Source organism: Halorubrum rarum (assembly GCF_048380895.1).
In the GTDB taxonomy this organism is placed as follows: domain Archaea; phylum Halobacteriota; class Halobacteria; order Halobacteriales; family Haloferacaceae; genus Halorubrum.
This window is the reverse complement of the sequence record NZ_JBLWMN010000019.1, coordinates 1-54,476: the sequence shown is the minus strand read 5'-3', so window position 1 is coordinate 54,476 and position 54,476 is coordinate 1. Positions and strand designations below refer to the sequence as shown.

Annotated in this window: 58 protein-coding genes, 1 tRNA gene and 1 pseudogene (1 of these 60 running past the window's edge); 31 read left to right on the top strand and 29 right to left on the bottom strand. The window is 67.4% G+C overall.

What is annotated here, in order from left to right:
* The 4 genes in view from trpD to trpG are tightly spaced (each overlapping or abutting the next) and all read left to right on the top strand, a layout consistent with a single transcriptional unit that may run on beyond the window.
* A protein-coding gene (gene trpD / locus ACNSN7_RS13335) for an anthranilate phosphoribosyltransferase (RefSeq protein ID WP_418282792.1) crosses the window boundary here: on the top strand, positions 1-43 show its end. The gene continues 998 nt to the left of window position 1, outside the view; only the last 43 of its 1,041 coding nucleotides appear in the window; its start codon lies off the left edge, out of view; its stop codon occupies positions 41-43.
* Positions 43-687 carry a phosphoribosylanthranilate isomerase gene (locus ACNSN7_RS13330; RefSeq protein WP_418282791.1) on the top strand — a complete coding sequence of 215 codons (645 nt, stop codon included), beginning with the start codon at positions 43-45 and terminating at the stop codon, positions 685-687. Before trpD ends, ACNSN7_RS13330 begins: the two co-directional genes overlap by 1 nt.
* A complete protein-coding gene (gene trpE / locus ACNSN7_RS13325) occupies positions 684-2,381 on the top strand; it encodes an anthranilate synthase component I (RefSeq protein WP_418282790.1) in 1,698 nt (565 codons plus the stop codon). The genes ACNSN7_RS13330 and trpE overlap by 4 nt, the downstream gene beginning before the upstream one ends.
* Positions 2,378-2,995, top strand: a complete 618-nt coding sequence (trpG, locus tag ACNSN7_RS13320; RefSeq protein WP_418282789.1) for an anthranilate synthase component II — start codon at positions 2,378-2,380, stop codon at positions 2,993-2,995. The genes trpE and trpG overlap by 4 nt, the downstream gene beginning before the upstream one ends.
* A 6-nt stretch (positions 2,996-3,001) precedes the next feature.
* Here trpG and ACNSN7_RS13315 read toward each other — a convergent pair whose 3' ends face one another.
* The 3 genes from ACNSN7_RS13315 to ACNSN7_RS13305 all read right to left on the bottom strand — a co-directional run bounded on the left by ACNSN7_RS13315 (position 3,002) and on the right by ACNSN7_RS13305 (position 4,993).
* A complete protein-coding gene (locus ACNSN7_RS13315; RefSeq protein ID WP_418282788.1) occupies positions 3,002-3,556 on the bottom strand; it encodes an HIT family protein in 555 nt (184 codons plus the stop codon).
* Positions 3,556-4,461: a type II methionyl aminopeptidase gene (gene map / locus ACNSN7_RS13310; RefSeq protein WP_418282787.1), complete on the bottom strand. Its 906-nt coding sequence runs from the start codon at positions 4,459-4,461 to the stop codon at positions 3,556-3,558. The genes ACNSN7_RS13315 and map overlap by 1 nt, the downstream gene beginning before the upstream one ends.
* Positions 4,462-4,600: 139 nt before the next feature.
* Complete coding sequence (locus ACNSN7_RS13305; RefSeq protein WP_418282786.1) at positions 4,601-4,993, bottom strand: ArsR/SmtB family transcription factor; 393 nt, start codon at positions 4,991-4,993, stop codon at positions 4,601-4,603.
* Positions 4,994-5,315: 322 nt separating this feature from the next.
* Between ACNSN7_RS13305 and arsD the strand changes: the two genes are divergently transcribed.
* From arsD to ACNSN7_RS13280, 5 genes and pseudogenes are all read left to right on the top strand, one after another.
* A complete protein-coding gene (arsD, locus tag ACNSN7_RS13300; RefSeq protein WP_418282785.1) occupies positions 5,316-5,645 on the top strand; it encodes an arsenite efflux transporter metallochaperone ArsD in 330 nt (109 codons plus the stop codon).
* Between the two features lie 3 nt (positions 5,646-5,648).
* A pseudogene (gene arsA, locus ACNSN7_RS13295) lies at positions 5,649-7,593 on the top strand (arsenical pump-driving ATPase).
* Positions 7,590-8,006 carry a halo-CC-star protein HcsL gene (gene hcsL, locus ACNSN7_RS13290; protein WP_418282784.1) on the top strand — a complete coding sequence of 139 codons (417 nt, stop codon included), beginning with the start codon at positions 7,590-7,592 and terminating at the stop codon, positions 8,004-8,006. Before arsA ends, hcsL begins: the two are co-directional and overlap by 4 nt.
* The gene (hcsS, locus tag ACNSN7_RS13285; protein WP_418282783.1) at positions 7,997-8,215 is read left to right on the top strand and encodes a halo-CC-star protein HcsS; all 219 of its coding nucleotides are present in this window, start codon (positions 7,997-7,999) and stop codon (positions 8,213-8,215) included. Before hcsL ends, hcsS begins: the two co-directional genes overlap by 10 nt.
* Before the next feature lie 186 nt (positions 8,216-8,401).
* Entirely contained in the window at positions 8,402-8,872 is a 471-nt protein-coding gene (locus tag ACNSN7_RS13280; protein WP_418282782.1) for a Rieske (2Fe-2S) protein, read from the top strand.
* A gap of 24 nt (positions 8,873-8,896) precedes the next feature.
* Here the strand turns inward: ACNSN7_RS13280 and ACNSN7_RS13275 are convergent, their stop codons facing one another.
* Positions 8,897-9,340 carry a DUF5788 family protein gene (locus ACNSN7_RS13275; RefSeq protein WP_418282781.1) on the bottom strand — a complete coding sequence of 148 codons (444 nt, stop codon included), beginning with the start codon at positions 9,338-9,340 and terminating at the stop codon, positions 8,897-8,899.
* A 117-nt stretch (positions 9,341-9,457) separates the two neighbouring features.
* Here ACNSN7_RS13275 and ACNSN7_RS13270 point away from each other — a divergent pair, with 117 nt between their 5' ends.
* Positions 9,458-10,258: a YkgJ family cysteine cluster protein gene (locus ACNSN7_RS13270; RefSeq protein ID WP_418282780.1), complete on the top strand. Its 801-nt coding sequence runs from the start codon at positions 9,458-9,460 to the stop codon at positions 10,256-10,258.
* Between the two features lie 85 nt (positions 10,259-10,343).
* Positions 10,344-10,754, top strand: a complete 411-nt coding sequence (locus tag ACNSN7_RS13265; RefSeq protein WP_418282779.1) for a TRAM domain-containing protein — start codon at positions 10,344-10,346, stop codon at positions 10,752-10,754.
* 89 nt (positions 10,755-10,843) lie between these two features.
* On the opposite strand, the gene ACNSN7_RS13260 is transcribed toward ACNSN7_RS13265, so the two are convergent.
* Positions 10,844-11,557: a class I SAM-dependent methyltransferase gene (locus ACNSN7_RS13260; RefSeq protein ID WP_418282778.1), complete on the bottom strand. Its 714-nt coding sequence runs from the start codon at positions 11,555-11,557 to the stop codon at positions 10,844-10,846.
* A gap of 212 nt (positions 11,558-11,769) precedes the next feature.
* Between ACNSN7_RS13260 and ACNSN7_RS13255 the strand changes: the two genes are divergently transcribed.
* Both ACNSN7_RS13255 and ACNSN7_RS13250 read left to right on the top strand, forming a co-directional pair.
* Positions 11,770-12,042 carry a MarR family transcriptional regulator gene (locus tag ACNSN7_RS13255; RefSeq protein WP_418282777.1) on the top strand — a complete coding sequence of 91 codons (273 nt, stop codon included), beginning with the start codon at positions 11,770-11,772 and terminating at the stop codon, positions 12,040-12,042.
* A gap of 106 nt (positions 12,043-12,148) precedes the next feature.
* A complete protein-coding gene (locus ACNSN7_RS13250; RefSeq protein WP_418282776.1) occupies positions 12,149-13,099 on the top strand; it encodes a glycosyltransferase family 2 protein in 951 nt (316 codons plus the stop codon).
* Positions 13,100-13,253: 154 nt separating this feature from the next.
* Here the strand turns inward: ACNSN7_RS13250 and ACNSN7_RS13245 are convergent, their stop codons facing one another.
* Positions 13,254-15,464 carry an alpha-amylase family glycosyl hydrolase gene (locus ACNSN7_RS13245; protein ID WP_418282775.1) on the bottom strand — a complete coding sequence of 737 codons (2,211 nt, stop codon included), beginning with the start codon at positions 15,462-15,464 and terminating at the stop codon, positions 13,254-13,256.
* A gap of 104 nt (positions 15,465-15,568) precedes the next feature.
* On the opposite strand from ACNSN7_RS13245, the gene ACNSN7_RS13240 reads away from it, so the two are divergent.
* The 7 genes from ACNSN7_RS13240 (at position 15,569) to ACNSN7_RS13210 (ending at position 22,473) form a co-directional block, all read left to right on the top strand.
* Positions 15,569-17,662, top strand: coding sequence for a DUF7997 domain-containing protein (locus tag ACNSN7_RS13240; RefSeq protein ID WP_418282774.1), 2,094 nt, complete (start codon positions 15,569-15,571; stop codon positions 17,660-17,662).
* Positions 17,663-17,743: 81 nt separating this feature from the next.
* Positions 17,744-17,920 carry a protein translocase SEC61 complex subunit gamma gene (locus ACNSN7_RS13235; protein WP_418282773.1) on the top strand — a complete coding sequence of 59 codons (177 nt, stop codon included), beginning with the start codon at positions 17,744-17,746 and terminating at the stop codon, positions 17,918-17,920.
* The gene (locus tag ACNSN7_RS13230; protein ID WP_418282772.1) at positions 17,920-18,372 is read left to right on the top strand and encodes a transcription elongation factor Spt5; all 453 of its coding nucleotides are present in this window, start codon (positions 17,920-17,922) and stop codon (positions 18,370-18,372) included. The genes ACNSN7_RS13235 and ACNSN7_RS13230 overlap by 1 nt, the downstream gene beginning before the upstream one ends.
* Positions 18,373-18,505: 133 nt before the next feature.
* Positions 18,506-19,609, top strand: coding sequence for a branched-chain amino acid ABC transporter permease (locus ACNSN7_RS13225; RefSeq protein ID WP_418282771.1), 1,104 nt, complete (start codon positions 18,506-18,508; stop codon positions 19,607-19,609).
* Positions 19,606-20,937 carry a branched-chain amino acid ABC transporter permease gene (locus ACNSN7_RS13220; protein WP_418282770.1) on the top strand — a complete coding sequence of 444 codons (1,332 nt, stop codon included), beginning with the start codon at positions 19,606-19,608 and terminating at the stop codon, positions 20,935-20,937. Before ACNSN7_RS13225 ends, ACNSN7_RS13220 begins: the two co-directional genes overlap by 4 nt.
* Positions 20,930-21,769, top strand: a complete 840-nt coding sequence (locus ACNSN7_RS13215; protein ID WP_418282769.1) for an ABC transporter ATP-binding protein — start codon at positions 20,930-20,932, stop codon at positions 21,767-21,769. The genes ACNSN7_RS13220 and ACNSN7_RS13215 overlap by 8 nt, the downstream gene beginning before the upstream one ends.
* Complete coding sequence (locus ACNSN7_RS13210; RefSeq protein ID WP_418282768.1) at positions 21,769-22,473, top strand: ABC transporter ATP-binding protein; 705 nt, start codon at positions 21,769-21,771, stop codon at positions 22,471-22,473. Before ACNSN7_RS13215 ends, ACNSN7_RS13210 begins: the two co-directional genes overlap by 1 nt.
* Positions 22,474-22,580: 107 nt before the next feature.
* Here the strand turns inward: ACNSN7_RS13210 and ACNSN7_RS13205 are convergent, their stop codons facing one another.
* Positions 22,581-23,810, bottom strand: coding sequence for an ABC transporter substrate-binding protein (locus tag ACNSN7_RS13205; RefSeq protein ID WP_418282767.1), 1,230 nt, complete (start codon positions 23,808-23,810; stop codon positions 22,581-22,583).
* A gap of 110 nt (positions 23,811-23,920) precedes the next feature.
* Here ACNSN7_RS13205 and ACNSN7_RS13200 point away from each other — a divergent pair, with 110 nt between their 5' ends.
* Positions 23,921-25,057 (top strand): aldo/keto reductase, encoded by a 1,137-nt coding sequence (locus ACNSN7_RS13200; RefSeq protein ID WP_418282766.1) that lies wholly within the window; start codon positions 23,921-23,923, stop codon positions 25,055-25,057.
* 89 nt (positions 25,058-25,146) lie between these two features.
* Here ACNSN7_RS13200 and ACNSN7_RS13195 read toward each other — a convergent pair whose 3' ends face one another.
* Positions 25,147-25,317, bottom strand: coding sequence for an HVO_0758 family zinc finger protein (locus tag ACNSN7_RS13195; RefSeq protein WP_418282765.1), 171 nt, complete (start codon positions 25,315-25,317; stop codon positions 25,147-25,149).
* A gap of 103 nt (positions 25,318-25,420) precedes the next feature.
* Between ACNSN7_RS13195 and ACNSN7_RS13190 the strand changes: the two genes are divergently transcribed.
* Complete coding sequence (locus ACNSN7_RS13190) at positions 25,421-28,345, top strand: DEAD/DEAH box helicase (protein WP_418282764.1); 2,925 nt, start codon at positions 25,421-25,423, stop codon at positions 28,343-28,345.
* Between the two features lie 283 nt (positions 28,346-28,628).
* On the opposite strand, the gene ACNSN7_RS13185 is transcribed toward ACNSN7_RS13190, so the two are convergent.
* The 7 genes from ACNSN7_RS13185 to ACNSN7_RS13155 form a co-directional block, all read right to left on the bottom strand.
* Entirely contained in the window at positions 28,629-28,823 is a 195-nt protein-coding gene (locus tag ACNSN7_RS13185; protein ID WP_418282763.1) for a DUF7563 family protein, read from the bottom strand.
* Positions 28,824-28,900: 77 nt separating this feature from the next.
* Positions 28,901-28,971: transfer RNA gene (locus ACNSN7_RS13180), tRNA-Pro, on the bottom strand.
* 55 nt (positions 28,972-29,026) lie between these two features.
* Positions 29,027-30,025, bottom strand: coding sequence for an RNA-guided pseudouridylation complex pseudouridine synthase subunit Cbf5 (locus ACNSN7_RS13175; protein ID WP_418282762.1), 999 nt, complete (start codon positions 30,023-30,025; stop codon positions 29,027-29,029).
* Positions 30,026-30,054: 29 nt separating this feature from the next.
* Positions 30,055-30,633, bottom strand: coding sequence for a (d)CMP kinase (cmk, locus tag ACNSN7_RS13170; protein WP_418282761.1), 579 nt, complete (start codon positions 30,631-30,633; stop codon positions 30,055-30,057).
* An 84-nt stretch (positions 30,634-30,717) separates the two neighbouring features.
* Positions 30,718-31,023 (bottom strand): DUF7977 family protein, encoded by a 306-nt coding sequence (locus ACNSN7_RS13165; RefSeq protein ID WP_418282760.1) that lies wholly within the window; start codon positions 31,021-31,023, stop codon positions 30,718-30,720.
* Positions 31,013-32,053, bottom strand: coding sequence for a zinc-binding dehydrogenase (locus ACNSN7_RS13160; protein WP_418282759.1), 1,041 nt, complete (start codon positions 32,051-32,053; stop codon positions 31,013-31,015). The genes ACNSN7_RS13165 and ACNSN7_RS13160 overlap by 11 nt, the downstream gene beginning before the upstream one ends.
* Before the next feature lie 209 nt (positions 32,054-32,262).
* Positions 32,263-33,393: a pyridoxal-phosphate-dependent aminotransferase family protein gene (locus ACNSN7_RS13155; RefSeq protein WP_418282758.1), complete on the bottom strand. Its 1,131-nt coding sequence runs from the start codon at positions 33,391-33,393 to the stop codon at positions 32,263-32,265.
* A 131-nt stretch (positions 33,394-33,524) separates the two neighbouring features.
* Here ACNSN7_RS13155 and ACNSN7_RS13150 point away from each other — a divergent pair, with 131 nt between their 5' ends.
* Positions 33,525-34,037, top strand: coding sequence for a universal stress protein (locus ACNSN7_RS13150; RefSeq protein ID WP_418282757.1), 513 nt, complete (start codon positions 33,525-33,527; stop codon positions 34,035-34,037).
* 29 nt (positions 34,038-34,066) lie between these two features.
* On the opposite strand, the gene ACNSN7_RS13145 is transcribed toward ACNSN7_RS13150, so the two are convergent.
* The 3 genes from ACNSN7_RS13145 to ACNSN7_RS13135 all read right to left on the bottom strand — a co-directional run bounded on the left by ACNSN7_RS13145 (position 34,067) and on the right by ACNSN7_RS13135 (position 36,864).
* The gene (locus ACNSN7_RS13145) at positions 34,067-35,071 is read right to left on the bottom strand and encodes a biotin--[acetyl-CoA-carboxylase] ligase (RefSeq protein WP_418282756.1); all 1,005 of its coding nucleotides are present in this window, start codon (positions 35,069-35,071) and stop codon (positions 34,067-34,069) included.
* Between the two features lie 65 nt (positions 35,072-35,136).
* A complete protein-coding gene (locus ACNSN7_RS13140; protein ID WP_418282755.1) occupies positions 35,137-36,387 on the bottom strand; it encodes an HD domain-containing protein in 1,251 nt (416 codons plus the stop codon).
* 120 nt (positions 36,388-36,507) lie between these two features.
* Entirely contained in the window at positions 36,508-36,864 is a 357-nt protein-coding gene (locus ACNSN7_RS13135) for a hypothetical protein (RefSeq protein ID WP_418282754.1), read from the bottom strand.
* Positions 36,865-37,162: 298 nt separating this feature from the next.
* On the opposite strand from ACNSN7_RS13135, the gene ACNSN7_RS13130 reads away from it, so the two are divergent.
* Together ACNSN7_RS13130 and ACNSN7_RS13125 are read left to right on the top strand one after the other, a co-directional pair.
* Complete coding sequence (locus tag ACNSN7_RS13130; RefSeq protein ID WP_418282753.1) at positions 37,163-37,984, top strand: hypothetical protein; 822 nt, start codon at positions 37,163-37,165, stop codon at positions 37,982-37,984.
* Entirely contained in the window at positions 37,981-38,445 is a 465-nt protein-coding gene (locus ACNSN7_RS13125) for a hypothetical protein (protein ID WP_418282752.1), read from the top strand. The genes ACNSN7_RS13130 and ACNSN7_RS13125 overlap by 4 nt, the downstream gene beginning before the upstream one ends.
* Before the next feature lie 101 nt (positions 38,446-38,546).
* On the opposite strand, the gene ACNSN7_RS13120 is transcribed toward ACNSN7_RS13125, so the two are convergent.
* A complete protein-coding gene (locus ACNSN7_RS13120) occupies positions 38,547-39,110 on the bottom strand; it encodes an OsmC family protein (protein WP_418282751.1) in 564 nt (187 codons plus the stop codon).
* Between the two features lie 313 nt (positions 39,111-39,423).
* Here ACNSN7_RS13120 and ACNSN7_RS13115 point away from each other — a divergent pair, with 313 nt between their 5' ends.
* A complete protein-coding gene (locus ACNSN7_RS13115; RefSeq protein WP_418282750.1) occupies positions 39,424-39,816 on the top strand; it encodes a hypothetical protein in 393 nt (130 codons plus the stop codon).
* 424 nt (positions 39,817-40,240) lie between these two features.
* Here the strand turns inward: ACNSN7_RS13115 and ACNSN7_RS13110 are convergent, their stop codons facing one another.
* A complete protein-coding gene (locus tag ACNSN7_RS13110) occupies positions 40,241-41,533 on the bottom strand; it encodes a Glu/Leu/Phe/Val family dehydrogenase (RefSeq protein ID WP_418282749.1) in 1,293 nt (430 codons plus the stop codon).
* A gap of 152 nt (positions 41,534-41,685) precedes the next feature.
* On the opposite strand from ACNSN7_RS13110, the gene ACNSN7_RS13105 reads away from it, so the two are divergent.
* The gene (locus ACNSN7_RS13105; protein ID WP_418282748.1) at positions 41,686-42,432 is read left to right on the top strand and encodes a 5-formyltetrahydrofolate cyclo-ligase; all 747 of its coding nucleotides are present in this window, start codon (positions 41,686-41,688) and stop codon (positions 42,430-42,432) included.
* Between the two features lie 40 nt (positions 42,433-42,472).
* Here ACNSN7_RS13105 and ACNSN7_RS13100 read toward each other — a convergent pair whose 3' ends face one another.
* The 3 genes from ACNSN7_RS13100 to ACNSN7_RS13090 all read right to left on the bottom strand — a co-directional run bounded on the left by ACNSN7_RS13100 (position 42,473) and on the right by ACNSN7_RS13090 (position 44,167).
* Positions 42,473-42,703 carry an H/ACA ribonucleoprotein complex subunit GAR1 gene (locus ACNSN7_RS13100; protein ID WP_418282747.1) on the bottom strand — a complete coding sequence of 77 codons (231 nt, stop codon included), beginning with the start codon at positions 42,701-42,703 and terminating at the stop codon, positions 42,473-42,475.
* 2 nt (positions 42,704-42,705) lie between these two features.
* Positions 42,706-42,984, bottom strand: coding sequence for a signal recognition particle subunit SRP19 (srp19, locus tag ACNSN7_RS13095; protein ID WP_418282746.1), 279 nt, complete (start codon positions 42,982-42,984; stop codon positions 42,706-42,708).
* A gap of 73 nt (positions 42,985-43,057) precedes the next feature.
* Positions 43,058-44,167, bottom strand: coding sequence for a PGF-CTERM-anchored ABC transporter substrate-binding protein (locus tag ACNSN7_RS13090; protein ID WP_418282745.1), 1,110 nt, complete (start codon positions 44,165-44,167; stop codon positions 43,058-43,060).
* Between the two features lie 62 nt (positions 44,168-44,229).
* On the opposite strand from ACNSN7_RS13090, the gene btuC reads away from it, so the two are divergent.
* From btuC to ACNSN7_RS13070, 4 genes are read left to right on the top strand one after another with little or no spacing between them, the layout of a single operon-like run.
* Positions 44,230-45,372 (top strand): vitamin B12 ABC transporter permease BtuC, encoded by a 1,143-nt coding sequence (btuC, locus tag ACNSN7_RS13085; protein ID WP_418282744.1) that lies wholly within the window; start codon positions 44,230-44,232, stop codon positions 45,370-45,372.
* The gene (locus tag ACNSN7_RS13080) at positions 45,369-46,667 is read left to right on the top strand and encodes an ATP-binding cassette domain-containing protein (protein WP_418282743.1); all 1,299 of its coding nucleotides are present in this window, start codon (positions 45,369-45,371) and stop codon (positions 46,665-46,667) included. Before btuC ends, ACNSN7_RS13080 begins: the two co-directional genes overlap by 4 nt.
* 58 nt (positions 46,668-46,725) lie before the next feature.
* Positions 46,726-47,763 (top strand): presenilin family intramembrane aspartyl protease PSH, encoded by a 1,038-nt coding sequence (locus ACNSN7_RS13075; RefSeq protein WP_418282742.1) that lies wholly within the window; start codon positions 46,726-46,728, stop codon positions 47,761-47,763.
* A 44-nt stretch (positions 47,764-47,807) separates the two neighbouring features.
* Positions 47,808-48,878, top strand: a complete 1,071-nt coding sequence (locus ACNSN7_RS13070) for a zinc-dependent alcohol dehydrogenase family protein (RefSeq protein WP_418282741.1) — start codon at positions 47,808-47,810, stop codon at positions 48,876-48,878.
* A gap of 90 nt (positions 48,879-48,968) precedes the next feature.
* Here the strand turns inward: ACNSN7_RS13070 and ACNSN7_RS13065 are convergent, their stop codons facing one another.
* The 6 genes from ACNSN7_RS13065 to ACNSN7_RS13040 form a co-directional block, all read right to left on the bottom strand.
* Entirely contained in the window at positions 48,969-49,895 is a 927-nt protein-coding gene (locus ACNSN7_RS13065) for an amino acid ABC transporter permease (RefSeq protein ID WP_418282740.1), read from the bottom strand.
* A gap of 34 nt (positions 49,896-49,929) precedes the next feature.
* The gene (locus tag ACNSN7_RS13060) at positions 49,930-50,676 is read right to left on the bottom strand and encodes an amino acid ABC transporter ATP-binding protein (protein ID WP_418282739.1); all 747 of its coding nucleotides are present in this window, start codon (positions 50,674-50,676) and stop codon (positions 49,930-49,932) included.
* Complete coding sequence (locus tag ACNSN7_RS13055; RefSeq protein ID WP_418282738.1) at positions 50,673-51,458, bottom strand: amino acid ABC transporter permease; 786 nt, start codon at positions 51,456-51,458, stop codon at positions 50,673-50,675. The genes ACNSN7_RS13060 and ACNSN7_RS13055 overlap by 4 nt, the downstream gene beginning before the upstream one ends.
* Position 51,459: 1 nt before the next feature.
* Entirely contained in the window at positions 51,460-52,254 is a 795-nt protein-coding gene (locus ACNSN7_RS13050; RefSeq protein WP_418282737.1) for a transporter substrate-binding domain-containing protein, read from the bottom strand.
* A 158-nt stretch (positions 52,255-52,412) separates the two neighbouring features.
* A complete protein-coding gene (locus ACNSN7_RS13045) occupies positions 52,413-53,318 on the bottom strand; it encodes a COX15/CtaA family protein (protein WP_496923310.1) in 906 nt (301 codons plus the stop codon).
* An 88-nt stretch (positions 53,319-53,406) separates the two neighbouring features.
* Positions 53,407-53,862: a DUF5814 domain-containing protein gene (locus ACNSN7_RS13040; RefSeq protein WP_418282736.1), complete on the bottom strand. Its 456-nt coding sequence runs from the start codon at positions 53,860-53,862 to the stop codon at positions 53,407-53,409.
* Between the last annotated feature and the right edge of the window lie 614 nt (positions 53,863-54,476).

The window sequence follows — 54,476 nt, the reverse complement described above, 5'->3', positions numbered from 1 at the left end:
CGATGCCCGTGCCGAACCGACTCTCGACGCGGAGGACGACTGATGGCACGGGTGAAGATTTGCGGGCTGACCCGCGGGGCCGACCTCCGGGCCGCGATCGACGCGGGTGCCGACGCCGTGGGCGTCATCACGGAGGTCCCGGTCGACACGCCGCGCGAGGTCGATCCGGCGGCCGCGGCGGAGCTGCTCGCCGACGTGCCACCGTTCGTCACGGCGACGCTCGTCACGATGCCGTCCTCGCCCGAGCGGGCGGTCGAACTGCTCCGGACGGTCGAGCCGGACGCGATCCAGCTACACGGGGAGTGGACGGCCGACGAGATCGGCTACGTTCGCGCTGAAACCGGCGTGAAGGTCCTGTGTACGGTCGACGCCGCGGACCACGGCCGTGCCGAGATGCTCGATCCGATCGTCGACGCGCTCGTCGTCGACTCGACGCGGGAGTCGGGTGCCGGCGGAACCGGGGAGACGCACGACTGGGCCGCGACCGGGGACCTGGCCGCGCGGCTCACCTCTCCGGTCGTCCTCGCCGGAGGCTTGACCCCGGAGAACGTCGCCGAGGCGGTGCGGGTCGCCGACCCGTTCGCGGTCGACGTCGCCTCCGGTGTCGAGCTGTCCGGCGGTCGGAAGGACCACAACGCGATCGCCCGGTTCGTCACCAACGCGGGTCGTGAGATGGAGATCGCATGACGGCTCTCGATCGCTCGCGGGCGGCGTTCGTCGAACTGGCCGCGGACGCCGAGAAGCCGGTCGTCGTCCGCGCCGCGGCATCCCTCGACGCCGACGTCACACCGCTGGCCGCGTACGCGACGCTCGTCGGCGACAGCCCGTACGGGTTCCTCCTGGAGTCCGGACAGAAGGTCGCCTCCAGCGATCCCGACGGCGCGTTCACGGCCGGCGGAAAGGCGGACAAACACGCTCGCTACTCGTTCGTCGGTTACGATCCGGAGGCGATCGTCTCGGTCCATCCCGATCGGACGGAGGTCCAGCGGCTCGGCCCCGCGGCCGACCTGATCGACGACGGGATCGGCGCGTCCGACGGCGATGGGCTCGTCGCGTCCGACGACGATGGGATCGGCGCGTCCGACGGCGACGTCATCGACCGCGTCCGCGACGCGTTCCCGGACGTGAGCCTCCGCGGATTCCCCGACACCGACCGACAGATCCTCTCGGGTGGATTCGTGGGGTTTCTGGCGTACGAGGCGGTGTACGACCTCTGGCTGGAGGAGGTCGGCGTCGACCGTCCCGAGACGGCGTTCCCGGACGCGGAGTTCGCCCTCACGACGCGGACGGTCGTGTTCGACGAGGTGGAGGAGACGGTCGAACTCGTGTTCACTCCCGTCACCGACGTCGACGACGACCCCGGCTCGATCTACGACGACATCGCCGCGGAGGCGGAGCGGGTCGCCGAGGAACTCCGGAACGCGACGGAGCCGGACACCGGCGGGTTCCGTCAGCGGGGCGAAACCGCGGGTCCGCGCGAGGAGTACGAGGAGGCGGTCCGAACCGCGAAACGGCACGTCCTCGACGGCGACATCTATCAGGGAGTCGTCTCGCGCACGCGAGAGCTTCGAGGTGAGGTGGACCCGCTCGGACTGTACGCGGCGCTGCGTGACGTGAATCCCTCGCCGTACATGTACGTCCTCCGTCACGACGACCGGACGATCGTCGGCGCGAGCCCGGAGACGCTCGTGTCGGTGAAGGGCGACCGGATCGTCTCGAACCCCATCGCGGGCACCTGCCCGCGCGGAACGAGCCCGGTCGAGGACAGACGGCTCGCCGGCGAGATGCTCGCGGACGGCAAGGAGCGCGCCGAACACACGATGCTCGTCGACCTCGCACGAAACGACGTTCGCCGCGTCTCCGAGCCCGGGTCCGTCCGTGTCGAGGAGTTCATGAACGTGTTGAAGTACAGCCACGTCCAGCACATCGAGTCGACGGTGACGGGAACGCTCGCGGCCGACGCGGACGCATTCGACGCCACGCGAGCGACGTTTCCCGCCGGCACGCTCACGGGTGCGCCGAAGGTCCGCGCGATGGAGATCATCAACGAGCTGGAGCGCACGCCGCGGGAGGCGTACGGCGGCGGCGTCGGCTACTACTCGTGGACCGGCGACGCCGACTTCGCGATCGTGATCCGAACGGCGACGATCCGCGAGGACAACGGGGAGAACGGGGCCGACGGGGCGGACGGGACCGACGACGTCGTCACCGTTCGAGCCGGTGCGGGGCTCGTCGCGGACTCCGATCCCACCGCGGAGTACGAGGAGACGGAGCGAAAGATGGACGGCGTGTTGGCCGCCATCGACCGGATCCGTGAGGCTGGTGACGGCGACAACGCGGGCGAGTCGGTCGCCACGGCCGCCACGGAGGTGGACGAATGAAGATCGTGATCGTCGACAACTTCGACTCGTTCACGTACAACCTCGTCGAGTACGTCTCCGAGATCGGACTCGACGAGGACTCGGGACTCGACGCCGACGTCGACATCGAGGTCCTCAAAAACACCGCATCGCTCGCTGACGTCGTCGACGCCGACCCCGACGCGATCCTCATCAGTCCCGGTCCCGGCCACCCGAAGAACGACCGCGACGTCGGAGTCACCGCCGAGGTCCTCCGAGAGCTCTCTCCCGAGGCCCCGACGCTCGGCGTCTGTCTGGGTCTCGAGGCAGCCGTCCACGAGTACGGCGGAACGGTCGGCCACGCGCCAGAGCCGATCCACGGGAAGGCGTTCCCGGTCGACCACGACGGTGAGGGGGTTTTTCAGGGGCTCGACCAGGGGTTCCGGGCGGGTCGTTACCACTCGCTCGCCGCGGTCGAGGTGCCGGACGCCTTCGAGGTGTCGGCGACGACCGACCACGACGGCGAGCCGATCGTGATGGGGATCCGCCACCGGGAGTACCCGATCGAGGCGGTGCAGTTCCACCCCGAAAGCGTCCTCACAGCGGTCGGCCACGACGTGATCCGGAACTTCCTGGCGACGGCGAACGGGAGCTGATCCGGTTCACTCAGATCCGAACGAGAGCTGTACCGCCTCGCCAGCCTCGGTACTTCCTTGGTCAACGACGTGGTCTCCCGCGGCGAACCCGGCGTGGAGGTGGTCGTACGTCCGGTCGAGCCCCTCGACAATCACCTTCGTCTCGCCGACGACGGGCATGAAGCTTGTGTCCCCGTTCCATCGCGGGACGACGTGGGTGTGGAGGTGATCGATCGAGCCGCCGGCGGCGTCGCCGCCGAGGTTCATCCCCGTGTTGAACCCCTCGGGGTCGAGATCGCGCCGAGTCGCCGCGATCGTCGCCGCCTTCAGTCGACCGTGATCGAGTATCGTCTCGTCGTCGAGGTCGGTCCAGTCGTCGACGTGCGCGTCCGGGATCACCATCACGTGGCCCGGGTTGTACGGCGCGTTGTTGAGAAGCACGTAGTTGCGGTCGCTCTCCGCGACCACCCGCGCCTCCGTCGCGTCCTCGAAGCTCGGAAGCACGCAGAACGGACAGCCGTCGATCGGATCCTCGTCGCGCTCGACCCAGTCGATCCGCCACGGCGCGTAGATCCGCTCCATCAGTCGAAGTCGTGGATCCCGTCCGTCGTCACCTCGACGCCGTCCTCCGTGATCAGCATCGTGTGCTCCGCTTGGCTCACCAGTGCGTCGTCGTCCTCCTTCAGCACCGGATATCCCTTGATGACGTTCGACTGTTTGAGCCGGCGAAGCGCCATGCCGACGCCGTCGCCCTCCAGCCACCGCGCGGCGAAGGGAAGGTCGTCGAACGCTTCGATCTCCTCGAGCACCTTTCGCGCGCGACGGTCGCGAACGCTCTTCGCGCGCTGGAGTTCGAAGATCTCCTCTGTGGTCCCCTCGCCGACCTTCCCGCGGCCGTCGGTCGCGAACGGCTCGATGGCGATCGCCTGCCCCGGCTCCAGTTCGACCGACCGGTCGACCCCGCGGTTCGGCACGTTCGGTCCCGTGTGAGCGTCGTACCGCTCGACGCCGTGTCCGGAGAGATTCAGGACCGGGGTGTAGCCGTACCCGCGGATCACGTCCTCGATCGCCTGCCCGACGACGCCGACCTCGACGCCCGGCCCGGCCTCGTCGATCGCGGCCTCCAACGCCATCTCGGCGGCTTCGACCAGCTCCGTGTTGCCGGTGTAGTCGACGGTCACCGCGGCGTCGGCGATGTAGCCGTCGACGTGGACGCCGACGTCGAGACACACCATCTCCTCGCCGAACTCCGTTTCGTCGTCCCGGCCGGGCGTCGCGTGTGACGCCTCCGGGTCGACGCTGATGTTGACGGGGAACGCGATGCCCGCGTCCTGTTCGCGGATGAAGTCCTCGGTCCACTCCGCGACCGCCAGTTGGGTTCGTCCCGGTTCGATCATCTCTCGGGCCTCGTTCATCGCTTCCACCAGCACTGCGCCGGCCTCACGATAGCTCTCGACCGCGTCGTCGTCGAGGGATCCGTAGCTCATACCCGCGGGTTCGGGTAGGGGCCGCAAAGAGGTTGCGGGAACCGGGCGTGACCGACGGCGGTGCGACCGCCCCGGACGCCTCGAAGCCGGCCGACGCTGCCGGCTGTAGCGTGTGTCGAACGACGGCGACGAACCGGACTCACAGGGACCGCGAGCCGTCGAGTGCGACGAGAACGGCGCTCGCCCGCGGCGTGGCGCGGTACATCCGCCACTTGCCCTCCTTCCGGCGCGTGACGAGGCCGGCGTCGGTGAGCTTCGAGAGGGCGTGGCTGATCGCGCTGTCGCTCACGTCCAGCAGCGGCGAGAGCTCGCAGACGCACAGCTCGTCGTCGGCCGTGTGGAGCATCCGGACGATCTTGTACCGCGTCTCGTTTCCGAGCGCCGACAGCAGCGCAACGTCGGTCTCGAGGTCCGACCCGCCGACGGCCTCGTTCAGTTCCTCCAGTTCCGCCAGTCGCTCGGAGAGGTCCGCATCGGTACAGGAGCCACACTCGTCGACGACGTACCGTCGCAGGCGATCGGTCGATGACATACGGAACAGTTGAATCGATATGTGATTAAGCGTTGTGGACCGTCGGCCACACAGCGTCACGAATGGATGGGGACGATTGGTTGCGAGCTCAGCTATTCCGATACCGACTCGCAGAACGTCTGAATCCCTTATGCGTATCTATGGCATAATAGCCATCCATGCGCGTTCTAGAAGCGGTACGTGGATCGGTAGTGGTAGGAACCCGATCGAAGGGCTTATAGTTATATGAGGATTTATTCAATTGAATTGGTCTCAGGGACGTGTCGGAGGCACATCCCGTTTCGAACGACCGTTCAGACGATCGACGACGACCCGACTCATCATGACCGAACTCACTCTGTACGAAGAAGCGATGTGTTGTTCCACCGGCGTCTGCGGCCCCGACCCCGACGACGAGCTCGTCGAGGTCAGCGCGGCGCTCGATCAGCTCGAGGACGCGTTCGACGACCTCGAAGTCAGCCGGGCAAACATGCAACACAACATCGACCAGTTCCTCGAAACGCAGCGGATCTACGACCGCGTTCAGGAGAACGGCCCGTCGATCCTTCCGATCACGGTCGTCGACGACGAGATCGTCGCCGAGGGAGAGTACCTCTCGTACGACGAACTGACTGCCGCCGTCGACGGGGACGCCACCCCACAGGAGGCCTAACGAATGTCACGGGTGGAGCAGTCGCCGTCGACGAGCGCGCGCGGGATCGTTGAGCCGAGCGGCGACGAGACGGAGTTCGTCTTCTTCAGCGGGAAGGGCGGCGTCGGCAAGAGCACGGTGAGCTGTGCGACCGCGACATGGCTCGCCGACAGCGACTACGAAACGCTGCTCGTGACCACCGACCCCGCGCCGAACCTCTCCGATATCTTCGGGCAGTCGATCGGCCACGAGGTCACCGCGATCGACGGGATCGAGAACCTCTCCGCGATCGAGATAGACCCGGACACCGCCGCGGAGGAGTACCGGCAGGAGACGATCGAGCCGATGCGCGAGCTGCTCGGAGACGAGGAGATCAAGACCGTCGAGGAGCAGCTTAACAGCCCGTGCGTCGAGGAGATCGCTGCGTTCGACAACTTCGTCGAGTTCATGGACAGCCCCGAGTACGACGTCGTCGTCTTCGACACTGCGCCGACGGGCCACACCATCCGACTGATGGAGCTCCCCTCCGACTGGAACGCCGAACTCGAGAAGGGCGGCTCGACCTGTATCGGGCCCGCAGCGTCGATGGAGGACAAAAAGCGGGACTACGAGCGCGCGATCGACACGCTTCAGGACGGTGAGCGCACCTCGTTCGCGTTCGTCGGCAAGCCCGAGGACTCCTCGATCGACGAGATCGAGCCGATGCGCGAGCGATCTCGCTGAGCTCGGGATCGAATCGAAGCTGTTGATCCTCAACGGCTACCTCCCCGAGTCGGTGTGTGAGGATCCCTTCTTCGAGGGGAAACGCGCGGACGAGCAGGCCGTCATCGAGCGCGCCCGCGAGGAGTTCGACGCCGACGCGATGGCGACGTACCCGCTCCAGCCCGGTGAGATCGCCGGGCTCGATCTGCTCGCGGACGTGGGCGGCGTCCTCTACGACGGCGAGGCGGCGACCGTCGACGTCGGAACGGCGACCGACGTGGACGCCGACGGCGCGGTCGACATCGACGCGATGGTCGACGTCGACGCGGTCGTCGATCAGCTGACGCCGGGCGAAGAGACCCGCTATCTCTTCTTCACCGGCAAGGGCGGCGTCGGAAAGAGCACGGTCGCCGCGACGTCGGCTGCGAAGCTCGCGGAGGCCGGCTATGAAACGCTCGTGGTCACGACCGACCCGGCCGCGCACCTGGAGGACATCTTCGGCGAGCCCGTGGGACACGAGCCGACCTCGGTCGGGCAGGACAACCTCGACGCGGCGCGGATCGACCAGGAAACGGCGCTCGCCGAGTATCGCGAGCAGGTCCTCGACCACGTCACGGAGATGTACGAGAACAAGGCGAACACGGGGATCGACGTCGACGCCGCGATCGCGAACGTCGAAGAGGAGTTGGAGTCGCCCTGTGCCGAGGAGATGGCCGCTCTCGAGAAGTTCGTGAGCTACTTCGACGAGGACGGCTACGACGTCGTCGTCTTCGACACGGCCCCCACGGGACACACGCTCCGCCTGCTCGAACTGCCCTCCGACTGGAAGGGGTTCATGGACCTCGGATCGCTGACGAAGGGTGCCGCGCCCGCGAAGGGCGACCAGTACGACGCGGTCATCGAGACGATGAAAGATCCCGAGCGGAGCACCTTCGCGTTCGTGATGTACCCCGAGTACACGCCCATGATGGAGGCGTATCGGGCCGCCGCCGACCTCGAAGATCAGGTCGGCATCGAGACCTCGTTGGTCGTCGCCAACTACCTCCTCCCCGAGGAGTACGGCGACAACGCCTTCTTCGCGAACCGGCGCGCCCAGCAGGCGCAGTACCTCGACGAGATCCGCGACCGGTTCGACGCGCCGCTGATGTTAGCGCCGCTCCGGCAGGACGAACCGATCGGGCTCAGCGAGCTCAGCGCCTTCGGTGAGGAGATCACCGGGCTGGCGGACATTGCCGAGGCGGACGCACCGGAGGTGACACCCTCGTGAGCGACGCGGAGGATGTGGACGACGCGGCAGAGGACAGGGTGGGCGTCCCAGATGAGAACGATGTGGAGGCGAACGTTGAGGCGGCGCTCCGCGAGTTCCTCGACGCTCTCGGCGGATCGGAGACGTACCAACAGTTCGTCGCGGCCGACGAGGCGGTACAGGACGATGACGACGCGATGGCGCTGCTCCGCGAGTACCAGCGAAAGCAACAGCAGATGCAGCGCGGTGGCTTCGACGAGTCGGTGATGGCGGAGCTGAAGCAACTGCAGACGGAGCTGTCGGACACAGAGACGGTCCAACGGCAGCAGGCCGCCCAGAGCGAACTGATCGCGCTCCTCCAGCGGACGAACGACGTCATCAGCGACGAGATCGGCGAGGAGTTCGCGCGGTCCACCGGGGGTGGGTGCTGTTGAGCGCCTCCGATCGAGACGCCGTCGAAGACGGAGTCACCGACGACGAGGTCGTCGCGGCCGCCGAAGCGCTCGGCGAGGCGCTCGCGGCGGCAAATGAATCGTCCTCGGAGTTCGCGTTCACCACCATGGTGATGCAGTGCAACGAAGCGATCGGCGACGAGACCGGGATCGATTACGGCGGCGTGTGCGGTGCCGACGGCTGCTGTTGAGAGGGTTTGGTTCCGTAGGAAACTCGATCGAGGTCGATGTCGCTCCCGAAGCGGGTCCGGCGAGCCGCGAGGCGGTTCGGACGGTCAGGAGCCAGTGCAACAGTAGCCCGTCGACAGCCGGAGCGATTCGGGCATCGAGAGCGTGCTATCGACCGATTGAAACCGACTGGCGGGCAACGTCCGCGTATGGATGCGGACCGACGGATCGTCGCGGTCGAGGAGGTTCCCGAGGACGGTACGTTGCTCGTGACGATCCGGCCGCTCGATCCGGACGCGATCAACGACGGCGAGGGCGACGTGGGCGAGGACGAGGACGGCACCCCGGAGGCGGAGGCGATGTTGATCCGTCTCGCCGATGGCGTCTCCGCCTTCCGCAACTACTGTCGACACTGGATGGACGTCCGACTGGACAAAGGGGAGGGAGCGTTCGTTCGCGACGGCGAGATATTCTGTCAGAAACACGGCGCGACGTTCGAGGCCGACTCGGGCTACTGTACCTTCGGCCCGTGTGAGGGGTCCGTGCTCGAACGAGTCGACGTCGCGGTCGACGACGGCGCGGTGTACCTCGTCGACGACGCGTACGCGTTCGTCCGCGTCGGCCCCGCGACCCGAAACGAGTCCGCAGGGGACTCGCGGATCGACTTCACCGGAAACTAGCGACGGGCGGTCGTGAAGACGCGCTCAAAAACGCGTTCGCGACCCGCTCCCCGACTCCTCCCGGCCGAGCGCTTTCTTCAAGAACGTCATCCAGCGCTTCCGATCGGCCGCCTCCTGACGACTCGCCTCCGCGTCCGGGCCCGGTGCCTGTAACCCCTCGAGCGCCTCCAGTGCGCGATCGATCCCGATGACCGACGCCGCGAGCGCCTCGCCGCGTTCGTAGCTCACGTCGCCGCCCTCGATGCGCTCCACGCGCTCGATCCGCTCGCGACGGAGGTTCCGTTTGGCCCGCTCGACGCGGTCGCGCTCGCCCGCCGGGATCGAGTCTCGACGCTCGATCTCGAAGACGAACGACTGCAGCGCAACCGGCTCGCCCTGGATCTCGACTTCGTCAGGGATGTCGACGCCGATCGTGGACGCCTCCCGGTTGATCCGTTCGAGCAGGCCTTTCCGCTCGTACTCCTTCACACCGGAGCGGTACGGTCCACGGACACTTCGCTCCTTCGTCCGCTTGCCCGCGGTCGTGTCGGTCGAATCGCGCCGAAAAGGAACGACGTTAACCGGCGGCCGACCCTCGAAGAGGACATGGAAACGCTCGAAGCGGAACTCGATCGTGCTCGCGAGCTCGCGGTCGCGGACCTCGCCGACGCGATCGAGGCGATCGGCTTCGAGTGTACACGCTGCGGGGCGTGTTGTACGGGCTACGAGATCGGCGAGGGGACCGGATCCGATGACGGCGACGAAGCCGGCGAGCGGAGAAGCGACGGCGGCGATAACGGCGGCGACGAAGCCGGCAAGCGGAGAAACGACGGCGACCCCGAACGGGAACCACACACCGCGACCGTCTTCCCGGACGAGGTTCGGGACCTCACCGCGGCCGCAAGCGAGACGTTCGACGAGCCGTACGACTGGCGCGACGTCGCTCGACCGATGCCCTACGGCCTCCACGAGGGGAGGGACGGCGACCCGGCAGGAGAGACGTTCGAGTGGGCGATCGCGACCGACGACTGCGGGGACTGTACGTTCTACGAGGAGACGGACGGCCGAGGTGCCTGTTCGGTTCACGACGACCGACCGCTCGTCTGTCGGACCTACCCGTTCAGCGTCGCGCTCGGCGGGACGAGCCAGCCGATGGGCGAGGCGGTCGACGGGGCGGGGATGGTTCGCGCACACGAGTGTGAGGGGCTCGGACTGGACATCGACCGAGCCGACGCCGAGGAGCTCGCCGCGGCGCTGAAAGAGCGTGCAATCCGAGAGCTCGAGGAGGCGATCGGGGTCCGAAACTCGTACGACCCGAACGCGTCAGATCGGACCGAGGGCGACGTCGTCGTCTTCGACTCGGAAGGACCGAAGCGGGGGGACGGAACGCCGATCGACGAGGAGTGATCGACGAGCCGGACGCGACGGCGGTCGCGTGGCGTCAGCGGTACAACTATTATCGATCACTCTGTACGTGACGGCGGAGTCTACTATGGAAATCTCCGAGAAACTCCTTTGTCTGTTCAGTGCCGATGTCCGCGAGGACGACGACGACTACGTCGTCGAGATACCGCGCCGCGAGATCGAAACCGGTGCTATTGACCCCGGGGAGACGTATCGTGTCGCTCTCATCTCCCGATCCGACGGTGAGGCGTCGTCGGACCGTGACGCCGAGAGCTCCCCCTCACGGTCGAGCGACGGTCCACAGCCCCCTGTCGAACCCGGCGAGATGCGCTACGTCGAGATCGAAGACCTCGGGAAGCAGGGCGACGGGATCGCTCGCGTCGAGCGGGGCTACGTCATCATCGTTCCCGGAGCCGAGGTCGGCGAACGAGTGAAGATCGAGGTGACGGAAGTGAAGTCCAACTTCGCCGTCGGTGAGATCGTAGAAGAGGAGATCTGAGGGTCGAACCCGATCAGCCGTCGACACGACCGGTCGATCGAACGTTCGGTCTGCCGATCGTTACCCCGGCGTGTGCGCCGGGGAGAACGTTATTCGGAGACGCGTGCGTTCCAGTAGGAGACGGACGCGACGTAGTCTCCGGGAACCGTACGTCCGAAGAGTTGGTCGAGCGTGCGGAACGGCGTCGCGATCGCGCCGGGGAGCTCTCGGTAGAAACCGTACGGTAACACGAAGTCGTGCTCCTCGCCGGCGAGCGTGAGATCGGCCGCACGCAGCATCTCAATGACCTGGCGTTCGGAGTACAGCCGGGAGCCCATCGGCAGCAGCCACGTGTACAGCAGCCGGAGACTTCGACGGTTGAACGTGTCGAAGAACACCTGGTCGTTGCTGACGCGGCGGAGCTCTTTCATGAACGGGATCGGATCGTCCATGAGATGGAAAAAGCGCATCGCGACGACCGAATCGAAGTGGTCGTCGGGGAACGGGAGCCGCGAGGCGTCGCCGCGCATGAACGCCACGGTGTCGGATAACCCTGCTTCCTTCGCCTTCTCTCGACCCTGTTCGAGCATCTCGCGGGAGATGTCGAGGCCGACGATGTCGGCACCCTGATCCGCGAGCATCGTCGTGAATCGGCCGGTACCGCAGGCGACCTCCAGTACTCTGTGACCCTCCTCGATCGGTCCGAGCGCGGAGAGCACCGCCTCCTTCTCGCGGTTATCGATGAGCATCCCACCGCCCGAGAACCGGACGTCGTCGTACTCTTCCGCGACCTCGTCGGCCTGATACCAGTCCTGTCCCTTCACGTTGTTCCGTCATCCATTCCGGACGACCAAAACCGTACTGGATATGAACGGGGCGAACGACGGACGCCAACCACGCCGGCAACACGCGTTCAGCAGCATGAATGATCAGTATAGTTTTCAATCGACACATGATATTATTACCTTATATTATCCCAATCGGATTCCCCCATATGTAGCCAACCTTTACCACTCGGAAGAGGGTTTTCCGGAATATGAGTACCAGTCCCGTGGAAGCCCCTGACCAGGAACGTCTATCAGAGACCGAGTACCGCGACCGCCTGCGTGAGTTGCCGCCAAGCGCCAAGCTCGTCGCCAAGGTACTGGAGGGTGACGCCCCGCTCTCGCAGGGCGGGCTCGCCGACGAGTCGCTGCTTCCCGACCGGACCGTCCGGTACGCGCTCAACCGCCTGGAGGAGCAGGAGCTCGTCGACTCCAGATACAGCTTCAAGGACGCGCGCAAGCAAGTGTACTACCTCACCGTCTAGCGACGGCGATCCGTCGTTCTCGGCCGGTCACAGCGTTCGAGCCGCCAGCGACGCGTCGCGGGCGCTGACGGAGCCCTTTTTACATCTTCGGGACGACAACGCCCGTATGGACCTCTCGGTCGTCGTCCCGACACTCAACGGTCGGGACCGGTTAGCCGCCTGCCTCGACGCGCTGGCGGCTCACGCGCCCGCCGCGGAACTGGTCGTCGTGAACGGCCCGTCCGCGGACGGCACCACCGGGATGGTGCGGGACCGAGACGACGTCGACGTGCTCGTGGAAACTTCCGATCGGACCGTCAACGTCGCCCGAAACGCCGGAATAGAGGTCGCCACCGGCGACGCGATCGCGATCGTCGACTACGACAACCGGATCGGCGAGTCGTGGCTCGCTGCCGCGGTGAACGGACTGGATCACGGCGACGTCGTCACCGGACCGGTTCGTGCGGAGAGCGCGGACGGCGAGTCCGAAGCGGCGGATGCTCACGACGAGCGCACGGAGGACGCCCCCGAACACCGAACGATCGCCGGACGCGACGTGACGTACTTTGCGGGCGGTAACGTCGTCTTCCGACGCGAGACGCTCCGCGATCTGGACGGGTTCGACGAGTACCTCCACACGGGCGGCGCGCGCGACGTCGCCCATCGGCTCGCGGGGACCGGCCACGACGTGGTGTGGGAACCGGGGCTCCACGTCAGCAAGGAGCGACCGACCCGGACGGCGGCTGACGGCGGCCGCGAGTCCCGCGATTGGGGCTGGAAGTATCGCGCGCTGACGTATCGACTGTTGAAGAACTACGGGATCCACCCGACCGTGTTCGGACGAACCGCCACTCACGCCGCGACCGACGCCGCCGCGGTCGCACGCGACGTCGTTCGCGGGGAGGCGACCCCGTCGGGATGGGTCGGTCACGGCCGCGACGTCGTGTACGGTATTGCCACCGGTAGTTCCAACGGTATGATCGCCCGCGCGAAGGATCGCTCGCCGGCGCGAAACCCGAACGGGATCTCGAAGCGTGCGGACCGCGCCGTCGCGAAGTACGACCAGCGAAACGAGTAGACTGCACGGCGACGCATGCCGGTCGACGACTGCACACCGGTCGACGACTGCACTCCGGTCGACGACTGCACTCCGGTCGACGACTGCACTCCGGTCGTTCCGACCGACCCTCCGAAAGCGCGGTCCGAAGCGCACCGCGGCTACGTGGCTTGGTTCACCGGAGGACGGCCACGTCAGCGACGGCGAGTTCGCTGTCGTCGACCGGAGAGCCGGTGAACAGGTCGCGATCGAAGCCGTCCGGAACGCGAACCGTCGCGGGCGTCTCCGCGAAGTTGACGACGATCAGGAGCCGATCGGCGTCGTCCCCGAGTTCGGCTCCGAGACCGGGCGTCCGAACGTACGCGGTCACCGACGTTTCGGCTCCATCGACGACGACGTCGTCCGCCGGACCGTCGAACGCGACCCCGCCCTCGCGGAGGAGCGGTTCCGCGTCCCGGAGCGCCGACAGCGAGCGGTAGTAGTCGGTGAGCGCGGTGTCGCCGTCGTGCCAACGGAGCGGGCCGCGGGGCGTCTCGTTGCCGCGCTCCTGTCCCGCGTAGACCATCGGCGCGCCCGGGAGCGTGAACGTCACCGCGGCCGCGGCGCGTTGGGCCGCCTCCCCGTACCTCGCGAGGTACCGGTCCTCGTCGTGGTTCTCGACGTACCGCATCTGGACGCTCGGATCCTCGAAGCCGAGCCACGACGCGTGGTCGACCGCGTCGGCGATCGCATCGGCGGGCTCGTCGCCCGCCCCGATGTCGAGGAGCGTCCCGTACAGCGAGGAGTCGTAGTGGAGGTGAAACTCCCCTTCGCCGTAAAAGGGGTCGTGCGGGATCGTCTCGTCGAGCAGCAGGAAGTCGTCGGGGACGCGGTCGGCGACCTCCTTCCAGAACCCGTGGGAGATCCCCCACGCGACGTCGGCGCGGAACCCGTCGACCACGGCGGCCCACTCGTCGACCACGTCGAGGAGCCACGCGCGGACCGTCGGCGAGTCGAGGTTCAGGTTGGGGATCCGTCCCCAGTTGAAGTAGTGCTCGGGCATGTCGCCGGGGTCGAGCTCGGCCCAGTCCGTGTCGGTGACGTCGAACGCGCCGTCCGTCCGGCGGTAGTGGTCGCGGTACGCGTCGACGCCCGCCGCGTGCATCTGGAACGCCGGATGGTCCCGGGACGTGTGGTTGATCACGAGATCGAAGACCACGCGGATCCCGGCGTCGTGACAGCAGTCGACCAGCGATTCGAACGCCTCGCGGGAGCCGAGGTCGGCGGCGACCTCGGCGTAGTCGGTGACGTGATAGCCGTGTTCGGTCGGCGAGGCCAGCACGGGGGTGAGCCAGAGCACGTCGACGCCGAGGCTCTCGACGTACGGGATCCGTCGCTCGATCTCCCGAAACGTCGTCGGGAGCGTGTCGCCCGCGAACGACCGGACGAACACCTCGTATATCGTCGGTGCGGCCGCCCAGTCGGGTCGCGCGTGCGGGTCGGTGACCGTGATCGACGGCTCGCCGCGGGCGACCCCGTCCGTCGTCCCGTTCTCACGCTCGATCCGGATCGCGTCCATCGCGCCGTATCGTTCGGCGACCGGAACCGCGTGGATCCGGACGTCGTCGGGAAGGACCGCGCTCGGAACCGTGAGCGTGTGGCCGTCGGCGTACTCCTCGATCGCGTCGACCGTCTCCGGGTCGGCGTCTCGGTCGTCGACGAGGAACTCGACGGCGACGTCGTCCGGGTCGAGTCCGGATCCGGGCGGGACGCCGACGTTGACCGCGAGGCGGAGTGCCGCTCCCTCGAGACCCCACGACAGCGACGCCGTCGGGCGTCCGGGGCCGGGGACCTCGTGGACGGACCGGTAGTGGTCGTTCATCTCGCCGTCGACGACGACACCGAACGCGTGACGACCGGGCGGAACTCGGGTCCGGTGGACCCACTCGTCGCCCTCGCGGTCGAAGCGATCGCGACCGATCAGATTGTCGTCGTGGGGCCACAGCAGGTCGACGCGAGGGGTCCGATCCTCGGCCGGCATCGAGGGATCGGCCGGCATCGAGGGATCGGCCGACAGCGAGGGATCGGCCGGCATCGGGAGGTCGTCCGCCGAGACGCGGATCTCGGTCGGCAGTCGCTCGTCGGGGAAGACGCGGACGCGCTGGCGGTGTGTCCCGTCCGGCGCGTGGAGGGCGAGGACGTACGTACCGGGAACGTCGGGATCGAGGTGAACGACGGGGTCGTCGGAGCGAGTCGTCTCGCCGGCTCGGAGAAGGGAATCCGCGTCGTTACCGGCCGGACTGTCCCGGACCTCCCACGCGTACTCGCCCGCCGGGTCGGGGTTCCGCGGGGCCAACTCGATCGGTTCGCCGACGCTCGTCGTCCGCGGCGGCCCGGGTTCGTGCATACGCACATCCGAACCCGGGTCCGCTTGAGCGTTTTCCTCGCTATATATGAATGAATGATAATTACACCAAAAATTGATACAGCGCGAGAGCGACCGTCCGACTAATGCAACTCCGCGACGCGATCGACGACCACAAACGCTACAGCGGTCACGAAACCCGATTTCCCGGGGAGCGACGGACCGTGGACGGCCGGTTTACGGGTGCCGACGGCCGGCTCGTCCACGTCGACGGCGGCGGTCGCCTCCGCGACTTCGGCTACCCCCTCACGGGCCGGTCGGGACTCACGCGTGCCCGGTTCGGGCTGGCGGTCGACGGCGACGTGACGTGGCTTGACGGGGTCGAGACCCGACAGCGATACGTCGGGGAGACGACGCTGGTGGAGACGGTCCACGAGACGGGAGTCGCGACGGTGCAACGACACGATCTGACGGTCGGGAACGCACACGTCACGCACGCGACGGTCGAGCCGAACGGCGACGACGGCACCGACGTGGGGGACCTTTCGATGATCGTGTACGCGGTGTTCTCGCCCGACGGACGCGAGAACCGCGTCGGACAGCTCCGCTACGACGACGCAGTCGAGGTGTACCACGTCGACGAGCACGACTTCCTCGCGAGCGCGACCGGCTTCTCCGCGCTCGGCGGCCAGCTCCCGATGACGGTCCCCGAACTGCTCGATCCGGAGCCGCTCGACCTCCCACGAGATCGCACCGGCCAGCGCTACGGGGGGGAACGGCTCTCCGGGGAGGTCATCGCCGAGATCCCCTTCGAGGAGGGCTCGGCGATCGTGGGGTCGCTGCTGACCGACCGGTCCGAGACGACCCGCGAGGAGGCGCGTGCGCGCCTCGACGAGCTGTTCGCGGAGCTCGACGACCGCGACGCGCTGGTCGACGCCGCGAGTGACTCGCTGCCGACGCTGCCCGAGTCGGTCCCCGAGTGCGAGACCCTCACCGCGGATCTGCGCGTGCTCTCGCTGCTGTCCGCCGACACCGGCCTCCGGATCGCCGGCCCCGACTTCGATCCGCACTACCAGCACTCGGGCGGCTACGGCTACACGTGGTTCCGCGACGACGCGGAGATCTCGACGTTCCTGCTCGACGCGGACGAGCGGCTCGGCGTCGGCCTCGACGACTGGCACGCCCGATCGGCGCGGATGTACGTCGAGACACAGCGACCGGACGGATCGTGGCCACACCGCGTCTGGCCGCGGAACGGCGCGCTCGCGCCCGGCTGGGCGAACGCACGCATCGAGGACGGCCCGGACGTCGACTACCAAGCCGACCAGACCGGCAGCGTCATCTCGTTCCTCTCGCGGGCGCGCGGGGCCGGCGTCGACGTCGACGACCTCGACGAGACGCTCGTTCGAGCGCTGGCGGGACTCGACGAGACGCTCGCGGAGGACGGTCGACCGATCGTCTGTCAGAACGCGTGGGAGGACATGGCCGGTCGGTTCACCCACACGACGGCGACGTTCATCGAGGCGTACAGCGACCTCGCGCGACACGGGAGCGGGCTGGACGCGGAGGGTGTGTCCCCCGACGGGAGCGACATCGACGAGCCGGCTACCCACGCCGCGATCCGCGCCCGAGAGGTGTACGACGCGCTGGACGACCTGTGGGTGGGCGATCGCGGCTGTTACGCGCTTCGCGAGACGGCCGAGGGGCACCTCGACGACCGCCTCGACTCCGCGACGTTGTCGCTTCCGGCGGCCCACCGCTCGTTCGACGCGCTGGCGCGTGCGGCGGGTGAGGAGGGCGTCGACGGCGATCGGCTCGACCGGCTGGTTTCGCACGTGGAGACGGTCGTCGACGGGCTCGCACACGAGAGCGACGAGATCGCCGGCCTGATCCGGTACGAGACCGACGGTTGGCGACAGGCCGGACAGGCCTCGGAGAAGGTGTGGACGGTGTCGACCGCGTGGGGCGCGAACGCCTGCGCGGAGCTCGCGGTCCTGCTCGCGGATCACGAGGACCCGCGCGCGGATCGGCTCGCGCGACGCGCTCGCGATCTGCTCGCGCACGTCTCGCCCGACGGTTCACTGTGTGAGTCGACGAGCTACCTCCCGGAGCAACTGTTCGACGACGGGACGCCCGACAGCGCGACGCCGCTCGGCTGGCCCCACGCGATCCGACTAGCTACGGTCGCGATACTCGACGACCGCGATTCCCTCGCGGCGGATCCCGTCGCTATCGACTGAGTCGCGCCACGAACCGCGCGGGTTCGGCGGCGGTTCCGCATCAAAAGGTAAAAACCGTCTCGTCTCGAAGCCGGTCGTAACATGGACGTTCCGTACGATCTCAACAGTTACATTCGGGTGCTGAAGCTGGCGAGCACGCCGAGCACCGACGAGTTCCTCCAGGTGTCGAAGATCGCCGGTGCCGGGATCCTCCTCGTCGGCTTCATCGGCTTCCTGATCTTCTCGATCATGAGCCTCCTGCCGGGGGTCGGCGCGTAATGCCGATCTTCTCGGTCAAAACCACCGCGAGCCAGGAGCGCACCGTCGCCGACATGCTCGCGGAAAAGGAGATGCCGGAGATCCACGCCGTCATCGCGCCCGACCAGCTCACGAGCTACGTGATGGTCGAGGCCTCCGACGGGAGCGTCTTCGCACGGATCCTCGACGAGATCCCGCACGCCCGCGGCGTCATTCAGGGTGCCGACGGCCCCGCGGAGAGCCCGTTCTCGGAGGTCGAGCACTTCCTCTCGCCGACCCCCGACGTCGAGGGGATCGCCGAGGGCGACATCGTCGAGCTCATCGCCGGCCCGTTCAAAGGCGAGAAGGCGCGCGTGCAGCGCATCGACGAGGGCAAAGACCAGGTGACCGTCGAGCTGTACGAGGCGACGGTCCCCATTCCGGTGACCGTCCGCGGCGACCAGATCCGCGTGCTCGACTCGGACGAACGGTAGTTCGACTCGATCTCGACGGGCACCTGTCTCGGAGCGGAGACGGCGCGATCCCCGGGAGCCGCGTACCGCCGCCGTCCGTGAGCGGGACGATACAGCGTGAACTATATCAGCCCCGAGCGGTATCGTGAGACGAATGAACGTATCACGGCTACGGGAACGGGTACTGAACCCGACCGCACAGGAGCTGTTCGGCTTCCTCCTCCTGGCGGGGATCGCACTTTTGGGGGTCGATCTTCTCCGACGGGTGACGACGGGCGATCTTCCGGCATCCCAGTTCGGGTCGCTGTTGTGGAACGGAATCGTCGATTCGCTGTACATCGGGCTCGCCGCGATCGGGCTCTCGATGACCTACAGCATTCTGCGATTCGCCAACTTCGCGCACGGGGAACTGCTGACGGTCGGCGCGTTCAGCGGCTGGACCGTCGCGTACCTGATCGGTGGCATCGGCGCTGCGGAGTTCGGCAGCCGACTGCTTCTCGACGCCGACGGCGGCGCACAGGCCGGCGCGCTGGGAATGGACGTGGTCGCGTCGCCGCTGGCTATCGTCATCGGCGTGATCGCGGCCGCGGTACTTACGGTTCTCGTTGCGCTCGCCATCGACCGAGCGGTGTTCAAGAAGCTCCGTGACGCCGGCGGGATCACGCTGCTGATCGCGAGCGTCGGCATCGCGCTGGCGCTCCGATACGTCATCGCGATCGTGTACACGCAGGACTCCAGAGGCGTCGTCGCGTCTGCCCCGTTCTGGGAGCCGGCATGGCTCCCGATCGAACGCGTCAATCTCCACGAGCTCACCCTCGTCGCGAGCGCGCTCGTGTTGATCGTCGCCGTCCACCTCCTCTTGCAGTACACCAAGCTCGGAAAGTCGATGCGAGCGATGTCGGACAACCGCGATCTGGCGATGGTGACCGGTATCTCCACGGAGCGAGTGATCACGGCGACGTGGGCGATCGGGGCCGGATTGGCCGGTGTCGCCGGCTATCTCATCGTGCTCGACCAATCGCAGATCACGATCAACCTCGGCTGGTTCCTCCTGCTTTTGGTGTTCGCTGCGGTGATCCTCGGAGGTATCGGCTCGATCTACGGCGCGCTGGCGGGCTCGCTGATCGTCGGGATCACGATCAACGTCTCGCTGATCTGGATCCCCTCTGACCTCAACGAGGTGGCGGCGTTCACGTTGATGATACTGGTGTTGATCTTCAAGCCGGACGGCCTGTTCGGAGGTGTTGAGACGGCATGAGCGACGCGAGCGATGCCGAGGAGGCCGGCGTTCGCGATCGGCTGTGGGACGGTCTCGACGGCTTCATCGACACCGAGTCGTTCGGCTGGAAGCGAGATCTCCTCCTCATCGCCGCAACGGTGCTGGTCACATACGTCGCGTTCGGCGTGCTCGGACTCCTCACCGGCGTCTCCGTCAACGAGACCGCCGGATTCCTCCAGACGGTGACGTTCTTCGCGGCGGTGTTCGCGCTGTTGACGCTCGCGTTGAACCTCCACTGGGGATACACCGGGCTGTTCAACATCGGCGTCGCCGGATTCATGGCCGTCGGCGTGTACACGATGGCCGTCCTCACCGCGGACCCGAGCGGCACGCCGGCCGGCTTCGGTCTCCCGATCCCGATCGGCGTGATCGGCGGGACGATCGCGGCGGGGCTCGTCGGCGCGGTCATCGCGCTGCCCGCGTTGCGAGTCCGTGCGGACTATTTCGCGATCATCACGCTCGGTTTCTCGGAGATCGTCCGGCTGTCGATCACCTCGGGAAGCCTCCGACAGATCGAGGTCGGCGAGCGGATCTACGGCACCGGCGGCGGCAGCGGGATCCGGTACACCCCCGTCGACACCGTCATCCCGTGGCTGCTCGAGTTCTCCGCCGTCGAGGTGATCGGTGACGTCCTCTACGGGATCGGCGGCGTCGTCGGCGTCTCCGAATCGATCGTCAACCGACTGTTGTACGCGCTCGTTATCATCGGGTTCGTGGTCCTCTTTTATCTCCTGTTGTACCGGATCGCCCGGTCGCCGTTCGGGCGAATATTAAAATCGATCCGCGAAGACGAGATCGTCGCCCGGTCGCTCGGGAAGAACACCCAACTGGCGAAGGTGAAGGTGTTCACCCTCGGCTGTGCGCTGATGGGGCTCGCGGGGATCCTCTGGATCGGCAGCCGGTCGTTCGCCACCCCCGAGAGCTTCATGCCCATCGTCACGTTCTACATCTTCGTCGCGCTCATCGTCGGCGGTGCCGGCTCGAACACCGGGAGCGTCCTCGGCGGGTTCGTCTTCGCCGCGTTCCTCTGGGAAGGACCCCGGTTCGTCCGGACGATACTCAGGACGAACCTCGACGTCCGGTCGCCACAGACGATCTACGACGCGTTCGTCGAGCTCGCCGCGCTCGATCCGATGCCGCTCGTGGGGTATTTCGTCGGCAGCCTCGACGAGATACGGTGGATCATGATCGGTGTCGTGTTGGTGCTCGTCATGATCTATCGGCCGGAGGGGCTGCTCGGCGATCGCAAGGAGATCGCGGCCGCGACGGACCTCTCGCGGCGCGACGGAGGTGGTTCCGATGAGTAGCTCCGAGGACGCCGCGTCGACCGAGGACACGACCGCGACTGGTGGGACCGCCACGGGCTCGAGCGATCCGGTCCTTCGCGTGGAGAACCTCGAGAAGCGGTTCGGCGGTATCGTCGCGGTCGACGGCGCGAGCTTCGAGGTCGAGCGCGGGTCCATAACCGGCCTCATCGGCCCGAACGGGGCAGGGAAGTCGACGACGTTCAACTGCATCACTGGCGTTCATCGACCGGACGGGGGATCGGTCGTCTTCGACGGCGACGAGATCACCGGAAGGAGTCCGGAACGGATCGCGAACCGCGGGCTCGTACGAACGTTTCAGATCGCCCGTGAGCTCCCGGAGATGACCGTGCTGGAGAACGTGATGCTCGGCCCGAAAGGACAGATCGGCGAGTCGATCTGGCGGTCCGTCGCGCCGATCGCACGCGGCGAGGTGATCGAACAGGAGGAGGAGCTCCGCGAACGGGCATGGGAGACCCTGGAGTTCTTCGAGATCGATCATCTCGCCGAGGAGTACGCGGGCACGCTGTCGGGCGGACAACGGAAGCTGCTCGAGCTCGCCCGCGCGCTGTCGACGGAGCCGGAGATGCTCCTGCTCGACGAACCGATGGCGGGCGTGAACCCCTCGCTCGAGCGGAAGCTGCTCGAGCGGATCCACGACCTCCGCGAGGAGGGGTACAGCTTCCTGCTCGTCGAACACGACATGGACGTGATCATGAAACACTGCGAACACGTGGTAGTGATGCATCAAGGCGAGGTGCTCGCGGAGGGCGAGCCCGAGACGATCAGATCGAACGAGCAGGTCATCGAGGCGTATCTCGGGGGTGACATCTGATGGCACTGCTCGACGTCGACGGACTCGATGCGGGATACGGTGACCTCCAGATACTCGAGGGCGTCGACATGACGGTCGACGAGGGGGAGTACGTAACCATCGTCGGCCCGAACGGGGCCGGGAAGTCGACGGTGATGAAGTCGATTTTCGGGTTGACGACGCATATGGGCGGGCGGATCGAGTTCGACGGCGAGGAGATCAACGGCATCCGGCCGGAGCAGATCATTCGGACCGGAATCGGCTACGTCCCACAGAGTGACAACGTGTTCCCGTCGCTGTCGGTGATGGAGAACCTCGAAATGGGCGCGTACATCCTCGACGAGGTGCCCGAGGAGCGCGTTCGGCGCGTGTTCGATCGGTTCCCGATCCTACGAGAGCGACGAGGTCAGAAGGCGGGGACGATGAGCGGCGGCCAACAACAGATGCTCGCGATGGGACGAGCGCTCATGCTCGATCCCGATATGTTGATGCTCGACGAGCCGAGCGCCGGGCTCGCGCCCGACCTGGTCGCCGAGATGTTCGACCGGATAGACGAGATCAACGAGGACGGCACGGCGGTCCTCATGGTCGAGCAGAACGCGAAGGAGGCGCTCAGGCGGTGTGACCGCGGCTACGTACTCGTCCAAGGGCAGAACCGGTACGAGGACGACGGCGACGCGCTGCTCGCCGACGAACAGGTCAGACGGGACTTCCTCGGCGGGTGACGGGGCCGCTTGTGAGGGGCGACACGCTTCGCGGGAGCGACACTCGCCCGTGACGGTCACGTCGTTTGGAAAAATCGAATCCGGTCGACCGGGAGCAGTCCGCCGTCCTACAGCTCGAACTGCCCGGTGACGGTGAACCCGTCCATGTCGAACTCGAAGACGTCGAACACGCCGGCGTCGAGGTCGCCGTTATCGTCGAACACGATCGCGCTGGACGCGCCCTGGTACTGGATCTCCTCGCCGTCGGCGGCCAAGTCGAGACCGTCCGCGAGCGTCGAGGGAGTCACGACCTCGCCGCCCGGGTTCGCGACCTCGCGAACCTGGTCGCTGACGGCGGGTCCCGCGAGTTCGTCCGCACGGAACTGCGCGAGCAGGTGGACCGCGGTCGCGTCGTACGCCTGCGCGGTAAACACGCCGGGATCTCGGCCGAACTCCGCGTCATACAGCTGATCGAACGTGTCGCGACCGGGACCGGCAGCCGCCGGCGCGGTACCGATCACGTTCGACATCGGGTTGTCGACGTCGCCCGGCAGCGAGTTGCTCTGCATCCCGTCGGCGACCATCACGACCGTGTCGTCGCCGTCGAAGTTCTCGTAGAAGTCGCGGAAGATCTGCTCGCCGCTGTCGGGGTAGCCGACGACGTACAGCAGGTCCGGGTCGTCCGCGAGTACGACCTCGAGTTGGGAGTCGTACGACGGCTGTTCGGCTTCGAACGCCGACTGTTCCTGAACCGCACCGCCGAGCCCCTCGAAGTTCTCGACGAACGCGTCGTTGAGCCCCTGCCCGTAGTCGTTGTTGAGGTAGAACGTCGAGGCCGTCTCCAGGCCGCGGTCCTCGTAGGCGAGCTCCGCGGCCGCGACCCCCTGGAGCGCGTCCGTCGGACAGGTCCGAAGCAGGTACCGGCCGTCCATGTCGGTGATGGCGGGCGAGGTGCTCGCCGGCGAGATACCGACGACTTCCTCCGGGAACAGGACGTCCTGTGCGACCGCGATGGTCACGCCCGAGGACGCCGCGCCCGTGATCGACGGATAACCGGCGTCGACGAGCGCCTGTGCCCGTTCGATGCCGACCTCCGGCTCCGTCTCCGTGTCCTCGCGTCTGATGTCGATCTCGTAGGGGACGTCCTCGTCTTCAAGCTGAATTCCGGGAAGCGCCCCGGCGTCCTGAATCGGCGAACCGAGATCGCCGAGATCACCCGTCGCCGGTTGCAACACGCCGACCATCGCATCGGCGTCGCCGCCGTCGTCCGCGCATCCCGCGAGACCGACGGCGACCCCTGTGGCTCCTGCGGCTCCGAGCCCTTTCAGAACGGATCGTCTGTTCGTTTTGTGAGACATACTCAAGCGATCGACGTTACTGTATATATATAACATCTTCGACGCTTCATCACGCGATCGGTGCCGATCCCACCGTTCTTTTACTGGTGAAGCCCTCGAGAACGGTATCGATGGCGACCCGCGAGGCCCTCTGGAACTACCGCAACGAGTTCGGCGACGCGTTCGGGCGGACGTATTTCCGCCGGTTCGGGCCCGGCGTGATATCCAGCGTCGGACTGGGAACGTACCTCGGCGCACCGACGAACGCCGTCGACGACGCTTACCGCGAGGCGATCGGTCTCGCGCTCCGCTCCGGCGTCAACGTCGTCGACACCGCCGTGAACTACCGATGTGGCCGGTCCGAGCGCGTCGTCGGCGAGGCAATTCGAGACTCGCCGATCGATCGCGACGCCGTGGTCGTCGCGACCAAGGGTGGATTCCTCCCGTTCGACGGCGACCGTCCCGACGATCCGGCATCATACGTCCGCGAGGCGTTCGTCGAGCCGGGGATCGTCGACGTCGACGACCTCGTCGGCGGGAGCCACTGTCTCGCCCCCGAGTACGTCGAGTGGTCGCTGGACCGCTCCCTCGACCGTCTCGGGCTCGATACGATCGACTGCTACTACCTCCACAACCCGGAGACCCAACGTGCCGTCCGCTCGCGTGAGGAGGTGTACGACGCGATCGAGGCGGCGTTCGAGCGATTGGAGCGCCGCCGGCTGGCGGGTGATATCGGCCGCTACGGCGTCGCGACGTGGGACGCGTTCAGGGTCCCCGAGGACGACGATCGATTCCTCTCGCTCCCGGAGATACTCGCGCGCGCTGAGGCGGCCGGACGGTCCGTCGGGCCGGCCGACGGTCACGGCTTCGAGGCGATCCAGCTCCCGTTCAACGTCGCCATGGCCGACGCGTTCACCCGAGCGAACCATCGACCGGCGTCGTCAACGCCGGACGCGAGGGACGGTAGCGTCGACGAAAGCACCCCCGTCTCGACGCTGGAGTTCGCACACGACGCCGGCCTATCGGTGTTCACGAGCGCGAGCATCGCACAGGGAGACCTCGCGGTGCCGGGCGCGATCCCGGACGGCGTCGACGCCGAGCTATCGGGCGGGACGCCGGCCCAGCGCGCGCTCAACTTCGCGCGGAGCGCACCGGGCGTCACCTGTTCGCTCGTCGGCGCGAGCGACGTCGCACACGTCCGCGAGAACGTCGCCGCCGGAACGTTCGATCCGCTCGGTGCCGGCGCGTTCGATGCCGTCTTCGAGTGACGACTGAGAGGAGAAGAGACGGACGGGAAGAAGAGACGGACGGGAAGAAGAGACGGACGGGAAGAAGAGACGGACGAGGAGAAGCGACGCTACCGGAGCTCCTTGAACTCCACACCACACTCCGGACAGCTGCGGACGGAGAACACCTCGTCGGGGTCGTTCCGCTTTTTCAACACCATCTCGCACGCCGCACAGTTGAGCCGCTCGTAGGTGTCCTTGAACAGGTCACCGTCGCGCAACGCCTTCCTCGTCGATTTCATACCCCCGAGTTGGTCGCGAGGTGGGATAAAAACCCCGACCCGTGAGTTCGGTGCGAACCCGTCGGCCGACGAGCTTAATCGGGTCACGACCGTACTCCGATCGATGCCGGACACCTCGGGAATGGACGCGTTCACGCACCTCGGAGCGACCGTGCGGGAGGCGCTCTCCGAACGGGGGTTCACGACGCCGACGGAGCCACAGCGGAAGGCGATCCCGCCGATCGCCGCCGGCCGGAACGCCCTCGTACTCGCGCCGACCGGAACCGGAAAGACCGAGACGGCGATGCTGCCCGTCCTCGATCGGCTCGTCGCGGCTCGGGACGCGCCCGGCGACGCTCCGCGCCCGGGGATCTCGGCGCTGTACGTGACGCCGCTCCGCGCGCTCAACCGCGACATGATGGACAGGCTGGCGTGGTGGGGCGACCGGCTCGACGTCGAGGTGGCGGTCCGCCACGGCGACACCACGCGGTACGAGCGGAGCACGCAGGCCGACGACCCGCCGGACGTGCTCATCACGACACCGGAGAGCCTGCAGGCGATCCTGACGGGCTCGAAGATGCGCGCGGCGCTCGCGGACGTCGAACACGTGGTCGTCGACGAGGTCCACGAGTTGGCCTCCGCGAAGCGAGGCGCACAGCTCACGATCGGGCTCGAACGCCTCCGTCGAGTCGCCGGCCCGTTCCAGCGGATCGGCCTCTCCGCGACGGTCGGCTCGCCCGAGGAGGTCGGGCGCTTTCTCGTCGGCTGCGGTCGACGCGATCCGGAGCGTGACGGCGACCGCGAGTTCGAGATCGTCGAGGTCGCCGCCGGAACCCGAACCGACGTGCGCGTCGTCGATCCGGAGATCACGGCCGCGGACTCGCGGCTCGCCGGCGAGCTCGCCGCCGACGAGACGGTCGCGAGCCACGTCCGGACGATCCGCGAGATCGTTCGTGAACACGAGTCGACATTGATCTTCGTCAACACGCGACAGACTGCCGAGGCCCTAGGGTCGCGGTTTAAGACGCTCGCCGACGGGACGCGGGAGTCAACTCACGAGGAGCGGGTGGCCCCCGTCGATATCGAGATCCACCACGGCTCCCTGTCGACGGACGTCCGCGTCGACGTCGAGGACCGATTCAAACGCGGTGCGATCGACGGGCTCGTCTGTACCTCCTCGATGGAGCTCGGCATCGACGTGGGCAGCGTCGATCACGTCGTCCAGTACGGGAGCCCGCGGGAGGTCGCCCGGCTCCTCCAGCGGGTTGGGCGTGCCGGCCATCGCCGTGATCTGGTCTCCGAGGGCACCGTCGTAACGCAGGGCGGCGACGATACGCTCGAAGCGATGGCGATCGCCCGGCGGGCGGAGGCGGGACTCGTCGAGCCGGCGCACATCCATCACGGGAGCCTCGACACGGTCGCGAACCAGGTCGTCGGGCTCGTCATGGACGAGGGGGACGTTCGCGCTCGAGAAGCGTACGAGACGGTCACGAATGCGTACCCGTTCCGCGACCTCTCGGAGCCGGCGTTCCAGGCGGTGGTCCGCGAGCTCGACGGCAACGGGCTGGTGTGGCTCGACGAGGAGTCGGACACTCTCTCGAAATCGGGCGGCACGTGGCAGTACTTCTACGCGAACCTCTCGATGATCCCCGACGAGTCCACGTACGAGGTGTACGACATGTCCTCGCGGCGCGGGATCGGCACGCTCGACGAGCGGTTCGTGGTGAATTTCGCCGGGCCGGGCGAGACGTTCGTCCAGCGCGGAGAGATGTGGCGTATCACCGACGTCGACGAGGAGGAGGAGCGCGTGAACGTGACGCCGATCGCGGACCCGACCGGCGAGATCCCTTCCTGGGTCGGTCAGGAGATTCCCGTCCCGAAACCCGTCGCCGAGGAAGTGGGGCGGATCCGTGGGGAGGCCGCCGAGGCGCTCGCCGCCGGCAGCACCCGCGAGGCGGTCGCCGCGAACCTGACGGAGCGATATCCCGTCGATCGGCGGACGATCGCGTCGGCGTTAGAACCCGTCGAGCAACACGTCGAGGCCGGACATCCGGTACCGACCGACGAGCGGATCGTGATCGAGGGACAGGCGCGGACGGTCGCGGTGAACGCAGCGTTCGGCCACGAGGTCAACGAGACGCTCGCCCGACTGCTCGCGGCGCTCGTCGGTCAGCGAACCGGCTCCTCGGTCGGGATGGAGGTCGACCCGTACCGGATCGGCTTCGAGGTACCCGCCGGCGTCGACCTCGGGACGTTCGTCGAGATTCTGGAGACGACCGACCCGGACCACCTCGAAGCGTATCTCGAACTGGCGCTGAAGAACTCCGACGTGCTGAAGTTCACGCTGGCGCAGGTCGCCGCGAAGTTCGGGACGATCAAGCGCTACCGGGAGGGACGCGGGCGGTTCGGCGGCGACCGCCTGTTGGCGGCGCTGGAGGGCACACCCGTCTTCGAGGAGGCGCTCCGGGAGGTGTTCCACGCCGACCTCGACGTCGCGGCGACCGCGACCGTCCTCGAACGGGTCCGGTCCGGCGACCTGTCGCTCGCGACCGCCCGTGAGCGGACGCCGCTCGGCACCGCGGGTCGATCGGCCGGGACGGAGTTCCTCGTCCCCGAGAACGCGGACGCGAGCGTGATCGAAACGGTCAGAGAACGGATCCGAAACGACCGAGTGATCCTCGCGTGTCTCCACTGTGACGACTGGAAGCGGACGACGAAGGTCCGTCGTGTCCGTGAGCACCCGGAGTGTCCCGTGTGCGGATCGACGCGGATCGCCTCGCTGAACCCGTGGGACGAGGAGACCGTCGCAGCCGTCCGTGCGACTGAGAAGGACGACGAGCAGGAAAGACTGACCGAGCGCGCCCACCGTGCGGCGAGTCTCGTCCAGACACACGGGAAGCAGGCCGTGATCGCGATGGCGGCCCGCGGCGTCGGCCCGCACAACGCCGCCCGGATCATCAACAGACTCCGGGAAGACGAGACGGAGTTCTACCGGGACGTGTTGCGACAGGAGCGTGAGTACGCGCGCACGCAGTCGTTCTGGGACTGAACGCGGTGGGACTGAACGCGATGGGAGTGAATACGATGGGACTGAATACGAGGAATCGGCTCCGTTGAACTGCCCAATATTTGACATATATGGTTCCGATCGCGGTCAGTACGGACACAGCGGCGATCGAGAGCGGGAGCAGGTGTACCAGATCGGTGGCGTGGTTGTTTATAAGTCGAATGTGAGTGTTGTCGGCGGGCATTTATAACTGATCGACGACTCTGCGATGACCGCCCGCAAAGCCCCAGCCGCGACGGCTCGCGCGCCTTGCTCTGCGCCTCGCTCAGTCGCTCCCGCCTCTCACTGCGGTGTCGCCGGCGGCGCTGCCGCGAGTGATCCGGCGGAAGCAGTCACAGGCGAAACAGCGGTGGACTTGGTCCTGGCCGTCACCGTAGACGGCGGCGAATCTATCGGAGACGTGACATCCGCAGTTGTCACAATTGCGTTGGTGGCCGGATCCGCTCTGGAGGCGGATCATGGCGACCCCCCGAATGCGGTTTTGGGGCGCGAGAGGGTGCTCTCGCTGCTATTTATCGGATTCGTTACAAAACTAGATGGGACCGCTGAGAGTCGAACTCAGGTCCTACGGACCCCATCCGCAGAGGATACCACTACCCCACGGTCCCGTACTGTACTCGGAACAATGAGAGTCCCGTAATTAAGGACTTCGTTTCGGCGTGGTCACAGCAGCACCCGTTCTAACGAGACGACGACGCCGGAATCGGCGTCGGGATCGCCGACGAGTCGACCGAGACAGACGGCGGACCCGTTCGGCGTGTGACAGACGACGAGCGGTCCGTCGGCTCCGTCGTCGCTCGCAGTCTCGTCGTCGTCGTCGTCAGCGACGTTCGCCGGTGCGGGGCCGTCGATCACGCCCGGTGCGTAGACGGGTGCGCCGGTCGCGACGTTGCGGGCGGCCGACGGCGCGATCGTGAGCGACGGGAGGTGGACGAGGGCGTCCTCGGCGGGCCTGACGACGTCGCGGAGGTACCCGTCGTCGCCCTCTTCCGCCCACGCGAGCGCGTCCGTGAGGTCGTGAAGCGTGTGGAGGTCGGTGTCGTCGAACGGGTCCGTCGCCGTCCGCCGGAGGTGGCCCATATGTGCGCCGACGCCCGCGGCGAGGCCGACGTCGTGACAGAGCTTTCGGACGTATGTCCCCGACTCACACCGGATCCGGAGCAGTCCCTTTCGACCCTCGATCTCCAGCAGGTCGAGCTCGTGGATCGTTCGCGTCCGCAGCCGGCGACTCACGGCGCTTTTCCGCGGCGGCTTCTGGTAGATCTCGTTCTCGAACTCGGCGACGACGTCCCGGAGGTCCGCGGGCGGTTCCGCGTGGAGTTCGAGCACGGAGACGTACTCTTTGGTTCCCTCGAGGAACACCTGTGCGGCGCGGGTCGCGGAGCCGGTGAGCGTCGGGAGACAGCCGGTCACCTTCGGGTCGAGCGTTCCCGCGTGGGCGACGCCGTCGATCCGGGAACCGTCCGGGTCGATCGTCGCCAACGTGTCGTTGATCGCGTCCCGGAGCCACGCGGAGAGCTGGTGGGAGGACGGACCGGCCGGCTTGTCGACGTTGACGACGCCGAACCGGAGCAGCTCGGGGAGCGACCGCTCGTCCGGTGGCGAACGAAGGGGGTCGTCGTCGGGATCCCGTGTGGACACGTCGTCTGGGTCGTCGGTCATTCGGATACACGCAGCGACGCGCGCACCGCTTAAAAGTCGTGGGTGACGCCCTCGATGGGAACCTTCCCCTCGTCGTCGTCGGCGTCGTACGCCTCGACGGTCGCGACGAGCGCGTCCAGGAACCGTTCGGGGCCCCAGCGGGCGGTGTTGTACGCGGCGTCGTAAATGGACAGGTCGTCGATGTCGATGCCGTAGTACTCCCGATACCGCTTCTTCTCGGAGGCCTCGCGTCGTTGCGTCTCCTCGCGTGCGCGACCGACCGGTTTCTCCTCGCGTTCCGCGATCCGCTCCGCGCGGACGTCGACCGGTGCGTCGAACCAGAAGCGGAGATCCGCGTGATCGCCCGCGAGCCAGCCGGCGAGTCTGGACTCGAGAACGAGACCGTCCCGGGTCGTCGCGATCTCGTACAGTCGTCGGTCGAGGTCGCGATCGATGGCGGCGTCCTCCTCGGCGTGTTCGTTGAACTCGACGGGCGTCATGTCGCGTTCGGCGGCCATCTCGCGAAAGATGTCGCCGCCGGACACGTGGTCAAGCCCGAGCGCCTCGGCGAGTCCCGCGGCGTTCGTGCTCTTCCCGCTTCCCGGCGGGCCGGAGACGGTGATCAACATATCCACACTCCGCGGCTACCGCTGAAAACGGTTATCGTTCGTCGCCACGGATGTGATCGGTTCGCTCGGTGCGGCGCGCGCCGATCACTCCGTCTCGCCCACCACACCCAGCGACCAGACCGCGAGCACGCCGAGCAACACGGCAGGGATCAACGGGAGCAGCAGGTACGTCCCGTAAAAGGTGAGCCCGAACGACCCGGCCGCGTACGGGTACGCGTAGATGATCCCGGGGATCACCAACACGGAGACTATCAGCGCGGCAACCAACACCCACCCTCGCCGCCCGACCCCCTCCGGCTCGGTCGTGATCGGTCCGACGTCGGCACCGATATCTCGCTCGTCGCCCGGTGTATGGACGTATTCGTCGTCCGCGTCGGATTCAGAACTCACTGTCGGGTATTACCACTACCTTCCCAAAGCCCTCACGGTTCTCGATCAGCTCGTGCGCTCGCGCGGCCTCGCTCATCGGCAGCGTCTCACGGATCCGCGGCTCGAACGTGCCGTCCCACACGAGTTCGAGGACGTCGTCGACCTCGCCGGGCGTCGCCATCGTGGACCCGAGCACCGACAGCTGGTTCCAGAAGATCCGGTTGAGGCCTGCGTCCGGGTTCGGTCCGGTCGTCGCGCCGCAGGTGACGAGCCGGCCGCCCTTCGCGAGCGACGCCAGCGAGTCGGGATACGTCGCCTCCCCGACGTGGTCGACGACGACGTCCACGCCGCGTTTCCCCGTCAGCGCCGCGATCTCCGACGCGAAATCGTCAGTTTCGTAGTCGATGACGTGGTCCGCACCGCACTCCTCGGCGTGGCGGAGCTTCGCCTCCGTCGAGGCGGTCGCGAACACCTCACAGCCGGCGTGGTCGGCGATCTGGACCGCGGCGTGGCCGACGCCTCCGGACGCCCCCAACACGAGGACGGACTCGCCCGCCTCGATGTCGGCACGCGTCTGGAGCATTCGCCACGCGGTCTGGAAGACGAGCGAGGCGGAGCCGGCGACCGACCAGTCGACGTCGTCGGGCACGGGAACGAGGTTGTCCGCGGGCACCGCCGCTCGCTCCGCGTGAACGCCCGGCAGATGCTCGCCGAGGATGCGGAAGGAGACGCATTGCGACTCCTCGCCCGCCCGACAGAACTCGCACTCGCCACAGGAGACGCCGGCGCTCACCGCGACCCGGTCACCCGGCTCGAACCGCGTGACGTCGTCGCCGACCGTCTCGACGACGCCGGCCGCGTCGCTGCCGGGCACGTGCGGCAGTTCGAGTTCGACGCCCGGGAGCCCGCGGCGCGTCCAGACGTCGAGGTGGTTGAGCGCGCCGGCCTTCACGTCGACGACGACCTCGTCGGCGGCGGGCTCCGGCTCCGGGAACTCGCCGTACTCGATCACGTCGCGGTCGCCGTGTGCCGAGAACTGAACGGCCTTCATACGTGACACGACAGCATCCGGCCCTAAAACGGTACGGCACCCGGCGACGTGGGCGGCAAACGGCGGACGAGAGCGATGTTGGGTCGCCCGACGTCCGACGGAGCCAACACGGGATCGCCCGATGACCCCGCGTCCGGAGCGTGATCGCCGTCCGTGTGTCCGAGCGGGCCGTTCGGTATCGTTCAGTATCGTCCGGCATCGGTGCGACCTCAGCGCGTGGAGTCCCGCTCCGAGAGCACGTCGCCGAGCGCGTCCATCGTTGCATCGACCCGGTCGAGACGCGCGTTGTGTCCCATGTGACCGATCCGGAGGATATCGTCCGCGAGGTCGCCCAACCCGGTCGCGACGAGCACGTCGTGGTCGGTATGGAGCGCCGCCTGTAGCTCCCGTGCGCGTCCGGGGACGGCGAACGCGGTAACGGTCGGCGAGCTTCGTTCGGGGGCGGGGTACGGTTCCAGCCCGAGGTCGTTCCCGCGCTCGCGACAGCGTTCCGCGGCCGCCTCGTGGCGCCGATACACGTCGTCGAGACCCTCCTCGACGACGAGCGCGAGCGCCTCGCGTAAGGCGACGACGTTCGTCGTCAGGTGCGTGTACGGGAACCCCTCGGAGGTGTCCCGCCACGGGAGGAAGTTCGTGTACAGCGAGTGCGGATCGCGCTCCTCCATCGCCGCCCACGCCCGATCGCTTATCGCCGCCGTGGTGAGTCCGGGGGGTGCGCTGAAACACTTCTGGGACGCGCCGAGACAGACGTCGATCCGGTCCGTCGGAACCGGAACGCCCCCCAACGAGGAGACGGCGTCGACGACGGTGAGCGCGCCCGTCTCCGCGAACAGGTCGAGTGCCGGCTCGAGGTCGTTGAGCGTCCCCGTCGGCGTCTCGCAGTGGACCATCGTCGCGACGTCGAACGCGCCGTCGGTAAGCGCCGTTTCGAGCTCCGCGAGCGGGAAGGGGTCGTCGTAGTCGGCCGCCACGAGCGTCGCCTCGCCGCCGTACTGCTCGACGAACTCGGCGAACCCGTCACCGTACAGCCCGTTCGACAGACACAACACCTCGGTTCCGGGCTCGACGAGCGACGCGATCGCCGCTTCCAGCCCGAGGATTCCCTCGCCCCCGGGAACGACGACGTCGCGACCATCGCCGGAGCCGGCGGTGTCGTCGATGTCGTCGATGTTGCCGGTCTCGACAACGGTCTCTTCGACGCCGTACACCGCCGCGAGCCGTTCGGTCAGGTCGTCGTAGATCCCCTGAAACCGCGGATCGACGTCCGGGTTGATCAGTTCGCGGCTCATCGCCTCGCGGACGGGGTCGGGGACCGAGGTCGGTCCCGGCGTCATGAGCATGCCCGGTAACTCGCCCACGATCGGATATAGTTGGCCTCGTTCCGCCGACCGATCGGCGTCGGCGGCCGAAGAGAACCGGCAAACTGTGCAAAGAGTTATCAACCACGACAAACACCAACATACGAGAACAGATGACACTCTACGACCGGATCCTGGTTCCCACGGACGGTTCTCCCGAGGGAGAGCGGGCGGTCGTCCACGCGCTCGATCTGGCGACGGTTCACGACGCGAGGGTACACGCGTTGTACGTCATCAACACCGCGAGCTACGCGGGGATGCCGATGGAGACCTCCTGGGAGGGCGTCGACGACCTACTCCGCACGGACGCCGAGGCCGCGGTCGCGGTCGTCGAGGAGTTGGCGACCGACTACGACATCGATGTCACGACCGCAGTCGTCGACGGCTCGCCGAGCCGGGAGATCATCAGGTACGCCGAAGGCGAAGACTGTGACCTGATCGTGATGGGAACCCACGGTCGGGGCGGGATCGACAGGCTCCTGCTCGGGAGCGTGACCGAAAAAGTCGTCCGTGGATCCGAGGTCCCCGTCCTGACGGTCCGCGTGACCGACGATCCCTCGAAGGGAGGGGCCGCCGCCGATGGCGAATCGGGGAGCGGTCGAGTCGCGGATTCGGAACTCTCCTGAGGCGCTCGCTTCCCGTCAGTGGCCGACGGTCAGCGCTCGTTCCCTACCGGACGGAGGTGTTCACAGTCCCCGGCGTGGACGCGGACGTGCTCGTCTCCCGTGTCGACGACGAGTCCGCCGGGGAACTCGACGTCGACCGCGACGCCGTGCACCTCGCCGGCGGCGGTGTCGACGCGCACGCGAGCACCGATCGTGCTCGTACGCTCGCGCCACGCGGGGAGGATCCGGTCCGGGGCTGCGGTCAGTTCGTGATACCGTTCGAGGAGCCGCTGGAGGAATCGTCGCCGATCGATGTCCGCACCGCACTGCTCCCGGAGCGACGTCGCTCCGGTCGGGAGTTCCTCCGCGTCGATGTTCGCGTTGACGCCCGGACCGACGACGAGCCACGAGACTTGGTCGGCTTCGCCCTCCATCTCCGTGAGGATCCCGGCGAGCTTTCGACCACCGCGGGCGCGGTCGTCGGACGCTCGACCGGACGAGACTCCCGATCGGCCGTCGCCCACCGGGGACCCGTCACCGACGAGAACGTCGTTCGGCCACTTGATGTACGCGTCGACGCCGAGTTCCCGACACGCATCGGTCACCGCGACCGCGACGGCGAGCGTGAACGCGGGCGCATGCGCCGGGGGGACGTCCGGCCGGGTCAACACCGAAGCCCATACGCCGCCACTCGGTGCGGTCCACTGCCGGTCGAGCCGTCCCCGTCCGCCGAGCTGTTCGTCCGCGACGACGACGAGATCGGACGCTCCGTCCGCCGCCAGCTCTCGGGCGCGATCGTTGGTGGAGCCGACCGCATCGTGGAACTCGACCGCATACGGCGCGTTGAGCCCGTACTCGATCCCGGCGGCTGTGTACGGCGGGTCGTCGGGCGCGACGTACCCGTTCGGGGTCGACTCGACCGCGAACCCCTCCTCGCGAAGCGCCTCGACCGCCTTCCAGACGGCCGCGCGGGAGACGTCGAGATCGTCGGCGAGCGCCGGTCCCGAGACGGGGCCGTCATCGAGCGCGTCGAGGAGCGCGCGGCGCGTGTCCATACGTGTACGACTGCGCGTCCGGACGCAAAGCGGTTCCGGGTCACCCAACGCCGCCGCGGGTCGCGTCACTCGAACTCGTCGAGGGTGGTCGGCATCGCCTTCCGGACCGCGCTCACGAGTCCGTCGGGATCGAGTCCGAGGACCGCCGCTGCCGCCCGCCCGACGCGATCGGTGTCTGCGTCCGGCGCATACACGCCGAGCCGCCACTGGTTCCGCTGTGCGGTCCGGAGCGCCGAGACGAGCGGCGACTGTCTCTCCAGGCGTCGCACCTCGCCGCTGACGGTGACGCGCGCGGTCGACTCGCGCATCGACGGCTCCGGCGGCACGTCAAGGATCACGCTGTCGCGATCGACGTCGGCCTCCGACGCGATCTCGCGCTCGAGCGCCCGCTCGGCGTCGTGGTCCGCCTCGTGAACGCGCTCCGGGACGTCGTCGTACTCGGCCCAGACCGCTAGCTTGTACAGGTCGCGTTCGTCGTATCGCCGACAGAGCTCCGCGGTTTCCCCACAACCGCGGAGCGCGGACAGGAGATCGTGATCGTCCATGCGTCGGAGCTCGGTGGCGGTCGTCTCGCTCGCCGAGAGGAGCTCCGAGGCGGCGCGACGGAGTATCGCCTTCGAGATGCGCGCGACGTGGTGGGTGTACACGACCGGGTTCATGAGCGCGCGGGCGAGCAGCAGGCTCTCGGCCGTCTGGACGTTGCCCTCGTCGAGGACGAGCGCGGGGGTCGATCCGGTAGCGTCGTCGCCATCGACGTCCGTGAACGTCAGCTCCCGGACGAAGCGCCCGGTGTCGATCGTCCCGTAGGGAACGCCGGTGTGGTACGCGTCACGGACGAGGTAGTCCATCCGGTCGACGTCGAGCTCGCCGGAGATCAACGCGCCGTACGTCCCCTCTCCCGCGACCAGCTCGGCGATCCGAGACGGGTCGAGGTCGTGGTCGCGAAGCACTGCACCGACCTCGCCCTCGTGCAACAGCTCGTCGACGTCGTCGTGGTACTTTCCGGTGTGACGGTGCGTGAGCGCCTCGATGTTGTGGCTGAACGGCCCGTGGCCCACGTCATGGAGGAGCGCCGCCGCCTCGATCCGCTCGGCTCGGCTTCCGCCGATGTCGAGGTGATCGAGCGCCTGCCGAGCGAGGTGGTAGACGCCGAGGCTGTGCTCGAATCGGGTGTGGTTCGCCGACGGGTACACGAGCTGAACCGTGCCGAGCTGTTTGACGTGTCGAAGCCGCTGTACCGCCGGAGTATCGACGAGATCAGCGGCGACACCGTCGATCTCGATGTGATCGTGGACGGTGTCTTTGATCGTGATCATACCGACCGGTTCGGCGTCACGGGTTAAAAACAACGGGCGAACGGCGCGTACGGGCCGTCGATCGTCTGTACATGGGCTAGAATTCGGGCTGAAGACAACTGTTCACGTCGGTTTCGTCGGCTACCGAGCGAGGTATGCCCCGAACAGTAACGGAGACGCGAGCAGTGTCAGCGGCACGGCGATCCAGACCTGCCCCGCCAGCACGTCATACTGACCGAGCGTCACTGAAACGGGCGTTCCCTCGGCGTATCCGACGAGAAACTCGAAGCCGACGGTCAGTACGGTCCACCCGACGCCGACGATCACCAGTTCCGCCCGGGAATACGTGATCGACGTCCACCTGAAGAATCCGAACGAGACCACGAGGATAGCGATGACGAGCAACGCCGTGCTCAACACGTGACCAGGATAGTCACCGACTCGAGGGATCAAGACGATTTCCCTGAATCCCCCGTTCGCAACGGCGATGATGGCCATCACGACCCAGGCCCCGAGCGGATACAGCAGTGCTCGTGGGTGATACGAAATCGCCGCAAGCGTCAGTAACGAACCCATACATCCCTCTCGCTGTCATCTCACTAAATTCGCTCGGGGCAAATCCTTTGCATTCGCCCGTGGAACTGGCACGCATGCGGTCCCTCCACACTCAGTCCCTCCATCGTGCGTCTACTCGAAACGGACCCGGACGACTTCCCGACACGGATCGGTCAGCCATCGGTGCCGGCTATGCGGCAGCAACCCGCCGTCGTCGAGGAGTTCGATTGAGGCGGTCACAATGAGCACGCCGTCACCCCGCACGCTCCTCGTCGCGGCGATCGGTGGAGTCGCCCATCTCAGCGTCGTCGAGTTCCTGTTCCGTTGGCTCGGTCACGTTCCCGACTCCCTGTGGCCGCTTGCCGCAGTCGAGAGCGCGGCGTTTGTCTTCGCGTTCGGCGTCCTCGTCGTCCTTCTCTCCGCTCACACGCGATTGCTCTCGCCGGTCGTCGGGCTCCCCGCACTGCTCGCGTGGGCGACGTATCGGGACGTCGTTTCGCCGACACCGGTCTGGTCGGAGCTCGAGGGGTACCTCGTCGTCGACGGCCCCGTCTACTTGACGAGCTACGTGGGAACGTGGTACGTGTGGCTCGCGACGTTCGTCGTCCTCGCCGCCGTGGAGTACGGGATTCGCCAGCGATACGGCCTCGGAGACAACCGGCTACGGAACCTGCCGCCGGTACCGCCGAGTCGACGTGCGACGGTCCTCGTGGCCGGCGCGGTCGGGGGCACGTTCGGAATCGCCGTCGTGGCGTGGATGGCGGGAATCGGTGTGAATCCGACCGGAATCGTTCCCGTGCTCGCCGTGACGACGGCGCTCGCTGCGGCGGTCCCTGTCGGTGCTGCCGTCGGCCGCGGGCTGGTCGCGCCGACCGCGTGTTTCCTCGCGCTCGTCGTGCCGGCCCTCCTGAACCAGACGTTCGTCGGCAGTGAAGGCGGACCGGTGTTTCTCCTCGTGCTCGGGCCGCTCGCCGTTGGCTTCGCGATCGTTGGAGCCCTCGAGAACGCCCTCCGATCGCGGCTTTCGAGACGGTTCGGCGGTTTCAGTGAGGGCTCCGGATGACCCGGACGCCGTTCTCGCCGTCGGTTCGCCGGCGAACGGTGGAGCCGGTGCTGGCCGCGCTCACCGTGACACTCGCCGTCGTCTGGGTGACGGAGCCCGGATTCGTGTTCGACGGCGGGATCGTCGCGGCGATCGTCGGCCCCCTATTCGTCCCCGCAACACTTCTCGTTCCGGGACTCCTCGCGGCATCAGTACTCGCTCGCGTGGTTCGACACGGCGTGCGACTCGCCGCGACGTATGCGGACTCTAGTGACCGGACACAAAACGGCGCTACGAGTCTCCGACGGATCGGAACGTCGCTCGTCTTCGGCGCGCTCGCCGGCTACACGCTCTGGTGGGTGGTCGCGAGCGTGTCCGTTCTCACCGTCGATGACGCCGGCGGCGTGATGCTTGCGCCGCTGGTTGCGCTCGTCACCGGCAGTGTGCTTGGTGTACTCCTGCTCGGACAAACCGTACGGTAGTGCTGTGCGTACCTCCCATCGACGATGCCGATGAATGGACTGGGATTTGCGACGGTCCCCTCAGCTATTTCACCGGGATGATATGTAAAAACAAGACGTGGTTAGTTGATGACGAGGCGGGTTTCGAGCGGGACCTCGTTCGTGATCACGTCCATGAGCGGCGAGGTCTTCTCAACCCGCTCGCGCAGTTCGGTCAGTTCGGCCTCAGAAGCGTCGGCGTCCACGTGAACCGTGCAGTCGATCGACTCGTAGCCGGGACGAACGTCCTCGGAGATACCGAGGAAGCCGCGGAGATCGACATCGCCCTCCATCTCGAAGCGGAGATCGTCGAGTTCGATCCCCATGTGAGCGGCGTTCGCCGCGTAGCCGACGCTCAGACACGACCCGAGCGCGCCGAGGAGGAGTTCGACGGCGTTCGGTCCCGTGCGCTCGCCGAGGATCTGTTCCGGCTCATCACCTTGAAGTGTGAACTCACGCGTGTGGATGGTCTCACCCGCCTGGTCGAACTCGTCGATCGTCGTCACGGACTTGAGTGCGTCCTCCCAATCGGTCTCGGCCCGGAACGTGAACATTCCGGCATCGGAATCCTCGCTGATCGTTTCGACTGCGCCTTCAAGCGCAGTGACGTCGACACCGTTTACTGCCTGTCGTTCGGTCGTCGCCATTTCGAATCACCAGTACTCGTAGGACAGTTATGAGAATAAACCCGTATTATCGGATAGTGTATTCTTACACAATTTTTTGTGATGGATATGTGCGATGTATTCAGCACGGTGGCAGAGGTTTACGTCGTTGCATTGTCACTACCTGTCAAGAGCGCCGTATGAGATACAGAGGTTCTACTCCTCAAACTCTTCGAGTGGTACGATAAGCCGAACTGGAGGGTGATCTACCCGAACTTAAGATGTATCACCGTCGGCCTATGAACAGTTTTGCCCGCCAATTAACGCTTATTTCGATAGCCTTCGAAGGGCCAGTATGCGCCGAACGCTGCTGTCGGTCATCGGTCTGGTAATGGTGTCGATTCCACGCAGGATTGTCGAAACTGCGGAGACCGTGGCGTTCGAGAACCCGGAGGACGCCATACTCCGCGGATGGACCGTCCCGATGGCCCGCCTCGAAGGGATCGGGTTTCTCCTCCTCATCCGCCGGACTGGTTTCCTCTCGGGCGTCGTAGGCGTGGTATTTGGCCTGGTTGGATCAGCCGCGGCGGTCGTACCGCGTCAGTACCTTGATTTTGGGTTATCGCTCGCCTACGAGAACCCAAACGACATCACGGTAAAATCGTGGGTGATCCCGGTAACGCGGGTGCTCGGAATCATTGCGTTAGTGCTGACGGTCGTGTCGCTTCGCAGTGAGGGTGACGATTGATACTGCGGGATAGCCGTGTCTGTGAATGGATAGACGATCGACATCACCGTGTGCTCGATCAGCAGAACTCCACCGATCAAGAACAGCGTCCGACTGTACAGCAGTAGCGAGGCTCTCGCCCGGCGCGCCTCCGAGCGCCCACCGCGAGCGAGGGGCGCACCGATCCGCGCGAGTCCTCACGGCTGGGGCTTTGCAGGCGTTCACCGTCGATCCGAGTGAGACCGCTTATAAATAACCAGACCACCGATCTGATTCGCGTACTCCCGCTATCGATCGAGAAGCACGTTCAAACATCGGCTGTTTCATGCCACCTTATCTCTGATTACCAGTATTTCAACGGAGTCCCCGGTCCCGAGACCGAGATCATGCTCGGAACGTGCCGCCCCTGCCTCAGGGGAACAGTCCGCACTACTTCGCCCCCGCCTCAGGGGAACAGTCCGCGGTACTCGTGGGCGCTCGCCGTACGTTCGAGCGCGATCGTGTACGCGGCGGTACGGAGGTCGGGAACGTCGCCGTCGTCGTACCGGGCGATCGTCTCGTCAAACGCCGAGCCGATGCGACGTTCCAGCTCCGCGTTCACCGTCTGCAGGGGCCAGGAGAACTCCTGAGAGTTCTGGACCCATTCGAGATACGAGACGATCACGCCGCCCGTGTTCGCGAGGATGTCGGGGACGACTTGAACGTCCCGTTCGGTGAGGATTTCGTCGGCGGCGACCGTCGTCGGACCGTTCGCGGCCTCGACGACCGCTGACGCACGAATGTCGTCGACGTTGTGCGCAGTGATGACGCCCTCGACGGCCGCGGGGATGAGGACGTCGACGTCGAGCGACAACAGCGTCTCGTTGTCGATGTGGCCCGCTTCGTCCCACCGCGTCCGGTCGTCGCTCACGCCGCGGACTACGCCCGCGGTGTACTCCTCCATGAGCCCGCCGGCGTCGACGTGGGTCGCGAGCGTGGGGACGTCGAGTCCCTCGGGATCGTACGCGCCGCCGGTCACGTCGGAGGCGGCGACGACGCGAGCACCGGCGTCGTCGAGGAGGCGGGCGGCGTTAGCGCCCACGTTACCGAATCCTTGCACCGCCACGGTCGCCTCCGTGAGGTCGCGTTCGAGGTACTCGAACAGCCGCTCCGTGATGATGGAGACGCCCCGACCGGTGGCCTCGACGCGACCCGGCGTGCCGCCGATCTCCAGCGGCTTCCCGGTGACGACCTTCGGAACCGTGTACCCCTCGTACATCGAGTAGGTGTCCATCATCCACGCCATCGTCTGCGGGTTCGTGTTCATGTCCGGCGCGGGAACGTCCGTCTCCGGACCGATCATCCGACGGATCCCCTCCGTGTATCGACGGGTGAGCCGTTCGAGGTCCCGGTCGGTCAGCTCCTTCGGCTCGCAGATGACCCCGCCCTTCGCGCCCCCGTACGGGAGGTCGACGAGCGCGGCCTTCCACGTCATCCAGCCCGCGAGCGCTTCCACCTCACGCTGGGTGACCGACGGGTGGTACCGAACCCCGCCCTTGAACGGGCCGCGCGCGCTGTCGAACTGACAGCGATACCCCTCGAACACCTCGACCCCGCCCGACTCGAGCTTGACCGGGAGCGTCACCTTGAGGGTCCGTTCGGGGTGCTTGAGCCGCTCGAATATGCCGTGGTCGACCTCGGCGTACTCCTCCGCGCGGTCCATCTGTGCCAGCATGTTCTCGAACGGATCGTCGGCCATGATCGATGAGTCACGGGGACCGGTGATATCGGTTTCGGCAATAATCGCCACTGGGAGATCATGTCTATCAACGGATCACGGTCTTGTCTGTCAACGGATCACGGTACCCTTTCGGACACGCGGCGCGTGGCCTCGAACGAGTGGTCACGATCATGGACAAAGTGACGGTTCGGGAGACGGTCTGGGACGCGTTGGCGGAACGCGGAGCGGCGCGGTTCCCGTTTCCGCCGCACGGACGGATCCCCAACTTCGCCGGCGCGGACGACGCCTGCGAACGGGTGACCGAGACCGACGCGTGGGCTTCGGCGACGACGCTGAAGTGCAATCCTGACGCGCCACAGCTCCCGGTTCGACGGGCCGCGTTGCGCGCGGGTAAGACCGTGTACATGGCGCAGCCGCGACTCCGCGATCCGAAGCCGTTCCTCCGACTCGATCCCGCCGAGGTCGACGACGTCGACGAGGCGACCACGGTGTCGGGCGTCTCGAAACACGGCGTTCCCGTCGCGCCCGAGGACGTCCCGCACGTCGATCTGGTCGTCTCCGGGTCGGTCGCCGTGACGACGGCGGGCGACCGGATCGGAAAGGGAGAAGGGTACAGCGACCTCGAATGGGCGGTGCTTCGCGAGCTCGACGCCGTCGACGACGACACCACCGTCGCAACGACCGTTCACGACCTGCAGGTCGTCGACGGCCCCGACTCGCCGATATCCGATCCGGAGGAACTCCCCGATCCGGACGCACACGACGTGCCCCTCGATCTCGTCGCGACGCCGAGTCGGACGATCCGGACCGGAACGGAGCGAACGCGACCCGACGGCGTCGACTGGGACGTGCTCGGTGACGCGAAGCGCTCAGAGATTCCCGTGTTGGCGGAGCGAGCGTCGGGCGAGGACGGATGACGTGAACTGAAAGCGTCGGACGGCGTTTCCGGAGTCTCGGTTACCGGCCGTACAGCTTCCCGCCCAGCATCGACGCGAGTTCGACGCCGTCGTTCGGCGTGACGGCGACGTACGGGCGGTCGACGGGGCCGAACACGTCGACGACGCGCCCGACCGTCGAGAGCGACTCGTCGACGACCATCAGCCCGATGTCGGGCGGTTCCTCGCCGGTACCCACACGCGCGATCGCAAGTCCCTGTGCCGTTTGGACGACCGTTCCGACGCGCTGCATCGTCACTCGCGGATGATTCCGAGATAGGCGGCGATCGCCTGCACGAGATCGTTTTTCGCCGTGTCCTCGGTTCCCTGGACGATCACCGACCCGCGGGGCTCGAACTCCCGCGAGTAGGTGGTGTCGCGTTCGATCACCGCGTCGTAGCCGACCTGCTGGACCGCCTTCGCTATCTCGTCGACGGTCGGGTCCTCGATCGCGAGGTCCGACGGGACCCGTCGACCCTCCGAGCGTGAGAGACCCGCGTCGAAGTAGGCGGGGTACACAACGTTCTCGACCATATCGGAGGGGCGGGCGCGCGGCGTAAGGTCGTTTCGACTGCCCACGGCCGACCGGCCGTCTCGGATGGTTCGATCAGGGACGCCGCGCGGTCGACACGGCGGCCAGCGTCGCGAGAAGGGCGGCGACGACCGCGACCGCCACGCCGAATCCGGGCGCTTCCGCGTCGACGCCGTCATCGTCGTCCGCCGTCGGCGTCTCGTCGGCGCGCTCGTCGTCCTTCCCCGCGTCGTACTCCTCGACCGCGTCCGCGAGCGTCGACGTCGACTCGACGACGCTCAGCGGCGCGGGCTGGTTGAGGTAGTGCACCTGCATGACGACCGCGTTCCCCTCCAGTCCGGCCGTCGTCTGCGAGTACGGCTCCTCGTCGAGGATCATCGCGTCCGGATCGGTGACGAGGATCAGTTCGGGATCCCTCTCGACGATCACTTCGTCGGAGAGCTGCGGATAGCCCTCGTGGTCGGCGGCCGCGACGTTGTCGACCCCGCCGATCGTCATGATCTCGTCGATGAACGTGTCGCCGGCGGCGACGAACCCGGAGCCGAGCGGGTACAGCGCGGCCGGGCGGTCGAGGTCGGCGGTGCGTTCCTCGACCGCGTCGACCTCCTCGTACATCCACGCGGTGGTCTCGGCGGCCGCCTCGCACTCGCCGACGAGCAGGCCGATCCGCTCGGTCTTGGCGGCGATGTCGTCGACGTCCGTCGCCTCGGGGAAGTGATACACCGTCTCGCCCGCGTCGCGGAGCGGTCCGACGTCGTCCGCGGAGGCGTTCGGAGCCAACACGAGGTCCGCTTCGGTGCCGACGACGCGCTCGGTGTCGATCCCGAACTCGGCGGAGACGTTGGCCTTCTCGTCGGCCCCGTCGAGATACGCGGCGAACTGGGTCACGCCGACGACCCTGTCTTCGGCACCGATCGCCCACAGCGTCTGTGCGGCCGACGGATTCGTCGTGGTGATCCGTTCGGGCGGCTCCTCGATCGTTATCTCCTCGCCCGTTGCGTCCGTAACGGTGAGCGGGAACTCACACCGGTCGGCGACGTCGGCCGAACGCTCCACGTCCGCTGGGGCCGACGCCCCGTCGTCGATGGTGTGTGACGCTCCCGATCCAGCTGCGACGCCTGCGAACCCGCCGACGAAAGCGGTCGCGACGAGCACGGCGACGGTGACTGCTGATAGCGCTCTCATCGGATCGTCGACGGCGCTCGTCCAATAAGTATTTACCTACTACAAGCTGTGTTGCTAACCGAATGGGAACCGTGGCGAGAGCGGCGACGTGGTCGGTCGCGCTAGCGGCGCTTCTCGCCGTCGTCGTCACGGTGAGCGCGGGGATCGGGCCCGTGCGGATCCCGCCCGCGGAGGTGGTGAAGGTGGTGTTGAACGCGCTGGTCGTCCCCGCGGGCGTCGAGACGGGCGCTCGCGGGACCGGCCCGCTGGTCGTTCCGACGGCGGACGTCGTCTATCGGTCGCCGTTCGCGTTCCCCGTCGACGACGTCCACAGACGGATCGTGTTGTACGTCCGGCTCCCGCGGATCCTGCTCGGCGCGATCGTCGGCTTCGCGCTCGCCGCCGCCGGCACCGTGATGCAGGGATTCTTCAGGAACCCGATGGCGGACCCGTCGATCATCGGCGTCTCCTCCGGCGCGGCGGTGGGTGCGGTCGCGTTCATCGTCTTTCCGGTCGCGCTGTCGACGACCGTCGTGCTCCCGCTCGTCGGCGGAGTCGACGTCGGGCTGTCACACGGCGCGGGCGTCAGCCTGTTCGCGTTCGTCGGGGCGGTCGTCGCCGCGTTCGGCGTGTACGCCGTCGCGACGCGGCACGGTCGCACGCCGGTCGCGACCCTGCTGTTAGCCGGCGTCGCCGTGCAGACGTTCCTCGGGGCGGTCATCTCGTACCTTCAGTTACAGGCCGGCGAGTCGCTCCGCCGGATCGTCGCGTGGCTGATGGGACACCTCTCGGCGGCGTCCTGGAGCGACGTGGCGGTGACGGTCGTCGTCGTGCCGCCGCTGTTTCTCGTCCTGCTCGCGTACACGCGGGACCTCAACGTCCTCCTGCTCGGCGAGGAGGAGGCACAGGGGCTCGGGATCGAAGTCGAACGTACGAAGCGAGTCCTGCTCGCGGCCTCCTCGCTGATCACGGCGGCCGGGGTCGCGTTCGCGGGCGTCATCGGCTTCGTCGGTCTGATCGTTCCCCACATGCTCCGGCTCGTCGTCGGGCCCGACCATCGGGTGTTGCTTCCGACGGCCGCGCTGGCTGGCGGATCGTTCCTCGTCGCCGCGGACACGCTCGCACGCTCCGGGAGCGCCGAACTGCCCGTCGGCGTCGTCACCGCCGCCGTCGGCGCGCCCTTTTTCATCTACCTGCTCACGAAACGCGAGGTGCACGAGCTGTGAGCGTCGACGACCCGGAGGCTGACCCGGAAACGGATCCGCTCCCGGAAGCGGAGTCGACCCCGGAGACCGAGACGATCCCGAAGACGGTCGCCGACGCCACGAGCGACACGGCCCCGGACGCGTCGTCCCCCGTGATCCGCGTTCGGAACCTCTCCGTCTCGTTCGGGGAGCTGTCGGTGCTGTCCGGCGTGGACGTGTCGGTCGACGCCGGCTCGTTCGTCGGGCTCGTCGGGCCGAACGGCGCGGGGAAGACGACGCTCCTCCGCGTCGTCAAGGGGACGTTGACCCCGGACGAGGGGTCGGCCCTGCTCGCCGGCGACCCGGTCTCGGAGCTGTCCGCGAAAGCGACCGGCCGCCGAGTGGCGAGCGTCCCGCAGGAGACGAGCCTCTCCTTCGATTTCCCCGTCCGCAACGTCGTCGAGATGGGGCGAACTCCGCATATCGATCGGTTCGGGAGCCACGACGCCGCCGACGCCGAAGCGGTCCGACGGGCGATGTCGGACGCGGAGGTGGCGCGGTTCGCGGACCGACCGATCACCGAGATATCCGGCGGCGAGCGCGGGCGTGTTCTGCTCGCGCGGGCGCTCGCCCAGGAGACGCCCGCGCTCCTGCTCGACGAGCCGACCGCGAGCCTGGACGTGAACCACGCGGTGCGGACGCTGGAGCTCGTTCGCGAACTGGTCGACGGCGGGAAGGCGGCGATCGCCGCGATCCACGACCTCGACATGGCGGCGCGGTACTGCGACGAGATCGTCTTACTCGCCGACGGCGAGGTGCACGCGACCGGCGAGCCCGAGTCGGTGCTGTCCGCGGCGACGCTCCGTGACGCGTTCGATGCCGAGGCGTTCGTCGGCCCGAACCCGGTCACCGCGACGCCGACCGTCACCTCGTTTCCCCGGTCCGACGACGGCCCGCACCGCGTGCACGTCGTCGGCACCGGACCGGACGCGGCACGCGGCATCGGGCGACTCGCGGCCGCCGGCCACGACCTCTCCGTCGGCGTCGTTCCGGAGGGAGACGTCGCCGAGCGCGTCGCGAACGCGGCCGGCGCGAGGCTCGCGACGGTTCCCCCGTTCGAGGACGCGGGACCCGATTCGGACGCGGTCGTCCGCGCCCGAGACCTCTCCGCCGCCGCCGACGTGACGCTGGTCGTGGGTGCGATCGCGGGAGCGAACCGGCCGGTCGCCGACGCCGCGGCCGACGTCGCCCGGATCGACGCCGAAGACGTCCGCGACGGGGACGTGTCGACCGCGGTCCTCGACGCGGTCGACACCGCGGACGGCACCGATCGATAACCGGACGACGAGCCCGAAGCGCAAGGTCGAAACCCCCCGATCGCGAACGGGCAGTCGAATGTCCCCTCGCGAGTACCGCGGCGTCGCCTTCGCGGTCGCGTTGTTCGTCGTCGTGCAGGTCGGCGCGCTGGCGCTGGTCCCCGAGTTCGTCGAGAGCGGCTACCAGCCGGTCGAGGACCCTCAGGACCCGACCAACAGCCTGCTGTACGTCGCCGCGATCGTCGCCATGACGGCCCTGATGCTCGCGGCGTTCCGGTACGACCTCGACTGGGCGATCCGCCTGCTCATCGTCGGCGTCTCGGGATGGCTCTCGTGGTACGTGTTCTCGGCGGTTCTCTCCCCGGTCGCCGCGGCGATCCCCGCCGTGGCCGTCGCCGTCGGTCTCCTCGTTCACCCCGAGTGGTACGTCATCGACACGGCGGGCGTGTTGATGGGAGCGGGCGCTGCCGGGCTGTTCGGGATCTCCTTCGGGGTGTTGCCCGCGCTGATCCTCCTGGTCGTGCTCGCGGTGTACGACGCGATCTCCGTGTACGGCACCGAACACATGCTCTCGCTCGCGGAGGGCGTGATGGACCTGAACGTTCCAGTCGTGTTAGTGATCCCGCTGTCACTGTCGTACTCGCTGCTCGACGACGACTTCTCCGGGGCCGCGGACGTCCACGAAGACGATGGCGACGCCGAACGCGAGGGCGAAGACCACGGTGACGTCGCACGCGATGACGACAGCAACGCCGCACGCGAGGACGGTCCGGACCGCGAGGACGGGGACGCCTCCGATCCCGAAGACGCCTCGCGCGACGCCTTCTTCATCGGGCTCGGTGACGCCGTGATCCCGGCCGTGTTGGTCGCCAGCGCGGCGACGTTCTCCCCGGCACCGACTCTGACGGTGCCGCTGATAGAGCTCAACCTCCCCGCGCTGCTCGCGATGGGCGGTACCGTCGCCGGGCTGCTCGTCCTCATGAGCTGGGTGATGAAGGGCCGAGCCCACGCCGGACTCCCGCTTTTGAACGGCGGCGCGATCGGCGGCTACCTGCTCGGCTCCGTGCTCGCCGGCGTCTCGCTCGCCGAGGCGGTCGGGCTGACGTCGCTGATCTGAGCACCGGCCCGTAACGCTTTGTCCCGGCCCTTCGAGGGGCCCGTATGCGCGCTGCGGTCCTGCAAGCGTACGGCGAACCGCTCTCGATCCGACGGCTTCCGGAGCCGGACCCCGCACCCGACGGCGCGGTCGTTCGCGTCGACGCCTGCGGCGTCTGCCGGAGCGACTGGCACGCCTGGGCGGGACACGGTGAGTGGGCCGACGACCGAGTGCCCCGCGGACAAGTGCTCGGACACGAGCCCGCGGGCGAGCTCGTCGAGGTCGGGGAGAGAGTCGAGCGGTTCGCGGCCGGCGATCGGGTCGTCGTTCCGTTCTCGCTCGGCGACGGCCGCTGTCCGTACTGTCGCCGCGGGCACGGCAACGTCTGTTCGGACGGGCGGGCGCTCGGGTTCGAGCCCGACGCGCCCGGCGCGTTCGCGGAGCGGGTCGCCGTCCCGGCAGCCGACTACAACCTCGTCGATCGCCCCGACTGGCTCTCGGCGCGCGACGCCGCCGCGCTCGGCTGCCGGTACATGACCGCGTACCACGCGCTCGCCGAGCGCGCCGAGCTCTCGGGCGGTGACTGGCTCGCCGTCCACGGCTGCGGGGGCGTCGGGCTCTCGGCCGTCCAGATCGGGTCGGCGCTGGGCGCGCGGATCATCGCCGTGGACGTCGACGACGAGGCGCTCGCCAACGCGACCGAGACGGGTGCCGACCGCGTCGTGAACCCGAGCGACGTCGACGGCGAGGTGTCCGACCGTCTCCGCGAGCTCTCCGACGGCGGCGTCGACGTGTCGATGGACGCGCTGGGGATCGCGGAGACGTGCCGGAGCTCCGTCCGGTCGGTCCGGCCGCGGGGAACCCACGTCCAGGTCGGGCTGACGACCGACGTCGAGCGCGGCGAAGTGTCGCTTCCGACCGACTGGATGACGCGCTGGGAGGTGTCGTTCGTCGGCTCCCGCGGCATGCCGCCGACGAACTACGACGACCTGTTCGCGCTGATCGAGGCGTCCGACGTCGATCCGGGATCGCTCGTGAGCCGCGAGCTCGCGCTCTCGGACGTGTCCGATCGACTCGCGGCGATGGACGATTACGAGGTTCGCGGCGTCGAGGTCGTCACCGACTTCACCGGGTGATCGTGCGGGGAACACGACCGAGCGATCCGGGTTCGGTCCCTGGTCGCGAGCCGGTCCCTAGTCGCGAGCCGGCCCCTGGTCGCGATCCGATCATCGGTCGCGATCCGCGCCGAGCCCCGGGATCGCGACGGCGTCCTCGACGCGGGCCATCAGCTTCGAGGCGGTGAGCACCAGCGCGAGGTACGCCAGTCCGGTCACCGCGAATATCACGGTGTACCGAAACGTGTTCGAGGCGATCTGGAACGCCCGGTAGTACAGCTCCGGGACGGTGATGAACGCCGCCAGCGAGGAGTACTTGATGAGGTAGACGAACTCGTTGGTCCACGAGGGGATCGCGTAGCGGAGCCCTTGTGGGAGAACGACGTAGTAGATCGTCTCCACCTTCGAGAGTCCGATCGCCCGGCCGGCGGTGATCTGTCCCTCCTCGACGCTCTCTAAGGCCCCGCGGATGTACTCGGCCTGATACGCCGCGCCGTTGAGCGTGAACCCGACGATGGCGACCCAGACGACGTTCCGCGGGAACACCCCGGACAGCACGCCTGGGACGTACTGGCTCAGGTTGAGCCCGTAGTGGAGCACGAACAGCTGAGCCAGGAGCGGCGTCCCGCGAAGCAGTTCCGTGTACGCCAGCGAGGCGTACGCCGAGTACCGACCGTACACGCGCGCGACCGACAGCGGCACCGCGATGAAGAAGCCGACGGCGAGGCTGACGGCCGTGATGACGATCGTGAGCCACATTCCGCGGGCGATCTCCGGCGAGATGTCGACCGCGAACGCGACGTCGTTCGCGTACGCGGAGAGACCCGGGGTCGTCGCGAGCGCTGCCTCGACGGCGGCGGGCGAGACGAACGGCTCGCCGACGGGGACGATCACGCCGCCGAGCCAGCGGTTGACCCAGCTCGCGACCAGCCACGCCCAGAACAGTGCGCCGACCGCGATCAGGAGGAGTCGTCCCACCGAGAGGTCGGCGGCGGCCGCGCGCTCCCGAACCGTCGCGGGTCTCGTCGCGCTCGCCATCAGTCGACCTCCACGGACATCGACGTCCCGGTCATCAGTCGTGTCCCGCGATGCGTTCGAGGAAGCGACCGGTTCGCTCCTGCTCGGGGCGATCGAACAGCTGTTCGGGCGGTCCGCGCTCGACGACGTGGCCGCCGTCGAGGAACACGATCTCGTCGGCGACGGCGCGGGCGAAACTCATCTCGTGGGTGACGACGAGCATCGTCATGCCGTCCTCGACTAAGTCGTGCATCACCGCCAGCACCTCACCGATCAGCTCGGGATCGAGCGCGCTCGTCGGCTCGTCGAACAGCATGAGCTTCGGTTCCATCGCAAGCGCGCGGGCTATGCCGACGCGCTGTTTCTGTCCGCCGGAGAGCTCCGCCGGATACGACTCCGTCTGGTCGGCCAGTCCGACGCGGTCGAGCTGCTCGCGAGCGCGCGACCGGGCCGCTTCTTTCGACAGTCCGAGCACGCGCTGCGGGCCGAGCGCGACGTTCTCCAGCGCGGATAGATGCGCGAACAGGTTGAAGTCCTGGAACACCATTCCGACCTCCCGCCGGAGGTCGTCGACGTCGACGTCGGGGGCGGTTATCTCCTCCCCGTCGAGGTAGATCCGACCCTCCTGGACCTCGGCCAGTCGGTTGACACAGCGGAGCATCGTCGACTTCCCGGACCCCGACGGGCCGATGAGCACGGAGACGTCCCCGCGGTCCATCTCGAAGGAGACGTCGTGGAGCACCTGCTCGTCGCCGTACCACTTCGAGACGTCGACGGCCCGGAGGAAGCGATCGTTACTCACGCCGACTCACCCTCCGGAATCGCGTAGTGGTCGCCGAGGCGGTCGAGCGCGCGGTTCGTCGCGAACGTGAGGACGAAGTAGATGGCACTGATGAAGACGATGACTTCGAGCACCGCCGTCGTCCGCTCGACGAACAGGTCGTAGCTGCGCGTGAGCAGTTCGGCGAGGCCGATGGCGAAGACGATGCTCGTGTCTTTCAAGACGATCGTGAACTCGTTTTGGAACCCCGGGATCGACCGGCGAAGCGCCTGTGGGACGGCGACGTGTCGAACCGCCTCGAACTGCGACATCCCGAGCGCCCGCGCCGCCTCCAGCTGTCCGTCGTCGACGCTCCCGAGCGAGGCCCGGAAGATCTGCGACTGGTAGGCCGCGCTCCGGAGCCCCAGTCCGAGGATACCGGACATGACGGCTCCGGAGATGGAGTAGAAGCCGAGGTTCACCTGCGGTACCCCGATCACGAAGAACATCACCACGAGGATGACGACGATCGGTGTTCCCCGAAGGATCACTCCGACGACCTCCACGATCCGTTTGAGGATGCCGTCACCGTACACCTCGACCGCACCGGCCGGGAACCCGACCAGAAATCCCAACAGGATCGACGCGACCGTCAACCCGATCGTGAGCAGCGCGCCGCCCGCGAGGTAGTCGACGTTCCGGAACACGAACCGCCAGTCGTCGAGTTCGGTGACGAGGGGGACGACGCCGTCGACGGAAGCTATCGGAACGCCGGATGCGAGGCTCTCGACCGCGGCGAGCGCGATCCCCGCCGTCGCGGACATCCTACTCCTGTCCGAACCAGCGGTCGGTGATCTCGGCGTAGGTGTCGTCGTTGCGGACCGTGGCGAGCCCGTCGTTGAGCGCCTCGCGGAACTCGTCGTCGTCCTGCCGGACGCCGAAGCCGAACTCCTCGCCCGTCTCCTCGACGAAGGCGATCTCCACGTCGCGCTGGGCGGCGAACGTCTCCGCGACCGGCAGGTCGATCACGACGGCGTCGATGTTCTCGTTTTCCAGGTCCTCGACGGCGAACACGTAGTTGCCGTACGACGAGTAGTCGTCCTCGTCGATGATCCCGGCGTCGATCAGGTTCTCCTGTGCCTGGTCAGCCCCGGTCGTGCCGGACTGTGCGCCGACGCGGCGTCCCTCGAAGTCCGCCCAGCCCGACGGCTGAAAGTCGCCGCCGGCGCGGACCAGTACCGCCTGATCGGACTCCCAGTACGGGTCAGAAAAGGAGATCGTCTCCTGCCGGTCCGGGTTGATGGTCATCGCGGCCGCGATGACGTCGATCTGGTCGCTGGTGAGCGCGGGGATGAGCCCGTCGAACTCGTACTCGTCCCACTCGCCGAGCTCGTACTCCGTCTCGGCGACGACCGCTTCGAGGAGGTCGACGTCGAACCCGATCAGCTCGCCGTCCTCCTTCATCTCGAACGGCGGGAACCCCGGTGCCGTTCCCGGCGTAATGACGTCGCTGTCGTCACCGAGACAGCCCGCGAGCCCCGTGGATCCGACCGCGGCGGCGGCTCCGGTCAGTTTCAGGTACGTACGACGACTCACGTCGGTCCGCATGTGGCGAGTCATACGTTCGTTCGAGGCGGACAATCGGTTTTAAGGTTTCCTCACGCGGTCGAGAACGGGACGGATCCGACGTTATCCACGACCTGGTCGACGTTCGATCGGATCCACTGGCGTGGCGTTCGAGTCGACCGGCGTGGCGTTCGAGTCGACCGACGCAGTGATCAATCCCCGCCGACCGGTGCGGCGTTCGCCGAGTCGCCGTCGGCGGATCGCACCGTCCATGCGGCGGCTCCGGCGAACGCGACGGCTCCGGCGAGCGCGACGACGTTGACCTGTTGCCAGAACGTCGTGTACAACACGAGGTCCCGACCGAGCAACAGCGTCCCCACGAGTAGCACCATCGATCCGGCCGCGAGTCGGCGGACGTTCCGCGCGGCGGACGGGGAGAGACCGACGTAACCGTCGGTCGTCGCCTCCGTGGCGTACACGACGGCGGCGAGCAGTCCAAGGTGCGCCCCGAGGCCGGCGACGTAGAACCACGCCTGTGCACCCGGCGAGTAGGTGAGGATCGGGACCGCCCGTGAGAGGAGCGCGCTGGCGAGCAAGCCGGTCAGGGCGACGCCGAGCGCGATCCGAATCAGGCGCGTCGATCCGCCATGGCGTTCGGCGTCTGGCCCCCACAGCGTCGCTAGCCCGAGCAGCGTGAAGATGACCAGCGCGACGATCAGGTGGGCCGCGTGCGTCGACACCGTGTACCCGCCCGGGACGAGCCCGCCGACCGTGACCGTGATCGCGCCGACGGTGATCTGGACGGGGAGCACGACGACGGCGAGCGTCGCGGCCAGCCGGGTCCGGCGGTCGAACGAGCCGATCCACGTCCACGCCGCGACTCCGATGATGAGGAACCCGGTGATCATCGCCCACACCCGGTGGAACCACTCGATGAAGTCGGGATTGATCGTCAGCGCGGGAATGAGCTGGTCCGAACAGAGGGGCCACTGTGCTTGACAGGCCAGCCCCGAGCCGGTCGCCGCGGTGTACACGCCGATGGCGAACAGCGTCAGCGTCATCCCCGTCGTCGCCGCCGCGTATCGTCGGAACGTCAGCCACGCGGGCCGAAGACTCATTGCCGACGCTCGGGGGTGAGCGCACTTAGACCGTTCGACCGCTCCACACGATCGGGAACGGGATCGAGAGAAAGGGGGCGACCCGACGCTACCCGGACAGCCGCGTTCGCGCTCGCCGGGCCTTCGACGACATCTCCTCGTTGCCCTCGACGTCCGCGAGCGTCTCGACCGCCTCCAGCTTCCTGATGGCGTCGTCGAGGAACGACCTGACGTCGCCGGTGTACGCGTACACCATGTAGTCGTCGGTCATCACGTCGACGATCGCCCCCGGACCGAGCCCCTGTGCACGGAGCTCTAAGACGTAGCGGATGAACTTCTCTTCCGGACAGCCGCAGTACGGGTTGGCGTCGCAGTCGCAGTCGAGGAAGTCCTCCGCGAAATCCAAGATCCGGTCCCGCGTCGTCGAGTCGAGCTTCGAGAGCCCGTCGCCGGTGAAGAGCAGATCGAGCGTCGCTCCCGAGAACGCCCCCTTCGGGACGCGCGTCTCCAGTTGCGAGGAGAGCTGTCGATGGTTTTTGACGTAGATCTTGTCCGTAAACGCCACGATTGCCCGTCGATACGCCCGCACCGCCTAAAAGGGCCGCGATGACCACCTGGGGACGGCATCCAACGGGTCTCATCGCCTGCTCGATCCCTTCGGAACCGCTCGATGCGCGATATCGGGTGCGCGATATCGAGAGCGAGACGCTTACCCGAGGGGGTGGGATGTTTATACGCTCTCGATCGGTGAGATCGCTCTGCTGGGGTGGCTTCGACCGCCTGCAAATCCCCGGCCGCTCGCTTATAAATCGTTGCCAGCGCGGACACCACCTCCAAACCCCCGGCCGCGAGGAGGGCGCAAGCGACGTAAGCAGCGTGGCGCTACGCGCTACGGGCAGCCGGCGGCAGAGCGGCCGGCGGCAGAGTGGTCGGCGACAGAGCGGCCGGCGGCAGAGTGGTCGGCGACAGAGCGGCCGGCGACACCGAAAGGAGCGAACGATGTGAGTGACTGAGGAGCGCAGCGAGCGTGCGCCCTCATCGCGGCTGCCCCTTTGAGTCCCGCCCCGCACAGCACCGCACCCGCGCCTCACGCCTCCCCAGCCTCGTCAGGGGCGGTCGCCGGAACCGCTCGGCGACCGCCCCTGACTCCCTCGCGCGACGCCGTTCGCGGCCTGACGG

Bases quoted from the DNA above. Each gene is read 5' to 3' on its own strand.
- ACNSN7_RS13330 (WP_418282791.1), top strand. From the start codon at position 43: ATGGCACGGGTGAAGATTTGCGGGCTGACCCGCGGGGCCGACCTCCGG.
- trpE (WP_418282790.1), top strand. From the start codon at position 684: ATGACGGCTCTCGATCGCTCGCGGGCGGCGTTCGTCGAACTGGCCGCG.
- trpG (WP_418282789.1), top strand. From the start codon at position 2,378: ATGAAGATCGTGATCGTCGACAACTTCGACTCGTTCACGTACAACCTC.
- ACNSN7_RS13315 (WP_418282788.1), bottom strand. From the start codon at position 3,556: ATGGAGCGGATCTACGCGCCGTGGCGGATCGACTGGGTCGAGCGCGAC.
- map (WP_418282787.1), bottom strand. From the start codon at position 4,461: ATGAGCTACGGATCCCTCGACGACGACGCGGTCGAGAGCTATCGTGAG.
- ACNSN7_RS13305 (WP_418282786.1), bottom strand. From the start codon at position 4,993: ATGTCATCGACCGATCGCCTGCGACGGTACGTCGTCGACGAGTGTGGC.
- arsD (WP_418282785.1), top strand. From the start codon at position 5,316: ATGACCGAACTCACTCTGTACGAAGAAGCGATGTGTTGTTCCACCGGC.
- ACNSN7_RS13280 (WP_418282782.1), top strand. From the start codon at position 8,402: ATGGATGCGGACCGACGGATCGTCGCGGTCGAGGAGGTTCCCGAGGAC.
- ACNSN7_RS13270 (WP_418282780.1), top strand. From the start codon at position 9,458: ATGGAAACGCTCGAAGCGGAACTCGATCGTGCTCGCGAGCTCGCGGTC.
- ACNSN7_RS13265 (WP_418282779.1), top strand. From the start codon at position 10,344: ATGGAAATCTCCGAGAAACTCCTTTGTCTGTTCAGTGCCGATGTCCGC.
- ACNSN7_RS13255 (WP_418282777.1), top strand. From the start codon at position 11,770: ATGAGTACCAGTCCCGTGGAAGCCCCTGACCAGGAACGTCTATCAGAG.
- ACNSN7_RS13250 (WP_418282776.1), top strand. From the start codon at position 12,149: ATGGACCTCTCGGTCGTCGTCCCGACACTCAACGGTCGGGACCGGTTA.
- ACNSN7_RS13245 (WP_418282775.1), bottom strand. From the start codon at position 15,464: ATGCACGAACCCGGGCCGCCGCGGACGACGAGCGTCGGCGAACCGATC.
- ACNSN7_RS13240 (WP_418282774.1), top strand. From the start codon at position 15,569: ATGCAACTCCGCGACGCGATCGACGACCACAAACGCTACAGCGGTCAC.
- ACNSN7_RS13235 (WP_418282773.1), top strand. From the start codon at position 17,744: ATGGACGTTCCGTACGATCTCAACAGTTACATTCGGGTGCTGAAGCTG.
- ACNSN7_RS13230 (WP_418282772.1), top strand. From the start codon at position 17,920: ATGCCGATCTTCTCGGTCAAAACCACCGCGAGCCAGGAGCGCACCGTC.
- ACNSN7_RS13225 (WP_418282771.1), top strand. From the start codon at position 18,506: ATGAACGTATCACGGCTACGGGAACGGGTACTGAACCCGACCGCACAG.
- ACNSN7_RS13220 (WP_418282770.1), top strand. From the start codon at position 19,606: ATGAGCGACGCGAGCGATGCCGAGGAGGCCGGCGTTCGCGATCGGCTG.
- ACNSN7_RS13215 (WP_418282769.1), top strand. From the start codon at position 20,930: ATGAGTAGCTCCGAGGACGCCGCGTCGACCGAGGACACGACCGCGACT.
- ACNSN7_RS13210 (WP_418282768.1), top strand. From the start codon at position 21,769: ATGGCACTGCTCGACGTCGACGGACTCGATGCGGGATACGGTGACCTC.
- ACNSN7_RS13205 (WP_418282767.1), bottom strand. From the start codon at position 23,810: ATGTCTCACAAAACGAACAGACGATCCGTTCTGAAAGGGCTCGGAGCC.
- ACNSN7_RS13200 (WP_418282766.1), top strand. From the start codon at position 23,921: ATGGCGACCCGCGAGGCCCTCTGGAACTACCGCAACGAGTTCGGCGAC.
- ACNSN7_RS13195 (WP_418282765.1), bottom strand. From the start codon at position 25,317: ATGAAATCGACGAGGAAGGCGTTGCGCGACGGTGACCTGTTCAAGGAC.
- ACNSN7_RS13190 (WP_418282764.1), top strand. From the start codon at position 25,421: ATGCCGGACACCTCGGGAATGGACGCGTTCACGCACCTCGGAGCGACC.
- ACNSN7_RS13185 (WP_418282763.1), bottom strand. From the start codon at position 28,823: ATGATCCGCCTCCAGAGCGGATCCGGCCACCAACGCAATTGTGACAAC.
- ACNSN7_RS13175 (WP_418282762.1), bottom strand. From the start codon at position 30,025: ATGACCGACGACCCAGACGACGTGTCCACACGGGATCCCGACGACGAC.
- cmk (WP_418282761.1), bottom strand. From the start codon at position 30,633: ATGTTGATCACCGTCTCCGGCCCGCCGGGAAGCGGGAAGAGCACGAAC.
- ACNSN7_RS13160 (WP_418282759.1), bottom strand. From the start codon at position 32,053: ATGAAGGCCGTTCAGTTCTCGGCACACGGCGACCGCGACGTGATCGAG.
- ACNSN7_RS13155 (WP_418282758.1), bottom strand. From the start codon at position 33,393: ATGCTCATGACGCCGGGACCGACCTCGGTCCCCGACCCCGTCCGCGAG.
- ACNSN7_RS13150 (WP_418282757.1), top strand. From the start codon at position 33,525: ATGACACTCTACGACCGGATCCTGGTTCCCACGGACGGTTCTCCCGAG.
- ACNSN7_RS13145 (WP_418282756.1), bottom strand. From the start codon at position 35,071: ATGGACACGCGCCGCGCGCTCCTCGACGCGCTCGATGACGGCCCCGTC.
- ACNSN7_RS13140 (WP_418282755.1), bottom strand. From the start codon at position 36,387: ATGATCACGATCAAAGACACCGTCCACGATCACATCGAGATCGACGGT.
- ACNSN7_RS13135 (WP_418282754.1), bottom strand. From the start codon at position 36,864: ATGGCCATCATCGCCGTTGCGAACGGGGGATTCAGGGAAATCGTCTTG.
- ACNSN7_RS13130 (WP_418282753.1), top strand. From the start codon at position 37,163: ATGAGCACGCCGTCACCCCGCACGCTCCTCGTCGCGGCGATCGGTGGA.
- ACNSN7_RS13125 (WP_418282752.1), top strand. From the start codon at position 37,981: ATGACCCGGACGCCGTTCTCGCCGTCGGTTCGCCGGCGAACGGTGGAG.
- ACNSN7_RS13120 (WP_418282751.1), bottom strand. From the start codon at position 39,110: ATGGCGACGACCGAACGACAGGCAGTAAACGGTGTCGACGTCACTGCG.
- ACNSN7_RS13115 (WP_418282750.1), top strand. From the start codon at position 39,424: ATGCGCCGAACGCTGCTGTCGGTCATCGGTCTGGTAATGGTGTCGATT.
- ACNSN7_RS13110 (WP_418282749.1), bottom strand. From the start codon at position 41,533: ATGGCCGACGATCCGTTCGAGAACATGCTGGCACAGATGGACCGCGCG.
- ACNSN7_RS13105 (WP_418282748.1), top strand. From the start codon at position 41,686: ATGGACAAAGTGACGGTTCGGGAGACGGTCTGGGACGCGTTGGCGGAA.
- ACNSN7_RS13100 (WP_418282747.1), bottom strand. From the start codon at position 42,703: ATGCAGCGCGTCGGAACGGTCGTCCAAACGGCACAGGGACTTGCGATC.
- srp19 (WP_418282746.1), bottom strand. From the start codon at position 42,984: ATGGTCGAGAACGTTGTGTACCCCGCCTACTTCGACGCGGGTCTCTCA.
- ACNSN7_RS13090 (WP_418282745.1), bottom strand. From the start codon at position 44,167: ATGAGAGCGCTATCAGCAGTCACCGTCGCCGTGCTCGTCGCGACCGCT.
- btuC (WP_418282744.1), top strand. From the start codon at position 44,230: ATGGGAACCGTGGCGAGAGCGGCGACGTGGTCGGTCGCGCTAGCGGCG.
- ACNSN7_RS13075 (WP_418282742.1), top strand. From the start codon at position 46,726: ATGTCCCCTCGCGAGTACCGCGGCGTCGCCTTCGCGGTCGCGTTGTTC.
- ACNSN7_RS13070 (WP_418282741.1), top strand. From the start codon at position 47,808: ATGCGCGCTGCGGTCCTGCAAGCGTACGGCGAACCGCTCTCGATCCGA.
- ACNSN7_RS13065 (WP_418282740.1), bottom strand. From the start codon at position 49,895: ATGGCGAGCGCGACGAGACCCGCGACGGTTCGGGAGCGCGCGGCCGCC.
- ACNSN7_RS13055 (WP_418282738.1), bottom strand. From the start codon at position 51,458: ATGTCCGCGACGGCGGGGATCGCGCTCGCCGCGGTCGAGAGCCTCGCA.
- ACNSN7_RS13050 (WP_418282737.1), bottom strand. From the start codon at position 52,254: ATGACTCGCCACATGCGGACCGACGTGAGTCGTCGTACGTACCTGAAA.
- ACNSN7_RS13045 (WP_496923310.1), bottom strand. From the start codon at position 53,318: ATGAGTCTTCGGCCCGCGTGGCTGACGTTCCGACGATACGCGGCGGCG.